At 73.1% G+C, this 57,671-nt stretch carries 44 protein-coding genes (2 of these 44 running past the window's edge); 18 read left to right on the top strand and 26 right to left on the bottom strand.

Features of this window, described 5'->3' with window-relative positions; genetic code table 11:
• The 3 genes in view from KY5_RS32475 to KY5_RS32465 are tightly spaced (at most 4 nt apart) and all read right to left on the bottom strand, a layout consistent with a single transcriptional unit that may run on beyond the window.
• A protein-coding gene (locus KY5_RS32475; RefSeq protein WP_098245551.1) for a xanthine dehydrogenase family protein molybdopterin-binding subunit crosses the window boundary here: on the bottom strand, positions 1-613 show its beginning. Its footprint begins 1,769 nt before the window's first position; 613 of the gene's 2,382 nt are visible here — the first part of the coding sequence; it begins with the start codon at positions 611-613; its stop codon lies off the left edge, out of view.
• A 4-nt stretch (positions 614-617) separates the two neighbouring features.
• Positions 618-1,202, bottom strand: coding sequence for a (2Fe-2S)-binding protein (locus KY5_RS32470; protein WP_098245550.1), 585 nt, complete (start codon positions 1,200-1,202; stop codon positions 618-620).
• The gene (locus KY5_RS32465; RefSeq protein ID WP_098245549.1) at positions 1,202-2,092 is read right to left on the bottom strand and encodes an FAD binding domain-containing protein; all 891 of its coding nucleotides are present in this window, start codon (positions 2,090-2,092) and stop codon (positions 1,202-1,204) included. The genes KY5_RS32470 and KY5_RS32465 overlap by 1 nt, the downstream gene beginning before the upstream one ends.
• Positions 2,093-2,440: 348 nt before the next feature.
• Between KY5_RS32465 and KY5_RS32455 the strand changes: the two genes are divergently transcribed.
• Both KY5_RS32455 and KY5_RS32450 read left to right on the top strand, forming a co-directional pair.
• Positions 2,441-4,156: a PucR family transcriptional regulator gene (locus KY5_RS32455; RefSeq protein ID WP_098245547.1), complete on the top strand. Its 1,716-nt coding sequence runs from the start codon at positions 2,441-2,443 to the stop codon at positions 4,154-4,156.
• 208 nt (positions 4,157-4,364) lie between these two features.
• On the top strand, positions 4,365-5,150 hold the full coding sequence (locus KY5_RS32450) for a hypothetical protein (protein WP_098247608.1): 786 nt from the start codon (positions 4,365-4,367) through the stop codon (positions 5,148-5,150).
• Positions 5,151-5,468: 318 nt separating this feature from the next.
• On the opposite strand, the gene KY5_RS32445 is transcribed toward KY5_RS32450, so the two are convergent.
• Positions 5,469-6,188 (bottom strand): GntR family transcriptional regulator, encoded by a 720-nt coding sequence (locus KY5_RS32445; protein WP_098247607.1) that lies wholly within the window; start codon positions 6,186-6,188, stop codon positions 5,469-5,471.
• 200 nt (positions 6,189-6,388) lie between these two features.
• Between KY5_RS32445 and KY5_RS32440 the strand changes: the two genes are divergently transcribed.
• Positions 6,389-7,252, top strand: a complete 864-nt coding sequence (locus KY5_RS32440) for a (2Fe-2S)-binding protein (RefSeq protein ID WP_098245546.1) — start codon at positions 6,389-6,391, stop codon at positions 7,250-7,252.
• A 188-nt stretch (positions 7,253-7,440) separates the two neighbouring features.
• A complete protein-coding gene (locus KY5_RS32435) occupies positions 7,441-8,502 on the top strand; it encodes a DUF2637 domain-containing protein (RefSeq protein ID WP_098245545.1) in 1,062 nt (353 codons plus the stop codon).
• A gap of 24 nt (positions 8,503-8,526) precedes the next feature.
• On the opposite strand, the gene KY5_RS32430 is transcribed toward KY5_RS32435, so the two are convergent.
• The gene (locus KY5_RS32430; RefSeq protein WP_098247606.1) at positions 8,527-9,012 is read right to left on the bottom strand and encodes an ATP-binding protein; all 486 of its coding nucleotides are present in this window, start codon (positions 9,010-9,012) and stop codon (positions 8,527-8,529) included.
• 176 nt (positions 9,013-9,188) lie between these two features.
• Here KY5_RS32430 and KY5_RS32425 point away from each other — a divergent pair, with 176 nt between their 5' ends.
• A complete protein-coding gene (locus KY5_RS32425) occupies positions 9,189-12,245 on the top strand; it encodes an alpha-mannosidase (RefSeq protein ID WP_098245544.1) in 3,057 nt (1,018 codons plus the stop codon).
• A 35-nt stretch (positions 12,246-12,280) separates the two neighbouring features.
• Here the strand turns inward: KY5_RS32425 and KY5_RS32420 are convergent, their stop codons facing one another.
• The 3 genes from KY5_RS32420 to KY5_RS32410 all read right to left on the bottom strand — a co-directional run bounded on the left by KY5_RS32420 (position 12,281) and on the right by KY5_RS32410 (position 20,112).
• Positions 12,281-14,023: a pyruvate dehydrogenase gene (locus KY5_RS32420; RefSeq protein WP_098247605.1), complete on the bottom strand. Its 1,743-nt coding sequence runs from the start codon at positions 14,021-14,023 to the stop codon at positions 12,281-12,283.
• A 78-nt stretch (positions 14,024-14,101) separates the two neighbouring features.
• Positions 14,102-16,222 carry a protein phosphatase 2C domain-containing protein gene (locus KY5_RS42760; protein ID WP_098245543.1) on the bottom strand — a complete coding sequence of 707 codons (2,121 nt, stop codon included), beginning with the start codon at positions 16,220-16,222 and terminating at the stop codon, positions 14,102-14,104.
• Positions 16,223-16,353: 131 nt separating this feature from the next.
• Positions 16,354-20,112: a S8 family peptidase gene (locus KY5_RS32410; protein ID WP_098245542.1), complete on the bottom strand. Its 3,759-nt coding sequence runs from the start codon at positions 20,110-20,112 to the stop codon at positions 16,354-16,356.
• A 204-nt stretch (positions 20,113-20,316) separates the two neighbouring features.
• On the opposite strand from KY5_RS32410, the gene KY5_RS32405 reads away from it, so the two are divergent.
• The 4 genes from KY5_RS32405 to KY5_RS32390 all read left to right on the top strand — a co-directional run bounded on the left by KY5_RS32405 (position 20,317) and on the right by KY5_RS32390 (position 24,705).
• Positions 20,317-21,318, top strand: a complete 1,002-nt coding sequence (locus KY5_RS32405) for a helix-turn-helix transcriptional regulator (protein ID WP_098245541.1) — start codon at positions 20,317-20,319, stop codon at positions 21,316-21,318.
• Positions 21,319-21,403: 85 nt separating this feature from the next.
• Entirely contained in the window at positions 21,404-21,886 is a 483-nt protein-coding gene (locus KY5_RS32400; protein ID WP_098245540.1) for a DUF456 domain-containing protein, read from the top strand.
• Between the two features lie 93 nt (positions 21,887-21,979).
• Positions 21,980-24,307: a glycosyl hydrolase family 95 catalytic domain-containing protein gene (locus KY5_RS32395; RefSeq protein ID WP_098245539.1), complete on the top strand. Its 2,328-nt coding sequence runs from the start codon at positions 21,980-21,982 to the stop codon at positions 24,305-24,307.
• A gap of 29 nt (positions 24,308-24,336) precedes the next feature.
• On the top strand, positions 24,337-24,705 hold the full coding sequence (locus KY5_RS32390; protein ID WP_098245538.1) for a PPOX class F420-dependent oxidoreductase: 369 nt from the start codon (positions 24,337-24,339) through the stop codon (positions 24,703-24,705).
• On the opposite strand, the gene KY5_RS32385 is transcribed toward KY5_RS32390, so the two are convergent.
• The 11 genes from KY5_RS32385 to KY5_RS32335 form a co-directional block, all read right to left on the bottom strand.
• On the bottom strand, positions 24,681-26,102 hold the full coding sequence (locus tag KY5_RS32385; RefSeq protein ID WP_098245537.1) for a bifunctional transcriptional activator/DNA repair enzyme AdaA: 1,422 nt from the start codon (positions 26,100-26,102) through the stop codon (positions 24,681-24,683). The two genes, KY5_RS32390 and KY5_RS32385, sit on opposite strands and share 25 nt — an antisense overlap.
• Before the next feature lie 145 nt (positions 26,103-26,247).
• Complete coding sequence (rsgA, locus tag KY5_RS32380; RefSeq protein WP_098245536.1) at positions 26,248-27,384, bottom strand: ribosome small subunit-dependent GTPase A; 1,137 nt, start codon at positions 27,382-27,384, stop codon at positions 26,248-26,250.
• A 252-nt stretch (positions 27,385-27,636) separates the two neighbouring features.
• Positions 27,637-28,194, bottom strand: coding sequence for a GerMN domain-containing protein (locus tag KY5_RS32375; protein WP_098245535.1), 558 nt, complete (start codon positions 28,192-28,194; stop codon positions 27,637-27,639).
• Entirely contained in the window at positions 28,191-29,693 is a 1,503-nt protein-coding gene (locus tag KY5_RS32370) for a sensor histidine kinase (RefSeq protein WP_098247604.1), read from the bottom strand. The genes KY5_RS32375 and KY5_RS32370 overlap by 4 nt, the downstream gene beginning before the upstream one ends.
• A gap of 8 nt (positions 29,694-29,701) precedes the next feature.
• A complete protein-coding gene (locus KY5_RS32365; RefSeq protein WP_098247603.1) occupies positions 29,702-30,463 on the bottom strand; it encodes a response regulator in 762 nt (253 codons plus the stop codon).
• Positions 30,464-30,567: 104 nt separating this feature from the next.
• Positions 30,568-31,830 (bottom strand): acyltransferase family protein, encoded by a 1,263-nt coding sequence (locus KY5_RS32360; protein ID WP_098245534.1) that lies wholly within the window; start codon positions 31,828-31,830, stop codon positions 30,568-30,570.
• A gap of 9 nt (positions 31,831-31,839) precedes the next feature.
• Positions 31,840-32,637, bottom strand: coding sequence for an SGNH/GDSL hydrolase family protein (locus tag KY5_RS32355; RefSeq protein WP_098245533.1), 798 nt, complete (start codon positions 32,635-32,637; stop codon positions 31,840-31,842).
• Positions 32,638-32,757: 120 nt separating this feature from the next.
• Entirely contained in the window at positions 32,758-34,356 is a 1,599-nt protein-coding gene (locus tag KY5_RS32350) for an ABC transporter substrate-binding protein (protein WP_098245532.1), read from the bottom strand.
• A gap of 6 nt (positions 34,357-34,362) precedes the next feature.
• Positions 34,363-36,444, bottom strand: coding sequence for a hypothetical protein (locus KY5_RS32345; protein WP_098245531.1), 2,082 nt, complete (start codon positions 36,442-36,444; stop codon positions 34,363-34,365).
• A gap of 147 nt (positions 36,445-36,591) precedes the next feature.
• The gene (locus tag KY5_RS32340; RefSeq protein WP_098245530.1) at positions 36,592-39,819 is read right to left on the bottom strand and encodes an NACHT domain-containing protein; all 3,228 of its coding nucleotides are present in this window, start codon (positions 39,817-39,819) and stop codon (positions 36,592-36,594) included.
• Positions 39,820-39,857: 38 nt separating this feature from the next.
• Positions 39,858-40,565 carry a TetR/AcrR family transcriptional regulator gene (locus tag KY5_RS32335; RefSeq protein WP_159072641.1) on the bottom strand — a complete coding sequence of 236 codons (708 nt, stop codon included), beginning with the start codon at positions 40,563-40,565 and terminating at the stop codon, positions 39,858-39,860.
• Between the two features lie 143 nt (positions 40,566-40,708).
• Here KY5_RS32335 and KY5_RS32330 point away from each other — a divergent pair, with 143 nt between their 5' ends.
• Together KY5_RS32330 and KY5_RS32325 are read left to right on the top strand one after the other, a co-directional pair.
• Positions 40,709-41,908 carry a cytochrome P450 gene (locus tag KY5_RS32330; RefSeq protein ID WP_098245528.1) on the top strand — a complete coding sequence of 400 codons (1,200 nt, stop codon included), beginning with the start codon at positions 40,709-40,711 and terminating at the stop codon, positions 41,906-41,908.
• Between the two features lie 9 nt (positions 41,909-41,917).
• On the top strand, positions 41,918-42,112 hold the full coding sequence (locus KY5_RS32325; protein WP_098245527.1) for a ferredoxin: 195 nt from the start codon (positions 41,918-41,920) through the stop codon (positions 42,110-42,112).
• A gap of 34 nt (positions 42,113-42,146) precedes the next feature.
• Here KY5_RS32325 and KY5_RS32320 read toward each other — a convergent pair whose 3' ends face one another.
• The 3 genes from KY5_RS32320 to KY5_RS43125 are packed head-to-tail and all read right to left on the bottom strand — an operon-like array spanning position 42,147 to position 44,200.
• Positions 42,147-43,097, bottom strand: coding sequence for a TetR family transcriptional regulator C-terminal domain-containing protein (locus tag KY5_RS32320; protein WP_098245526.1), 951 nt, complete (start codon positions 43,095-43,097; stop codon positions 42,147-42,149).
• On the bottom strand, positions 43,057-43,725 hold the full coding sequence (locus KY5_RS43130; protein ID WP_324965463.1) for a serine hydrolase domain-containing protein: 669 nt from the start codon (positions 43,723-43,725) through the stop codon (positions 43,057-43,059). Before KY5_RS43130 ends, KY5_RS32320 begins: the two co-directional genes overlap by 41 nt.
• Positions 43,715-44,200 carry a serine hydrolase gene (locus KY5_RS43125; protein ID WP_324965461.1) on the bottom strand — a complete coding sequence of 162 codons (486 nt, stop codon included), beginning with the start codon at positions 44,198-44,200 and terminating at the stop codon, positions 43,715-43,717. The genes KY5_RS43130 and KY5_RS43125 overlap by 11 nt, the downstream gene beginning before the upstream one ends.
• Positions 44,201-44,415: 215 nt before the next feature.
• Here KY5_RS43125 and KY5_RS32310 point away from each other — a divergent pair, with 215 nt between their 5' ends.
• Complete coding sequence (locus KY5_RS32310) at positions 44,416-44,607, top strand: hypothetical protein (protein WP_098245525.1); 192 nt, start codon at positions 44,416-44,418, stop codon at positions 44,605-44,607.
• Between the two features lie 7 nt (positions 44,608-44,614).
• On the opposite strand, the gene KY5_RS32305 is transcribed toward KY5_RS32310, so the two are convergent.
• Positions 44,615-47,161, bottom strand: a complete 2,547-nt coding sequence (locus KY5_RS32305; protein WP_098245524.1) for a polysaccharide lyase family 8 super-sandwich domain-containing protein — start codon at positions 47,159-47,161, stop codon at positions 44,615-44,617.
• A 126-nt stretch (positions 47,162-47,287) separates the two neighbouring features.
• Between KY5_RS32305 and KY5_RS32300 the strand changes: the two genes are divergently transcribed.
• Together KY5_RS32300 and KY5_RS32295 are read left to right on the top strand one after the other, a co-directional pair.
• Positions 47,288-48,556, top strand: a complete 1,269-nt coding sequence (locus KY5_RS32300; RefSeq protein WP_098245523.1) for a hypothetical protein — start codon at positions 47,288-47,290, stop codon at positions 48,554-48,556.
• On the top strand, positions 48,544-49,824 hold the full coding sequence (locus KY5_RS32295; protein WP_234362962.1) for a hypothetical protein: 1,281 nt from the start codon (positions 48,544-48,546) through the stop codon (positions 49,822-49,824). The genes KY5_RS32300 and KY5_RS32295 overlap by 13 nt, the downstream gene beginning before the upstream one ends.
• 26 nt (positions 49,825-49,850) lie before the next feature.
• On the opposite strand, the gene KY5_RS32290 is transcribed toward KY5_RS32295, so the two are convergent.
• Positions 49,851-50,540, bottom strand: coding sequence for a pyridoxamine 5'-phosphate oxidase family protein (locus KY5_RS32290; protein WP_234362961.1), 690 nt, complete (start codon positions 50,538-50,540; stop codon positions 49,851-49,853).
• A 184-nt stretch (positions 50,541-50,724) separates the two neighbouring features.
• Between KY5_RS32290 and KY5_RS32285 the strand changes: the two genes are divergently transcribed.
• Positions 50,725-53,574, top strand: coding sequence for a glycoside hydrolase family 2 TIM barrel-domain containing protein (locus KY5_RS32285; RefSeq protein ID WP_098245521.1), 2,850 nt, complete (start codon positions 50,725-50,727; stop codon positions 53,572-53,574).
• A gap of 45 nt (positions 53,575-53,619) precedes the next feature.
• On the opposite strand, the gene KY5_RS32280 is transcribed toward KY5_RS32285, so the two are convergent.
• Complete coding sequence (locus KY5_RS32280) at positions 53,620-54,438, bottom strand: dienelactone hydrolase family protein (RefSeq protein ID WP_098245520.1); 819 nt, start codon at positions 54,436-54,438, stop codon at positions 53,620-53,622.
• Positions 54,439-54,501: 63 nt separating this feature from the next.
• On the opposite strand from KY5_RS32280, the gene KY5_RS32275 reads away from it, so the two are divergent.
• The gene (locus KY5_RS32275; protein WP_234362960.1) at positions 54,502-55,980 is read left to right on the top strand and encodes a hypothetical protein; all 1,479 of its coding nucleotides are present in this window, start codon (positions 54,502-54,504) and stop codon (positions 55,978-55,980) included.
• Positions 55,981-56,025: 45 nt separating this feature from the next.
• Positions 56,026-56,787, top strand: coding sequence for a hypothetical protein (locus KY5_RS32270; protein WP_098245519.1), 762 nt, complete (start codon positions 56,026-56,028; stop codon positions 56,785-56,787).
• Here the strand turns inward: KY5_RS32270 and KY5_RS32265 are convergent.
• Complete coding sequence (locus KY5_RS32265; RefSeq protein WP_098245518.1) at positions 56,780-57,190, bottom strand: NUDIX hydrolase; 411 nt, start codon at positions 57,188-57,190, stop codon at positions 56,780-56,782. The two genes, KY5_RS32270 and KY5_RS32265, sit on opposite strands and share 8 nt — an antisense overlap.
• A 224-nt stretch (positions 57,191-57,414) precedes the next feature.
• Here KY5_RS32265 and KY5_RS32260 point away from each other — a divergent pair, with 224 nt between their 5' ends.
• On the top strand, positions 57,415-57,671 hold the 5' portion of the coding sequence (locus KY5_RS32260) for a VOC family protein (RefSeq protein ID WP_098245517.1). The gene runs 196 nt beyond the window's last position; only the first 257 of its 453 coding nucleotides appear in the window; its start codon is at positions 57,415-57,417; its stop codon lies beyond the right edge, outside the window.

Below are 57,671 nucleotides of genomic sequence, written 5' to 3'. Positions count from 1 at the left end.
GCATGCCGAAGGTGTACTCGCCCTTGACGACGAAGTCGGCCTTCTTGGCGGCCTCTTCGGCGTTGCCGCGGACGATGGGCTGGCGGTGCACGATGTTCGGGTGCGGGACGTGGCCGATGTGGTGGTCGTCGCGGCCCTCGTGCACGAGTACGGCGTCGGGAGCGGTCGCCGATGCCTCATCGGTGATGAGGGGCAGCTCCTTGTACTCGATGTGGATCTTGGCGGCGGCGCGGCGCGCGGTCTCCGGGTGGTCGGCGGCCACGATGGCCACCGGCTCGCCGTGGTGGCGGACCTTCTTGTGCGCGAGGACCGGGGTGTCCTGGATCTCCAGGCCGTAGTTCTTCATCGCGGCGGGGAGGTCGTCGTAGGTCAGGATCGCGTAGACGCCGTCCATGGCCAGGGCCTCGGAGGTGTCGATGGAGACGATCTCGGCGTGCGCGACGGTGGAGCGCAGCGTCTGGCCCCACAGCATGTCCTCGTGCCACATGTCCGAGGAGTACGCGAACTCGCCGGTGACCTTCAGGGTGCCGTCGGGGCGCAGCGTCGACTCGCCGATGCCGCCCTTGGTCGTGGAACCCTGCGTGATCTTGGTGGGTGTACCCGTGGTTCCCATGGCGTCAGACCCCCTCGGACTGGCGCGCGGCCGCGAGGCGGACCGCGTCCAGGATCTTCTCGTAACCGGTGCAGCGGCAGAGGTTGCCGGAGAGCGCCTCGCGGATGTCCGCGTCGGACGGCTGCGGGGTGCGCTCCAGCATCTCGTCGGCCGCGACGAGCAGGCCGGGGGTGCAGAAGCCGCACTGGACGGCGCCCGCGTCGATGAACGCCTGCTGGATCGGGGAGAGCTCGCCGCCCTCGCCCGTCTGCGAGTCCGTTCCCTTGGCCGCCCACTGCTGAGCGTCCTGGAGCGAGGTGCCGCAGGCGCCGGACGCGCAACCACCGTGCTCCGCACGCTGCTTGGCGTAGTCGGCCAGGCCCTCGACGGTCACGACGTCGCGACCCTCGACCTGTCCGGCGGCCACCAGACACGAACACACCGGCACCCCGTCGAGCCGGACGGTGCAGGAGCCGCACTCGCCCTGCTCGCAGGCGTTCTTGGAGCCCGGCAGGCCCATGCGCTCACGCAGCACGTACAGAAGGGACTCGCCCTCCCACACGTCGTCCGCTTCCTGCTGACGGCCGTTGACCGTGAAGTTCACGCGCATTATGCGACTCCCTCAGTGCTGCGGCCCTTGCCGCGGTACGACTCCCAGGTCCAGCCGAGCGTGCGGCGGGCCATGATCCCGACGGCGTGGCGGCGGTAGCTCGCCGTGCCGCGCACGTCGTCGATCGGGTTGGCGGCACCGGAGGCGAGTGCCGCGAACTGCTTGGCGATCGAGGGGGTAATGATCTTCTTGCTCTCCCAGAAGCCGCCCTCTTCGAGCGCCGCGTTCAGGAATTCCTCGGCCGCCTTCGCCCGGATGGGGGTAGGGGCCGCGGAGCCGATGCCGGTCCGCACGGTCCGGGTCTCGGGGTGCAGCGCGATGCCGAAGGCGCAGACCGCGATCACCATCGCGTTGCGGGTGCCGACCTTCGAGTACTGCTGCGGTCCGTCCGCCTTCTTGATGTGCACGGACTTGATCAGCTCGTCCGCGGCGAGGGCGTTGCGCTTCACGCCGGTGTAGAAGTCGTCGATCGGGATGAGGCGGGATCCCCGCACGGACTCCACCTCGACCTCGCAGTCGGCGGCGAGCAGCGCCGGGTGGGCGTCACCGGCCGGGGACGCCGTGCCGAGGTTGCCGCCGACGCCGCCTCGGTTGCGGATCTGCGGCGACGCGACCGTGTGCGAGGCGAGCGCGAGACCGGGGAGCTCCGTACGCAGCTCCTCCATGATCTGGGTGTACGGGACGGAGGCGCCCAGCTGGACCGTTTCCTCGCCCACCTGCCACTCGCGCAGCTCGACGACGCGGTTGAGGTCGAGCAGGTACTCGGGACGACGGTGGTCGAAGTTGATCTCGACCATGACGTCGGTGCCACCCGCAATCGGCACAGCCGTGGGGTGCTCGGCCTTGGCGGCGAGCGCCTCCTCCCAGCTGGCGGGGCGAAGGAAGTCCATGAGGCTCTCTTCTTCGTATCGAGGGTCGTTCGCTTCGGGGGATCCAACGGGATCAGGGGATTCCGTTCCGGCCACTCGGGCCGTTGGTCCCTCGACTGCTGGTTCATGTGCTGTTAACGCGGAGTGGGGCAAGTACACCGCTCGCTCGTCCGATGGGGTCAGTCACCGAAACCATGAAGGAGTTGGCTGGCCAAGCCGCGCGTCTTGTAGATTCGTATGAAGAACGGGTCCCAGTAACCTCGCGGATTCCCCCCGGAAACCGGAGCCGCGCCGCGGCACAGGGCCCCCGCGCTACAGAGCGCACATGTTTGTACACACCATTCGAGACAGATCGGCGGCGACGACCCCATGCGGCTGCGCGCACTCCTTGACACCGACGCGCTGGGCCTGCGGCTGCTCGGCGGCGAGGACGAGCTGGACCGCACCGTGCGCGGTGTGATGACCACGGACCTGCGGGACCCCAGCCGCTATCTGGCGGGCGGCGAGCTGGTGCTCACCGGCCTGGCCTGGCGCCGCGACGCCTCGGACACCGAACCCTTCGTCCGTCTCCTCGCGAGCGCCGGGGTGGCGGCCCTGGCCGCGGGCGAGGCCGAGCTCGGGGCCATTCCCGACGACATCGTCGAGTCCTGCGCCAGGCACCGCCTGCCGCTCTTCGCGGTCAACGAACGGGTCGCCTTCGCGACCATCACCGAGCACGTCGTACGTCAGGTCTCCGGCGAGCGCGCGGGCGACCTGGCCGCCGTGGTCGACCGGCACCGCCGCCTGATGACCTCGGGCCCGGCGGGCGGCGGCCCCGACGTCGTCCTCGACCTGCTCGGCACCGACCTGGACCTGCGGGCCTGGGTGCTCTCGCCCGCGGGGCGGGCCATCGCGGGGTCCACCGCGGGCGGCGCGGCGCTGCCCGCGGACGTCTGCGCGCGCCTGGCCGGGGAGCACCTGGCCGCCACCCGCACCGGGCGGCGCGGGCCGCACCGGGTGGCGGTGGCCGGGGTGACGTACTCGCTGTTCCCCATTCGGACCAGTGGCCGGGGAGCGGCCGGTGCCTCACGCGACGTGCGCGAGACGCTCCTCTCGGACTGGCTGCTCGCCGTCGAGGCGGACGCGGGCGACTGGCCCGAGGAGCGCCTCGACCTGTTGCAGGGCGTGACCCAGCTGATCGCGGTCGAGCGGGACCGCCGCGACGCGGCCCGCACGGTGCGGCGCAGGCTCGCCCAGGAGGTCCTGGAACTGGTGCAGACGGGCGCCGCGCCCGCCGAGATCGCCGCCCGGCTGCGCGTCGCCGCCCCGGTGCTCCTGCCGGGTCTCGGCGCGGCCCCGCACTGGCAGGTCGTCGTGGCCCGCGTGGAGTGGGAGGGCGGGGAGATCGACGGCGGTCCCGTCGCCCAGTCGCTCCTGGAGGAGATCCTCGTCGACCCTTCCCCGCGTTCACGAACCGACTCGAACAGGGGCGGCCCCATCGCCGCGGGCCCCGAGCCGTCCGACCGGATCGCGGTCGCGCACACCGGCGACGAGGCGATCGCCCTCGTACCGCTGCCCGCGGTCTCCAGCGAGCACGACGGCTCGGAGACGGGCCTGCTCGCGGACTCCCTCCTCGCGGCGGTGCGCGATCCGCTCACTCCTGGTCTCGCCGACGACGGCCGCCTCACGCTGGGCGTCAGCGCGTCCGTGCACTCGGCGGAGGGCCTGCGCGGCGCCCTGGAGGAGGCGCGGCACGCCCGCCGGGTCGCCGCGGCACGCCCGGGGCGGGTCTGCGCGGCCGGGCACCAGGAGCTGGCCTCGCACGTCCTGCTGCTGCCCTTCGTGCCCGACGACGTCCGCCGGGCCTTCACCGCGCGGCTCCTCGACCCGCTGCGCGAGTACGACCAGCGCCACCGCGCGGAGCTGATCCCCACCCTGGAGGCGTTCCTGGACTGCGACGGCTCCTGGACGCGCTGCGCGGCCCGGCTGCACCTGCACGTCAACACGCTGCGCTACCGGGTGGGCCGTATCGAGCAGTTGACGAGTCGTGACCTCTCGCGGCTCGAGGACAAGCTGGACTTCTTCCTCGCGCTGCGCATGAGTTGAGCAGGTGGGGCGGCCGATGGGCCGTACGGAGGCCGGGAGCGGGCCCGCGCGCGGGGCGCCGCCCCCGGCCTTCATGATCGGCGCCCAAACCCGTTTCCTTGCCCGCCCTTTGTGAATTCTTTCACCCAGCCCCTTGGCCCGAGCCCGCCTTCCATGCTGAGATTCGCCCACGACTCAACAGCTCAATGGTGTGCTCGGGGAGGGCAACGTGGCGCATACCGCCATGTCTGGTACCGGAACGACTGCAGGGGACGATCCACTCCAGACCGCGGTATGGCGGCTGCGCTCGCGCGGCTGCTGGACCGACGCTGCGGCGCTGCTCGCCTCGCGGGCGGGGGCCGCGCCGGCACTCCAGCGCACGGCGCTGCTCGTCGAGCGCTGCCTGTTCACCGGCGAAGGCTGGGGCGAGGCCGAGGACGGCCTGCGGACCGCGGAGGCGCTCGCCGACGATGACGACGACCGGGGTGCCGCGGCCTGCGAGCGAGGGCAACTGGCGTACGCGGCAACGGTGTTGGGCGTACGCGACCGGGCCGACGAGGCCCGTACGGCGCTCGGCAGGGCGGCCGCGCTGCTCGCCCCCAACGCCCCCGGGCGGCCGTTGCTCGACTTCCGGCGCGGTCTGATCGCGGAGCACATCGCGGACTCGCCGCAGGCCGCGAAGGCGGCCTACCGCAGGGCACACGCGGGCGCCACGGCGCACTCCGACCCGCTCCTGCTCTCCTTCACCTGGCGCCATCTCGCCGGACTCGCCCTGCGCGACGGGGAGTTGGCCGAGGCGCGACACGGCTTCACGGAGTCCCTCCGCATCCGCGAGGAACTGGGCTACCTGGTCGGCACCGCCCCCGCGCTGGCCGCACTGGCCGACGCCGAGCCGGAACCGGAAGCAACCCGCCTCCGAGCCGAGGCCACCCGCCTCTTCCGCCTCCTGGGCGGCGTCCCCGCGTGGCTGGCCCAACATCTGACGCCGCCGGCGCCACCGGCGCCCGCGGTGTAGGGCGGGACGGGGCGGGCCTGCCGGGCCGCGCGGAGGGTCACACCACAGCCCACCAAGCCCCCCCGGTGCCGACCAACCCCGCTCGCCCGCCCTGCGTCGCCGAGTGAACGGGTGGGCGGGTGGGAGTGATCCGCCGCGAAGCGGTGGGACAGGGCCAGCCACCACCGGACCGCAGACACACGGCGACGCACCCCACCCCGCCCCCGATCAACCCCGCTCACCCGCCCTACGTCGCCGAGTAAACGGGTGGGCGGGTGGGAGTGATCCGCCGCGAAGCGGCGGGACAGGTGAGCCACAACCGGCCCGCGGACCAGGGACCTACCCCCCTGCCCCAGCGAAGTGCTCCCCCACCAACGAGGAGACCACCCCCAGGTCCTGGGCGATCAACGCTTCCAGCAGAGCCATGTGCTCCGCCGCGTCAGCGACGAGGTCCGCCCTGCGCCCCGACACGGGGCCACTGACCAGCGGCCACTGCGAGCGCCGATGCAGATCGTCGGCGACCTGCACCAACTGCCGGTTGCCCGACAGGGAGAGCACCGCGCCGTGGAAGGCACGATCCGCCTCGGCGTAGCGCGCGAGATCGCCGCCCGCCGCCGCGAGCGCGGTCGCCTCCGCGAACGGCCTGAGCTCGGCCCAGCGCGCGGCGGGCACCGTACGCGCCAGGCGCAGCATGACCGGCACCTCGATCAGCGCCCGGACCTCCGCCAGCTCACGGAGTTCGTGCGCGCTGCGCTCGGTGACCCGGAAGCCCCTGTTGGGCACGACCTCCACGGCCCCCTCGGTGGCGAGCTGCTGCATCGCCTCGCGGACGGGCGTCGCGGAGACGCCGAAGCGCTCGCCGAGCACCGGCGCCGAGTAGACCTCGCCGGGAGTGAGCTCGCCGCCGACGAGGGCGGCCCGCAGGGCGTCGAGGATCTGCCCCCGTACCGAGGTGCGCCGCAGCGGCGTACGCGGCACGGCCGGTTCCCCGTGCGTGTGCTCGCCCCTGGCCCCCGCCCTGACCCCGTCCGCCTGCTCCGGCACCCGGACACGGGGCATCTCGGCGGGAACGCCCGTCCCGCGCGCCCTGGCCTGCTCCACTCGGTCCTCCTCAGGGCCGCCTCACCGCCGCTCCCCCGCCCCGAAAGGTACGAGAGGCACGAGAGGCACCATAGGCGGACAGCACCGCAGTTGAAACCTCGATCACTTCGGGTAAGGTAAGGCTTACCTGCAATCGATCGCGATTCGGTGGTCCCCGCATGTCCGTCCCCACCTTGGCCGCGCCCGCCCGCGGCGGCGCCCACAGCCCCGTCGCGGACTCCTACGCCCGCCTCGCAGAGGTGTTCTCCGGACTGCGCGTCACCGAACTCGGCCACGAGGAAGAGGCCCCCCAGGGCGGCGGCTGGGTCACCGCCGCCCGGCTCGCGGAGGGCGGGGCCGACCTCGACGCGTTCCTCGCCTGGGACAACGCCCAGGTCCTGAAGGACTACGGCACCCAGGCCCGCCCCGACGTGATCGCCAGCTTCGGCCTGCACCGGTACGCCTGGCCGGCCACCCTCCTGATCACCGTCCCGTGGTTCCTGCACCGCCGCGTCCCCCGCTACCCCGTGGCGAACGTCTCCTTCCAGCGCACCCTGGGCCGGATGGCCGTACGCCCCGAAAGTTTCGCCTGCCTCCCGGACGACCCGGCATCCGCGCTGCCCGGCGCCCGTGTCGTACCGGACGAGGAGGCGCTGCGCGCGGAGGTGCGGGCGGCGGTCGCCGAGCACCTCGGCCCGCTCCTCGACGGCTTCGGGCCCCGGATGCGACGCCGCTCGCGCGCCCTGTGGAGCGTGGCGACCGACGAGATCGTCGAGGGCCTCTGGTACATCGCGCACCTGCTCGGCGAGGAGCGGCGCGCCATGACCGAGCTCGAGCGGCTGCTGCCCGGCGCGACCAAGCCGTACGTGGGCACGGCCGGTTTCCGCGAGCTCTCCGGGCCGAACGGCGAGGCGCTGCCGACCAGGGACCGGGCGAGCTGCTGCATGTTCTACACGCTGCGCCCCGAGGACACCTGCGTCACCTGCCCGCGCACCTGCGACGCCGAGCGCATCACGCGGCTCAGCGCGACAGCCGCCGCCTGAACCACCCTTTCGTGCTCGTTTAATCGAACTCAACGGCCCTTCTCCCGCCGTGAGTTCGAGTAAAATCGCGCTCTGCGTGATCCCTTGCACCCCCTTGGCGTCCTCTTGCCCCGAAACCCTCATGAGGGCCGGCGGAATTGGGTCAATATGGCGCCCGAAACGCCTTACCGCGATGCAAGGGACCCCAGATGAGACTGACCGACATATCGCTGGACTGGCTGCTTCCCGGCGGCGTCCTGCTCCTCGGCATGCTGGTGGCGGTGGCGGTGCTCGCGCGCGGCAAGCGTGGCCACGGCAAGGCGGCGAAGTCCGACAGCGACGAGACGTGGGAACGCAGCGAGGAACGCCGCAGGCGCAAGGAGGCCGTCTACGGAACCGCCTCCTACGTCCTCCTCTTCTGCTGCGCGGCGGTCGCCGCCGCGCTCTCCTTCCACGGCCTCGTCGGCTTCGGCCGACAGAACCTCAGCCTCTCCGGAGGCTGGGAGTACCTGGTCCCGTTCGGCCTCGACGGCGCGGCGATGTTCTGCTCCGTGCTCGCCGTGCGCGAAGCCAGTCACGGTGACGCGGCCCTCGGCTCGCGCCTGCTCGTGTGGACCTTCGCGGGCGCGGCTGCCTGGTTCAACTGGGTGCACGCGCCCCGTGGGATGGGCCACGCGGGCGCTCCGCAGTTCTTCTCCGGGATGTCGCTCTCGGCCGCGGTGCTCTTCGACCGCGCGCTGAAGCAGACCCGCAGGGCGGCGCTGCGCGAGCAGGGCCTGGTGCCGAGGCCGCTGCCGCAGATCCGCATCGTGCGGTGGCTGCGCGCGCCCCGGGAGACCTACGGCGCCTGGTCGCTGATGCTCCTGGAGGGCGTACGCAGCCTGGACGAGGCCGTCGAGGAAGTGCGGGAGGACCGCCGTGAGAAGGAGCGCACCCGGCTGCGCAGGCGCGACCAGGAGAAGCTGGAGCGCGCGCAGCTCAAGGCGATCAGCAGGGGCCATCGCGGGTACGCCCGCGGGGGCCGACAGGTCGACGTGCAGCCCGCCGTCGCACCGGCCGCCGGGTCCGCGCAGGTCGGCGCGGACCCTGCCATAGCGGCGCAGGAGCAACTGCCGGTACGCGCCCGACCCTCCCTCCAGGCCGTGAAGAGCGGCCCTGACGACGCCACCCCGGTCGCCGTCGACCTGACGGCGGAGGACGACACCCAGGCCCTGCCCCGGCTCGACTCGCTGGAGCAGAAGCTCAAGGACCTCGAGCAGCAGTTCGGTTGAGACCTACGGCGGCGGTGGCGGGGATCAGGCCGTGCCGCCGCCGTTCAGCTCGAACCACACCGCCTTGCCCACTCCGTGCGCCCGTACGCCCCACGCGTCGGCGAGGGACTGCACGAGGACCAGGCCCCTGCCGTGCGTACCGTCGTCGGCGTTCGGTACGCGCGGCTTGGGTCGCCGTCCCACGAAGTCCCGCACCTCCACGCGGAGTCCGCGCGGACTCACGGTCGCGGTGACGATCGCGTCGTGATCGGTGTGCACCAGTGCGTTGGTGACCAGCTCACTGGTGAGCAGCTCCGCCGTCTCCGATCTGCCGGGCACGTCCCAGTGGCTCAGCAGCTCCCGTAGAGCACGCCTGACCTCGGACACGGCCCGCAGGTCCGACCTGCCGAGCCTGCGCCTGAGCTGGACCCGGTCGGGTCCAGCCGACGCCTCTTCGATCGTGTCTTCCCGAACGTTGGATGAAGTGGCCCCGATGCCCCCGGAGCCGCCCCCACGCGCCTGCCTCGTCATGACCCCCGCCCACCAGCCGATGACCTTGCCTCCCTGCTCGAACACGCTCACGGAATGCATGCCCCGGGCCCATGGCGGCACTCCTGTCGAATCGTCAACCACCGTCGGGGGTGCGCCCCGGGCTCACGGGGAAGTGAAGCGGTGGACCCCGCCGCCGAGCGTTCCGAGGAGCCCGAGTGCACGACGACAGACTGCTGGTGGAAGGCCGCCTGGAGCGGGCGCTGCGCCAGTTCATCCGCCCCGCCCAGTACGCGCGGCGGGTGCCGTTGACCCTCTCGGTGTGGCACGCGCCGGGCGAGCCGGTGCCCGTGGCAGAGGCCCTGGAAGCCGCGTACGAGCCCTTCGAGACCGGCACCGCGTGGGGAAATCCCTGGTCGACAAGTTGGTTCCGGATTCAAGGAGAAGTGCCCGACGAGTGGCGCGGGCACCGGGTCGAGGTGGTCGTCGATCCGGGCTTCTCCGGCGAGGGCCCCGGCTTCCAGGCGGAGGGTCTGGTGTACGACGCGGCGGGCGTTCCCCTGAAGGGGATTCACCCGCGCAATCGGCATATTCCGGTGGCCGCCCCCGCGCGGGGCGGCGAGGCGGTGCACCTACTTCTGGAGGCGGCGGCCAATCCCGCCGTCCTGCACGACTTCGTGCCGACCCCCCTCGGCGACGTACTGACCGCAGGCAATACCCCGATCTACCGATTCGCGTCTGCCGATCTCGCCGTACTGGACGAGGACGTCTGGCAGTTGATCCTGGACATCGAGGTCCTCTCCGAGCTCATGGCGGAACTGGACGCCGACCGTCCGCGACGGCACGAGATCCTTCGGGCCCTGGAGGACATGCTCGACGCGCTCGATCTGCACGACGTGTCCGGCACCACCGCCGGGGCCCGCGCCGCGCTCGCCGAGGTCCTTTCGCGGCCCGCCCACGCCAGCGCCCACCGCGTGTCGGCGGCCGGGCACGCGCACATCGACTCGGCCTGGCTGTGGCCGCTGCGCGAGACGGTGCGCAAGGCGTCCCGCACGTTCGCCAATGTGACGGCTCTTGCCGAGGAGTATCCCGAGCTGGTCTTCGCCTGCTCGCAGGCCCAGCAGTACGCCTGGGTGAAGGAGCACCAGCCGCACATCTGGGACCGGATCAAGAAGGCCGTCGCGGACGGGAACTGGGCGCCCGTCGGCTCGATGTGGGTCGAGTCGGACGCCAACATGCCGGGCGGTGAGGCGCTCGCCCGGCAGATCACGCACGGCAGGCGGTTCTTCCGCGAGGAGTTCGGCGTCGAGACGGAGGAGATCTGGCTGCCGGACTCCTTCGGATACACCGCCGCCTTCCCGCAGTTGGCCAAGCTCGCGGGCATCCGCTGGTTCCTCACGCAGAAGCTGAGCTGGAACCAGACCAACAAGATGCCGCACCACACCTTCTGGTGGGAGGGCATCGACGGCACCCGCGTCTTCACCCACTTCCCGCCCGTCGACACCTACAACTCGCAGTTCCACGGCGCCGAACTCGCGCACGCCGAGCGGAACTTCGCCGACAAGGGCCGGGCGACCCGCTCCCTGGTGCCGTTCGGCTGGGGCGACGGCGGGGGCGGCCCCACCCGCGAGATGATGGAGCGGGCCCGGCGCCTGCGCTCCCTGGAGGGCTCGCCGCGCGTCGAGATCGAGAAGCCGTCGGCGTTCTTCGCGGCGGCCGAGGAGGAGTACGGGGCGCGGGCCCCCGTCTGGTCCGGGGAGCTCTACCTGGAGCTGCACCGCGCGACGTACACCACCCAGGCCGCGACCAAGCGTGGCAATCGCCGCAGTGAACACGCCTTGCGCGAGGCGGAGTTGTGGTGCACGGCCGCCGCGGTGCGCGATCCGGCGTACGTCTATCCGTACGACACCCTGGACCGGCTGTGGAAGACGGTCCTGCTGCACCAGTTCCACGACATCCTGCCCGGCTCCTCCATCGCCTGGGTGCACCGCGAGGCACGCGACACCTACGAGCGGGTCATCGCCGAGCTCGGCGAGCTCACCCTGGCGGCCGCGCGGTCGCTCGGCGCGGGCGGCCCCGCCGCGCTGAACGCCTCGCCCTACGCGCGCAGCGAGGTCGTCGAGCGCGATGACGGCACGCTGGTGCACGTCGAGGTGCCCGCGCTCGGCACCCAGAGCCTGGCGGCGGCCGCGGACTCCACCAGGGGGCCCGGCGGGGGCGCGGCCGCCGCGACCGACGGCACGTCGATCGTGCTGTCGAACGAGCACCTGCGCGTCACCGTCGACGCCGAGGGACTGATCACCTCCGTCCACGACACGGCCGAGGGCCGCGAGGTCCTCGCCGCGCCGGGCAACCTCCTCCAGCTGCACCCCGACCACCCCACGCACTACGACGCCTGGGACCTCGACCGGCACTACCGGCACCGGCACACCGACCTCACAGACGCCGAGTCCGTCGAGCTGGTCGAGGACGGGCCGCTGCGCGTGGCGGTCCGCGTGGTGCGCGCCTTCGGGTCCTCACGGATCACGCAGGAGATCCGCCTGGCGGCCGGGAGCAGGCGCGTCGACGTCGTCACCGACGTCGACTGGCGCGAGTCGGAGAAGGTCCTCAAGTCCGCGTTCCCGCTCGACGTGCACGCCGAACGGTCCGCCGCCGAGATCCAGTTCGGCCATGTGCACCGGCCCACCCACGCCAACACCGGGTGGGACGCGGCCCGTTACGAGATCTGTGCGCACCGCTGGCTGCGGGTCGCCGAGGAGGGGTACGGCGTCGCGCTGCTCAACGACTCGACGTACGGCCACGACGTGACGCGCACCGAGCACGACGGCACGCTCGGCACCACCGTCCGGCTCACCCTGCTTCGGGCCCCGCGCAGCCCGGACCCGGAGACCGACCAGGGCACGCACCGCTTCACGTACGCGCTGCTGCCCGGGGCGACGACGGGTGACGCGGTGGCGGAGGGGCTCGCGCTCAACCTGCCGCTGCGGGTGACGGCCGCGCCGGTGCTCGCGTCGCTGGTGGCGGTCGACCATCCGGCCGTCACCGTCGAGTCGGTGAAGCTCGCCGACGACCGCGGCGGCGACGTCGTGGTGCGGCTCTACGAGTCGCAGGGCCGCCGCGCCGCCGCCACCCTCCGTACGTCGTTCCCGGTGGCACGGGCCGAGGTGACCGACCTCCTGGAGCGCCCGCTCGGACCGGCCGAGACCGGTGAGGCGGGGCTCTCGCTCGCGCTGCGGCCGTTCCAGATCGTCACGCTGCGGCTGCGCCCGGCGTGACCGCCGCTCGGCGGGGGCGCGGGCCCCCGCCGAGGTCAGGGCCTCGGGACGTTGCGCAGGTTCGACCGGGCCATCTGCACCATCCGGCCCACCCCGCCGTCCAGCACGATCTTGCTCGCGGAGAGCGCGAAGCCGGTCACCATCTCCGAGCTGATCTTGGGCGGGATCGACAGGGCGTTCGGATCGGTGACGACGTCGACCAGGGCCGGGCCCTTGTGCGCGAAGGCGTCCTTCAGGGCGCCCGCGAGCTGCTTGGGCTTCTCCACGCGTACGCCGTAGGCCCCGCAGGCGCGGGCGACGGCGGCGAAATCGGGGTTGTGGTTGCCCGTTCCGTACGAGGGAAGGCCCGCGACCAGCATCTCCAGCTCGACCATGCCCAGCGAGGAGTTGTTGAAGAGCACGACCTTCACCGGCAGATCGTGCTGGACCAGGGTGAGGAAGTCGCCCATCAGCATCGAGAAGCCGCCGTCGCCCGACATGGAGACGACCTGGCGCTTGCGGTCGGTGAACTGGGCGCCGATCGCCTGCGGCAGCGCGTTCGCCATCGAGCCGTGGCTGAAGGAGCCGATGATGCGGCGCTTGCCGTTCGGGGTGAGGTAGCGGGCCGCCCAGACGTTGCACATGCCGGTGTCGATGGTGAAGACCGCGTCGTCGGCCGCGAGGTCGTCGAGGACCGAGGCGACGTACTCCGGGTGGATCGGTACGTGCTTCTCGACCTTGCGCGTGTACGCCTTGATGACGCCTTCCAGGGCGTCGGCGTGCTTCTTCAGCATCTTGTCGAGGAACTTGCGGTTCGTCTTCGGCGAGACGCGGGGGGTCAGACAGCGCAGCGTCTCGCGGACGTCGCCCCAGACGGCGAGGTCCAGCTTGGAGCGGCGGCCCAGGTTCTCGGGCCTGATGTCCACCTGGACGATCTTGACGTCGTCGGGCAGGAAGGCGTTGTACGGGAAGTCCGTGCCGAGCAGGATGAGCAGATCGCACTCGTGGGTGGCCTCGTACGCGGCGCCGTAGCCGAGCAGGCCGCTCATGCCGACGTCGTACGGGTTGTCGTACTGGATCCACTCCTTGCCGCGCAGGGCGTGGCCGACCGGGGACTTGATCTTCTCGGCGAACTCCATCACCTCGGCGTGCGCGCCCGCCGTGCCGCTGCCGCAGAAGAGCGTGACCTTGTCGGCCTCGTCGATCATCGCGGCGAGCTTCTCGATCTCCGCGTCGCCGGGGCGCACGGTGGGGCGGGAGGTGACGAGCGCGGTCTCGGCCGCCTTGTCCGGGGCGGTCTCGGAGGCGATGTCGCCGGGCAGCGTGACGACGCTGACGCCGTTCTGCCCGACGGCGTGCTGGATGGCGGTCTGCAACAGCCTCGGCATCTGCTTCGGGTTGGAGATCATCTCGCTGTAGTGACTGCACTCGCGGAACAGCTGGTCCGGGTGGGTCTCCTGGAAGTAGCCGAGCCCGATCTCGCTGGAGGGGATGTGCGAGGCGAGGGCCAGGACGGGGGCCATGGAGCGGTGCGCGTCGTACAGGCCGTTGATCAGGTGCAGGTTGCCCGGGCCGCAGGAGCCCGCGCAGGCGGCGAGCTTGCCGGTGACCTGGGCCTCCGCGCCTGCCGCGAAGGCGGCGGTCTCCTCGTGCCTGACCTGGATCCAGTCGATCTGCGGGGTGCGGCGGATCGCGTCCACGACGGGGTTGAGACTGTCCCCGACGACTCCGTACAGACGCTTCACGCCCGCGCGGACGAGGATGTCGACGAACTGCTCGGCGACGTTCTGCTTGGCCATGCTGCGCACCCCTTGTAACCCGTGGACCCGTTGCTCTCCGTTGTTCCCTCTGGGTCCATGAATTCACAGGTGCGGCCTTCATGCCTCCCAAACGGCGGCGGCGGTCCTGTCGTCCGCGTACCCCTTCACCCTGACCTGGATGTCCGCGAGGAACGCGGCGAGCCCCGGCGGACCGCTCTTCTGCCACCTGCGGGTGAGGTGTTCGGACAGCTCGGGCTCGCCGCGCAGCGGTTCGGCGAGGCCGCCGCTGCACAGGACGAGCGCGTCACCCGGCCGGGCGACGGAGGCGCGGAAGCGGAAGGGGTCGCGGGGCGGCTCGGGGGCCGGTTCGTAGGGGCTCGGGGGCGTGGTGATGCCCAGGTCCATGGTGAGCCGGTCGCCCTCCGGGGTCGCCTGGGGCGGCGAGCCGAAACCGACCACGGCGTCGCCCGCGGTGTCGGCGACGCTCGGCTCGATGTCCTGCCACTCGCCGTCCCGCAGCCGGAAGAGGCCGCCCCCGCCGACCCCGAAGAAGACCCGGGTGCGGCACTCGGGGTCGGCGGGCAGCAGCAGACAGCGCAGCGAGGCCGCGTACTCGTCGGGTTCCAGGCCCAGGTCCACGGCGTGGGCGCGGAGCCTGCCGAGGCTGCGGTCGGTGAGGCGGTGCAGTCCCGACTTCAGGTCGCCGCGCCGGGCGGCCCTGATGTCCTCGGCGAGCCGCCGGTGGCTGCGGCCCACGGCCCTGCCGATCCACTGGCAGGCCTCCGCCGCGGCGCGGTGGGCGCCCGGCGTCGCGCGGGCCCCGGTGGCCACGGCGACGAGCACGAGGGCGTTCTCGCCGGTCCCGAAGCGGGCGGTGAGCAGGGCGTCGCGGCGGGGCTCGCCCCGGTACCTGGCGGAGTCCCCGCGCACGGAGGCCGCGCGCAGCGTGCTGGCCCCGTAGCGCGCCCCGTCCAGCACGGTGTCGGCGACGAGGTCCCCGAGGTCGTCCGGATCGGCGGCGGGCAGCACGGTGGGCTCGGCCTCGTAGGTGGGAGGCCCGTCGCCCACGTACTCGGGGACGGCGGGCGCCGCGGGCGCCGTCACGCGGGGCCCCGAGCGGGTGGCGGTCGGCGCCCGCCCGTCCTCGGGCCCGCGCGAGGCGGGGACGGCGGGTCGGGGTTCTTCGGTCGAGGCCGGGGAGTACGCGCCGGAGGAGAAGGTCACGGGCCCGCCGGGCGCGATGGGCGGCTCCCAGGGCGCGGCGGCGACGGGCTCGCGGGGCGCGAATCCCGGCGGGGCGTCGGGTCCGGTACGGAGGGGCTGGGCGGCGTCCACCGGCCGGGGCGGATCGGCACCGGCCGCCGGGCCCGTGAACTCCCCCGAGCCGGAAGACCGCTGCCCCAGCACGGGCGGCCGCCGGGCCGGATCCGCTCCTGACGCGTCGTCGGCTCCCTCACCGACCACCTGCGGAGCCAAGCCGGGCTCTTGGGGCCCGAACTCTCCGCCGAACTCGCCGTACTCGCCGTACGGCGGATCTCGATCCGGCACGGGCGGCGGGGCGGGGGCCTGAGGCTCGAACTCCGCACCGTACTGAGGGCCCTGTCCTGGTACGTGCGGCCGGGACGGAGGCGAGCCTGACGCGTCGGCCGCCTCCCCGCTCCCCGCCCGCGCAGCGAGGCCGGGCCCTTGCGGCTCGAACCCCTCGCCGAATTGCGGATCTTGATCCGGCACGGGCGGCCGGGCGGGGGCCGTACCCGGCCCGCCGACTGCCTCCCCGCCCGCCGCCGGCGAGTCGGAGTCGGGAGCCTGCGGCTCGAACTCCCCCGCGCGCGGCGGGTGCTGAGGCGGCGCGGGCGGTCCAGCGTGGCCGGTGCCCCTCGGCGCGGTGTCGTCCGCCTGTGGCGACTGCTGGGCGCGTGGCTCAGGGGCAGTCGGGAGTGGCGGCGGCGTGAGGCTGCCTCGGGGGCCCGGTGGGGGCTGCCGGGGCTGTGGGGGTTGGGAGGGGTGTGAGGGCGGTGGGGGTTGGGAGGGTAGGGGGGTCGCGTGGGGCGAAGGTGGTGGTGGAGGGGGCGGGTCCGGGGTGCGGAACCCTTCCTTCAGCGTGCCCGCCGCCGAGGCGAACCTGTCGTCGAGAGTGTCCGGCGCGGGTGTCGGACCCGTGTCCTGTGCGGAGTCGTCGTACAGCTGCCCCCACCAGTCGTCGTCGCGACCGGTGCGCCTCTCCCCCTGCTGGCTCATGCCCTTATTGTCCACCGCGAGAGCCGTACGAAAACGGTGCATCCGGAAATTCCGGCCGCCATACGAGTGACACGAAGCCCGCCGGACGGCCCCACCCCCCACGGGAGGACCGCCCGGCGGAACCGGTGTGGCTAGCGCACGTCGTAGGCGCGGGCCACGGTCTGTGTGACGGAGTTTCCCCGGGAATCCGTCAGTTGGGACTTGAGCCAGACCTGCTCGCCCGACGCGCCCGCGTGGTTCACGGTCGCGCGCCATGTGCCGCCCTGTCGGGCGGTGGTGGCCGCCGTCCAGGTCTTGCCCTCGTCGTAGGAGTACGACAGCTTCGCCTCGGTGAGCGAGCCGGGTCTGTACCCCGCGTGCCCCGTAGCGCCGAGTTCAATCCGCTGTCCGTCCTCGGCGGCGAGCGTCTTGTCGCCGTCCTCCGGCACGGCGTACGTCGGGAAGAGCATCGGGATGCCCTGCGAGTACGCGTCCTCGTCCAGGTGCGAGCGGAAGGACCAGGTCGTCTCGGTCCGCGTGGACCGCTTCCAGACCCGCGAGCCGATCTTCGTGGTGGAGAGCGTCAGTTCGTACGCGGAGTCCTCGGCCGGGACCGTGAACACCCCGTAGGGCCAGCCCGACTGCCCCAGGCTCTCGCCGTTCCGCTTGAGCTCCACGGAGCCGATGTCGCCGAAGCTGCCCTGGATCCCGCCGTGTTCGGCGTCGGACCAGAAACCGGGCGCCACGCCGATCAGGTTGCCCTGCCGCTCACCGGCGAGCGCCTGCTTCCCCTCGGCGTCGCGCGGCGTGCCGGGCGTGAGGACCCCGTCGTACCAGGTCTCGCTGCGGCGCTCGCCCTTCTTGTAGGTGCGCACCGGGTCGATCATGAACTCCCCGTACGGGAAGCTGCTGGAGACCTGGTGGCCCCAGCCCGTCGTGCCCGCCGAGTAGTACTCGGTGCGCTTTCCGGGGGCGGGGACGGACGCGAGGTCGCCGAAGTAGACCTCGAGGCCGGTCGGGCGGACCGCCGACGGCAGGTCCACGTAGTCCGTGCGCTCGCCCATCGCCCGGTACGTCGCCGCGTTGGCGGCCAGGTCCTTGTCCCGTACCCGGTAGGTGCGGTCGTCGCGGACCTGGCCGGTCTCGGGGAAGGCGAGGTTGTAGACGTAGGGGCTCTTCGCCGTGGCCCGCCACGTCAGTTCGGCGTCGCCCGCGCCGATCCGGGACAGCAGGTACGCCGCCTCGTCGGTCGGGATGCCGAGCACCGGCAGCGGGGATCCCACGAAGCCCGCGGACGGGTACCAGCGCCCGGGGGCCTCGCGATGGGCGATGACGGCGAGTGCGCCCGCCTTCTTCGCGGCGCTCGCCACGGCGGCAGCGTCACCGGTGTCGGCGACCTTGACCAGGGCGATCTTCCCCTTGACCCCGGCGGCTTCGAGCTCTTCGGGCGTGCCGGTCCGCGCGTCGACGACCGGGGCCCTGCCCGTGCCGTCGAGGTTGGCGGAGCCGGTGGACGCGGTCAGGGGGTGCAGCTTCTTGCCGCCCGCGACGGCGAGTTCGGAGATCTGGGGCGCCGCCGCGCGCCAGTAGCTGCCGGACTCGAAGGTGCCGTCGGACGCCGCGCCCTGGACCGACCGGTAGTAGGAGCGGATCGTGCGCGGGCCCGCCGCGGTGCCCGCGTGCAGCCAGTTGTCCTTGCCCCAGGTACGGGCGAAGGCGAGGGTGGCGCCGCGCACTTCGGACGCCTTGTCGGTCTTGACGTCGACGCGGTGCGCCGTGCGCGCGTCGAGCGTGATCGTGGTGTCCTTCGTCACCTGGACCTGGGGGCGGGCGAGGTGCGTGAGGGAGTCGGTCAGCTTTCCGTCGCCGCCCGCGTCCGGGGTGGCGATGAAGCCGGTCAAGAAGTAGGCGCCGGGGCGTACTTGGTAGGTCTGGTCGTTGGCGCCCTCGTTGAAGCGCCGCTCACCGGTGGCGGTGTCCGTGCCGATGAGGTCCACGGAGGAGGCGCCGTCGGCGGGCTTGCCCGCGCGGTCGACGAGCTTCACGCGGAGGCTGACGGTCTCCGGCTGGACGTAGAGCGAGAACGGGGTGGAGACCTTGGTGCCGCCGTCCGCCGTGGCCAGGACGCGGCCCGTGATGTCGCCGTACTGGGCGCGCTTGAGGCCGGCGTCGGGGGTGAGCTTCAGGGGGACCTTGACGGTGGCCCGTGCCGGGACGGTCACGGTGCGCTCGCCGAGCTTGGCGACCGTGGCGCGCACGGCGGAGCCGTCGTTGCCGGTGACGCCCTGGAGCGACAGCTTCAACTGGACCGACTTGTCGGTGGTGTTGGTGTACGGCACGTCGACGCTCGTGCGGTCGGAGGAGTCCTGCGGCCAGCCGAAGCTGCCGCCCTGGACGGCCGGTGAGCCGAGCACCTTCTGGTCGATCGCGGCCTTGGCGTCGAGCCTGCCGCCGCCGGTCTCGCGGGCGTCACCGGGGATGCCGGTGTCCGCGGACGACACGAGGGCCGCCTTGATCTGGGCCGAACTCCAGTCGGGGTGGCGCTGCTTGACGAGGGCGGCGGCGCCCGCGACGTGCGGGGTCGCCATCGACGTACCGCTCATCGACTGGTACGCGTAGACGCCCCTGCCGCCCGCGGCCGCGGCGGAGATGCCGACGCCGGGCGCGGCGATCTCCGGCTTGAGGGTGTGCGAGCCGTACGCGGGTCCGCGGCTGGAGAAGTTCGCGGTGGTGTCGTCGCGGTCGACGGCGCCGACGGTCAGGACGCTCGGCGCACAGCCGGGCGAGGAGACGGAGTTGAGGCTCGGGCCCGTGTTGCCCGCCGCGATGACGAAGAGGGTGCCCTCGCTCGACCGCGCGAGTTCCTCGGTCGCCGTGCTCATGGGGTCGGTGCAGTCGGTCTGCGCCGGGTTGCCGAGGCTCATGGAGACGACGTCGGCCTTCTGGTCGACCGCCCACTGCATGCCTTCGATGATCCACGAAGTGGCGCCGGAGCCACTGTCGCCCAGGACCTTGCCGTGCAGCAGCTCGGTGCCGGGCGCGACGCCCTTCTTCTTGCCGCCGCTCGCGGCGCCCGAGCCACCGACGGTGGAGGTGGTGTGGGTGCCGTGGCCCTGCCGGTCCTCGTTGTCCGGGGAGTCGGTGAAGTTCTTCGTCGCGCCGATCCGGCCCTTGAGGTCGGGGTGTTCGGCGTCGGCGCCGGTGTCCAGGACGGCGACCTTGGTGCCCTTGCCGTCGTAACCGGCGGCCCACGCCTCGGGGGCGTGCACCTGCTTCGTCGACCGGTCGAGGGTGGCCTCGACCTTGGCGTCGAGCCAGAGCTTCTTCAGGTCGCCCGCGGCACGGGACCTGGGGTTCGCGATGTCCGCCCAGAAGTCGGCGGTCTTCTCCTTGTCGGCCTTCAGCGCGACGCCGTCGACCGGTTCGAGGACGGGACCGCGCTCGGCGCCGCGCGGGGTCGCGGGCAGCGCGCGGGCGACGTCGACGGACTTGTCGTACACGGCGATGAGCGGCAGCTTCTTGGCGTGCGCGTCGTCATAGCCCTGGCGGACGAGGCCGGTGACGTTGAAGAGCTCGGCGTCGACGCGGCCTGCGGCCAGCGCGTGGACGGCTCCCTCGGGGTAGACGTAGAGGTCCTTTCCTGACTGCCGCGTCTGGATCAGGGGCACGGCGCCGTCGGCGCCGGGCAGCGCGGTCGCGCCCGCCCTCCCCTTGCCGTCGGACGTCACGAGGATCCGGTCGCCGGTGACGAGGGTGACGACGGAGCTCCCCTCGCTCCGTGCGGCACTCCCCGTCAGGGGTCTCTCCTGTGCCGTGGCGGCGCGCGGCTCAGCCGCGGACGGCACGGCCGCGGTGACGGCGAGGACGACGGCTGACGCCGCCCCCAAGGCCGTACGCGATATCGGGCGCATCGCTCTCCCAAGATAGATGGGCATGCCAAGACCGCAGGTCGATTCGGACCAAAGGCCGCATACCCGGCTGCTGTTGGTGCTGCGGTGGCGTCACCTTGGCAGAGGGGAGGGTGGTGCGGGGATGATGTCCGGGGGCGGGTTTATGCCGTGGCCGCTTTCCGCCACGGCGCCGCAGGAACGAGCCGTGGGGAGGGACGTCGCCGCATGCTGGCTGCGATCGGTCTGGACGAGACGCACGAATCGGCGTACCGGGCGCTGGTGTCGGTGGGCGCGGCCGACGTGTCCGATCTCGCGCGCAGGCTCACCCTGGGCGAGCCGGAGACCGAGCGTGCCCTTCGCCGCCTGGAGCGGCACGGCCTGGCCGCGCAGGCGTCCGGCAGGGCGGGCCGCTGGGTGGCCGCGCCGCCCGGTGTCGCGCTCGGCGCGCTGCTCACCCAGCAGCGGCACGAGCTGGAGAAGGCGGAGCTGGCGGCCACCCTGCTCGCCGAGGAGTACCGTGCCCAGGCCGCCGAGCCCACCGTCCACGACCTGGTCGAGGTGGTCACCGGGGCGGCCGCCGTCTCGCAGCGCTTCCTCCAGCTCCAGCTGGGCGCGAGCGACGAGGTGTGTGCCCTGGTGACCGGCAGGCCCATCGCGGTCAGCGGCATGGAGAACAGCGCCGAGGAGCAGGCGGCGGGCCGGGGCGTCAGCTACCGGGTGGTGGTCGAGCGGTCCGTCCTCGACCTGCCGACGGGCCTGACCGAGCTGTCGGCGGCGATCGGCCGCGACGAGCGGGTGCGGGTGGTGGACCGCGTCCCGACCAAGCTGGTGATCGCCGACGGCTCGCTCGCGATGGTGCCGCTGACCTCGCGCACCGCCGAGCCCGCCGCCCTGGTGGTGCACGCCAGCGGGCTGCTCGAATCGCTCGCCGGGCTCTTCGAGGCGGTCTGGCGGGACGCGCTGCCGCTGCGCATCGGCGAGGACGGCATGCTCGCCGAGGACGCGCCCGAGGCGCCCGACGGCACCGACCTGGAGATCCTCTCGCTGCTCCTGGCGGGCCTGACCGACGCGAGCGTGGCCAAACAGCTCGATCTGGGGCTGCGTACGGTGCAGCGCAGGGTGAAGCGCCTGATGGAGCTGACCGGCGTCTCCACCCGGCTCCAGCTGGGCTGGCACGCGTACGAGAGGGACTGGGTGGCACGGCGCCCGCGCCCGCCCCAGGACTGAGCCACGCCCGCCCCAGGACTGATCCGCGCCCGCCCCAGGACTAACGTGACCTGCGGTTTCGGTCGATCTCCTGCACGCTTGGCAGATGGGAGCGTGGGAACTCCTGCTGGTCGGCGTGGTCATGCTGCTCGGCCTGTGCGGAGTGCTTGTGCCCGGCGTGCCGGGGCCGTGGCTGGTGTGGGCCGCGGTCCTGTGGTGGGCGCTGCAGGACCCCAACGGGCTGGCCTGGAGCATCCTGGTCGGCGCGAGCGTCGTGCTGCTCGCGGCGCAGGCCGTCCGCTGGCAGCTGCCGCCGCGACGGCTGCGGGAGAGCGGGGCGACGCGCCGGATGGCGTTCTTCGCCGGGACGGGCGCGCTGCTCGGCTTCTGCGTGCTGCCCTTGATCGGGGCGATCCCCGGCTTCATCGGCGGGATCTACACCGGGGAGCGGCTGCGCCTCGGCGGACACGGCGAGGCGGTGACGGCGACGCGGACGGCCATGCGGATGGGCGGGACCAGCGTGCTGACCGAGCTGTTCGCGTGCCTGTTGATCGTGGGGGCGTGGATCGGCGCGGTCTTCTGGGGCTGAGCCGCGCGCCTCACATCGGATCTATGACGGATTTCGTCCGCCTCATTGACGTACTCACGGGCCATCTCTAGCTTTCGGCGAAGAATAGCTCCGATGACTGGAGGCGCGATGCCGAGCCCGTCCAGAAGAACCGTGCTCGCCACCGGGACCGCGCTGGGCGGCGCGCTGGCCGCGGGCGGGTCGCTGCCCGCACAGGCACGGGCACAGGCACGGCCCGCGGGCGGCGGCGACCCCTGGCGCACCGTCCTCGACGACGCCGACCTCGTCTGGCGGGAGATGCCGAAGACCTGGTATGAGGGTCCCTTCCTCGGCAACGGCTTCCTCGGGTCGGGGATCTACGCGGAACCCGGCGCGCAGAGCAAGGCGATCCGCTTCAACGTCCAGCACTCCGAGGTGCAGGACCACCGCCCCGAGTTCGGCTCCCTCTTCGGTCTCGCCAGGCTCCCGATCGGCCACTTCACCCTGGAGCCCGTCGGCACCGTCACCGCCCTCGACTGGCGCCTGCGGCTGCGGGACGCCGAGCTGACCGGCACCCTCACCACCGACAGGGGCACGCTGACGCTGCGCGCCCTGGTGCACGACGCGCGCTCCGTGCTCGCCGTCGAGGTCACCCCGAGCGCGGGCGAGCGCGGCTTCCGGTGGGTCTTCCACCCCGCGGATTCGATCAGCCCACGGGCCGCCTTCAAGCCCGTGCCCGCCGGATACGAGGGCAATCCGCCCGCGGAGGTCGCGGAGCACGGCGGGGTCTCGGCGGCCGTGCAGGCGCTGCGCGCGGGCGGGCAGTACGTCACGGCGTGGCGCGAGCGGCGCGGGGGCGGGCGGCGGACGCTGTACGTGAACGTGGCGCACTCGCACCCACGGACGACAGCCCTCGACCGGGCACTGCGCGCGGTGCGGAGCGCCTCGACGCTCTCGTACGACGAACTCGCCCACCCGCACCGCGCCCGCTGGGACGCCTTCTACCGCAAGAGCTTCCTGTCCCTGCCCGACGCCCGGATGCAGCGCTTCTACTGGATCCAGCTCTACAAGGCGGCTGCCGCGGCCCGCAGGGACGCCCCCGTGATGGCGACGTGCGGCCCCTGGCTGGAGCCCACACCGTGGCCCAACACCTGGTGGAACCTCAACGCGCAGCTGGAGTACTGGCTGATCCACGGCTCCAACCACCTCGAACTCGACGCCCTCACCAGGGCGTTGAGCGAATTCCGCGACAACCTGACCAAGGAGGTGGCGCCCGCCTACCGCACCGACTCGCTCGGCATCCCGCGCACCACCGACCCGTCCCTCGTGAACGGCGCGGCGGTCGCGGACGGCGGCTACGGCGTCGGCGTCCCCGGCCAGGACCCCCCGACGCCCGAGGTCGGCAATCTGACCTGGGCCCTGCACAACGTCTGGCTCAGCTACCGCCACACCATGGACGAGTCGATCCTGCGCGACGTCCTCTTCCCGCTCCTGCGCAAGGCGGTCGCCTACTACCTGCACTTCCTGGCGCCGGGCCCCGACGGGAAACTGCATCTGCCCGCCACGTTCTCGCCCGAGTACGGCGGCAACACGCGCGACTGCAACTACGACCTGATGCTCCTGAAGTGGGGCTGCCGCACCCTGCTCGAATCCGCCGAACTCCTCGGCGTGGACGACGAGTCGGCGCCGCGCTGGCGCGACGTCCTGAACAGGCTCACGCCGTACCCGACGGACGCGAACGGCTACATGATCGGCGCGGACCTCCCCTTCGCGAAGTCCCACCGCCACTACTCCCACCTGCTCGCGGTCTATCCGCTGTACGAGGTCACGGGGCGCACCGCCGACGAACGCGCCCTGATCGAGCGGTCGTTGGCCCACTGGGTCGGCTTCGAAGGCGCCCTGCAGGGCTACACGTTCACCGGCGCGGCCTCCATGTCGGCGCTGCTCGGCAAGGGCGAGGACGCGCTCACGTACCTGCAACAGCTCATGTCCCGCTTCATCCAGGCCAACACCATGTACAAGGAGTCGGGCCCGGTCATCGAGACCCCGCTGTCCGCGGCCCAGTCGCTGCACGACATGGTGTGCCAGTCCTGGGGCGGCGTCATCCGCGTCTTCCCCGCGCTCCCCGCCGCGTGGGCGGACCTCACAGTGCACGGCTTCCGCGCCCAAGGCGCGTTCCTGCTCAGCGCGGTGCGCAAGGGCGGGACGACCCGGTGGGTGCGGCTGGTCAGCGAGGCCGGGGCGCCCTGCGTCGTACGGCACGGCATCCAGGGCCCGATCGACGTGCGGGACGCGCGGGGCAGGCCGCTGCGGTACGAGGACGCGGGCGACGGCACGATCGAGGTCACGCTCCGACGGGGCGGATCCGCGCTCATCACCACCGAGGGCGAACACCCCGACCTGCGGATCACCCCGGTCGAGCCGAACGGCCCCGCGCCCCGCTGGGGGATGCCGGGCCGCTGACGTCCCGGCGCGCGTGCGAGGCTCGCGCCATGACCCGATTCAGCGAAGCCGAGCGCGCGTACCTCACCTCCCAACGCCTTGCCCGCATGGCGACCGTCGATCCCAAGGGTCAGCCGCAGGCCAACCCGGTCGGCTTCTTCCCGCAGGCGGACGGCACGATCCTGGTGGGCGGCCATGCCCTGGCCACCACGAAGAAGTGGCGCAACCTCCAGGCGCACCCGAAGGTGTCCCTGGTCGTGGACGACATCGTCAGCGTCACCCCGTGGCGGGTCCGCGGCGTGGAGATCCGCGGCAGGGCCGAACTCCTCACCGGCCCCCATGACTTGGGCCCGCACTTCAGCGAGGAGTTGATCCGGGTGCATCCGGAGTGGATTCACAGCTGGGGGCTCGATCGCTGAAGGGCCACGTGGCAGCGGCCGTACGAGCGCCACGGGCGCCAGGTGTCGGGGGTCGGCTCGGGGGTGCCGGGGAGTGCCACGTCCGGGTCGCCGAGGGCGCGCATCCGGATCAGGGCTGCGGTGGGCGCGTCCATGCCGGGCAGGGCGAGCAGGGCCGCCTCCGCGTCGTCGCGGTCGGCGCCCGCGTCCAGGCGCAGGGTGCCGGCGGCGAGGGCCGTGGCCAGGGCGCCGAGCGGTCCCGGCTCGCCGGTCAGGTCCTCGGGGGCGGGGAAGACGTGGGTGAGGACGCCGCACGCCGCGTCGAGCGCCTTGCCGTGCCGCGCCACGAGGCGTTCGGCGGCCGCGCGGCCGACCAGGGCGCGCACCGCGAACTCCTCGGGGTCCGCGGCGCCCGGCGAGCGCAGGCCGGGGCGCGCCGCGACGAGCGGGGCCAGCCGAGGGTCGGCGCCGAGTCGCTCGTCGACGGCGTACGGATCGGCGTCCAGGTCGAAGAGGCGGCGCAGGCGCTGCACGGCGGTGGTGAGGTCGCGCAGGTCGGCGAGGTGGAGCCGGGCGTCGAGCCAGCCGCCGCGGTGCAAGGCGTCGGCGCTCGACCCGGCGCCCGCGGCGGGCTCGGGGACCGCCTCCCTGACGGCCACGATGCCGGTGCCGTAGGGCAGCCGCAGCGTCCGCCGGTAGGTGCGGTCGCCCGGCTCGCCCGTCACCTCCTCGATGCCGTCCAGGGCCTCGCGGGCGAGCAGGTCGAAGACGGCCCCTGCCTGGTACAGACCCCGGTGGGCGAGGCGCAGCGGGATGCCCGCGGCGGGGGTCGCCCTGGCCGTACCGCGCTTGGGCGCGGCGGCGCGCAGGGCGGTCGGCGTCAGCGCGTACACCGCCCTGATCGTGTCGTTGAACTGCCGGACGCTCGCGAACCCCGCGGCGAACGCGATCTCCGTGATCGGCAGGTCCGTGGTCTGGAGAAGCACCCGCGCGGTGTGCGCGCGCTGCGCCCTGGCGAGCGCGACCGGGCCCGCGCCGAGCTCCGCGGTGAGCTGGCGCTGCACCTGGCGGGCGCTGTAGCCCAGGCGCACGGCGAGCCCCGGCACGCCCTCGCGGTCGACCACACCGTCCCCGATCATGCGCATGGCGCGCCCCACGACGTCCGCGCGCACGTTCCACTCGGCCGAGCCGGGCACGGCGTCCGGCCTGCACCGGCGGCAGGCGCGGAAGCCGGAGGTCTGGGCGGCGGCCGCGGTCGTGTAGTAGCGGACGTTCTGACGCTTGGGGGTGACGGCGGGGCAGCTGGGACGGCAGTAGATCCCGGTGGTCTCGACGGCGAAGAAGAACTCCCCGTCGAACCGGGCGTCCCGGCTGCGCACGGCCTCGTACCTGGTCTCTGCATCGATCACGCCATCCATTGTGTGCCGGGACGAGCACGTCGGCTGGCGGAATTCGGACACGACGCTGAGGAGGGGCGAGGCGCGCCCCGCAAGGGGCGCGGGGAACTGCGCGCTCAGCCCGAACGAACCCGCAGCGCCCCACCGCCCCACCGCCCCTCACCACTCAGCGCACACGCCCCCGCTTCGCCTCCATCGCCGCCTTCCCCTCCGCCCCGCGGAGCCGCCACTCCCGCCGAAGCTCCGCACGGACCCTCGCATCGGTCTTGGCGACGATCCGCTGGTTCTCCCGCATCAGCTTGCGGTAGCTGTCGAGGCGCCGTTCGGGCAGCACGCCGTCGTCCACGGCGGCGAGCACCGCGCACCCCGGCTCGGCGCCGTGCGCGCAGTCGTGGAACCTGCACCGCTCGGCCAGCTCCTGGATCTCGGAGAAGACCTGTCCGACGCCGGTCCCTGCGTCCCACAGGCCGACGCCGCGCAGTCCGGGCGTATCGATGAGGACCCCGCCGCCGGGCAGCACGAGGAGGTTGCGGGTGGTCGTGGTGTGGCGGCCCTTGCCGTCCACGTCACGGATCGCCTGCACCTCCATGACGTCGGCGCCCGCCAGCGCGTTGGCGAGGGTCGACTTACCCGCGCCCGACTGCCCGAGCAGCACCGACGTACCGCCGGAGACGACCGCGGCGAGGACGTCGACGCCGTCCCCCTCGGCGGCGCTGACCGGCAGCACCGGCACGCCGGGCGCGGAGGTCTCCACGTCCTGGACGAGGTGCGCGAGCGTCACGGCGTCCGGCACGAGGTCGGCCTTGCTGAGGACGACCACCGGCTGCGCGCCCGACTCCCAGCCGAGCGCGAGGAACCGCTCGATGCGCCCGAGGTCGAGGTCGCCGGTGAGCGGCACCGCGATGATCGCGTGGTCCACGTTGGCCGCGAGGATCTGCCCCTCGGACCGCTTGGACGAGGTGGAGCGTACGAAGGAGGAGCGGCGCGGCAGATACGCGCGTACGTAACGGGGGTCGCCGCCGTCCGGGTCCACGGCGGCCCAGTCGCCGGTGCACACGACCTTCAGCGGGTCGCGCGGCGTGACGAACTCGGTGTCGGCCCGCACGGGCCCTTCGGTGGTGATGACGTCGCACTGCACTCGGTCGACGCGGACCACCCGTCCGGGCAGCAGACCCTGCGCCGCATACGGGGCGAACTCGGCCTCCCAGTCCGCGTCCCAGCCGTACGGGGCGAGCGGGTGCGGGGAAGCCGGACTCGGGAGGGAAGACGTGCGAGAAGAAGAGGAAGAGGAAGAGGAAGACAAGGGGTGACCCTTCACAAGGGTGGCCCCCGGCGCACGCGTCGACCGGACGCGTGGAAGAAGAGGTAGGTCAGCCGGAGACCACGGAGGTGAGATGAACGGAGTTCTGGATGCGGGCAGCGCCCATCGCAACGACAGCCATCGTTCACACCTCCTGGATCACACGCGGATCGCACTCGACTGACGGCGACCGCCACCGGTCGCCGAAGAACACGACAGAGACTAGCCAGCACTCCGACCGGAGCGCCACCGGTTTTATTCGGGGACCGGCAGCGCGTTGCCGCTGGCGTCGCACCGGACCGTCCAGGGCGAGTCGGAGCCGCCGAGGTTCTCGTGGAAGCGGACCTTGACCTCGGTGGGGGGCCCGGAGCCGGGGACGTCCGCGTGGGCGGCGGTGCAGGCGAGCTGGCTGACGGCGGCGACCTGGAGGTCCCTGATGGTCAGCGGCAGATAGACGTCGACCGCGTCGGTGGCCGCGGTGGCGCTCAACCGGCCGTGCATGGGCGGGACTTCACTGATCAGACCGCGTTCACGTTCGGCGCCGGTGGGGCCTTCGAGGAGGAGGTCGAGGGCCTGCTGCGGGCCAAGCGGCCGGTCGGTGGGGCGGGACGCGGAGCGCAGACCGTAGGGGCCCACGAAGTAGAGGCGGGCGTACTCGGCGCTGGTGCCGGGACGCTGGATGCCGGAGGCGGGCGCACCCGCCTGCTGGGGCCCCGTGGCGCTGATGCCGCAGCCGGTCACCGCTGCGGACAGCAGGAGAGCGAGGGCCAGGATCCTCCGGGACCTGCGCCCGGTGCGTGCCCTTGCCGTCACGACCGTCCCCCTTCTTCGGGATCGTGGGGCGGGAGCGGGAGCGGGATCACGAGCGTGAACTCGGCTCCGCCGCCAGGGGAGTTGGCGACCGTGAGCGACCCGCCGTGCAGGCGCGTGTTCTCCACGGCGATGGCCAGGCCGAGGCCGCTCCCCTCGGAACGGGCGCGGGCCGCGTCCGCCTTGTAGAAGCGGTCGAAGACGTGCGGGAGTACGTCGTCGGGGATGCCGGGGCCGTGGTCGGTGACGGTGACGGTGACGATGGCGACGGCGGCGGTACGTCCCGGAGCCTGGTCGAGCCGCGCGCGTACGACCACGGGCGCGGCCCCGTGCCGCAGCCCGTTGCCGATCAGATTGGCCAGCACGACGTCGATCCGCCGGGGGTCGACCCGGACGCGGATGTCGTCGGGCACCTCCACGACGACCTGCCCGTGCGGCTCCGACCAGCCGCGCAGCCGCACGGTCTTGGTCACGAGCGTGCGCAGGCCGACCTCGTCGAGGTGGAGCGCCGCGGCGCCCGCGTCGAAGCGGGAGACCTCCATGAGGTCCTCGACCATGCGCACGAGCTTGCGGGTCTCGTCGCTGATCAGGAGCACCGCGTCGGCGGTGTCCACGGGCAGGGCCCCGCTGTGCGCGTCCTCGTCGAGCACCTCGGTCACCGCGGCCATGGCAGCCAGCGGCGTACGCAGCTCGTGCGCGACGTCGGCGGCGAAGCGGCGGGCGGTGGCCTCCATGCGGCGCAGCTCGGCGTCGTCCTTCTCCAGGGTGGTCGCCATCGTGTTGAACGTCCGGGTGAGGTCGGAGAGTTCGTCGTGTCCCGTGACCGGGAGGCGCGTGCCGAGTTCGCCGGAGGCGATCCGCTCGGCGCCGTTGCGCAGCCCGCGGACGGGGCGCAGCACCCTGCGGGCCGCGAACAGGGCCGGGACCAGGGCGAGTACGAGCGCGGGCACGGCGCCCGCCTGCGCGGCGGTGACCAGTGCGTCGATGTCGGCCTTGTCGTCGTCCAGGGAGAACTCGGCGTACACGACGAGCCCCGACGCCTTCCCCGGGTCGGCGTCCCCGCCGGTGGCGGCCGCGTACGCGACGGGCATGCCGATGGCGAGCCGGGGGGCGCCGTCGTGCGTGGTGCGCTGGGTGACGGTGCCGCCCCGCTCCCCCACGGCCTCCCGCAGCGCGGCAGGGACCGCGGGCGGCCGCTCGGTGCCCGGGGCGGTGACCAGGGGCCCGTCGCGGTAGGCGGCCGCGGTGCGCCAGGCGCGGGAACCCCCCGCCCGGTCCAGTTGGAGGGTGAAGTTGCGCAGGTCCTGCGTGCTGGGCGGGAAGGGCAGGTCCGGCGCGAGGGATTCGAGTTGGGCGCGCAGGTCGTGCACGGCGCTGTCCTGCGTGCGGTCGATGATCGCGGACCGGGCCTCGCGGAACGTCAGGGCGGCGGTGATCAGCGCGCTGAGCGCCGAGACGGCGAGGAACGCGACGACCAGCCGGACCCGCAGCCCGCGCGGCATCCTCACCTTCACGCCCCGCCCCCGGCAGGCCCGGGCCCATCGGAATCCGGCCCGGCAGGCACCGGCCCGAAGCGGTACCCGAACCCCCGCACCGTCTGGACGTACACCGGCTTGCGCGGATCGTCCTCGATCTTGCCGCGCAGCCGCATGACGCAGGCGTCGACGAGCCGGGCGTCGCCGTAGAAGCTGTGCTCCCAGACCTGTTCGAGGAGGTGCTGGCGGCTGAAGACCTGGCCCGGTGCGGCGGAGAGGAAGAGCAGCAGCTTCAACTCCGATGGGGCGAGCACCAGTTCACCGCCGTCCTTGGCGACGAGCAGCGCGTTGCGGTCCACGGTGAGGCCGCCGTGGGTCTCCACGTGGGGCAGCCCGTCCCGCCCGTGCGGCCCGCTTCCCGCCGCCGGGTCCTGCGGGACCACGCGGCGCAGGACCGCCTTCATCCGCGCCTCGATCACCTCGCCGCTCGCCGGTTTGACGATGTAGTCGTCCGCCCCCGCCTCCAGGCCGACGACCAGGTCGACGTCGTCCCCGCGCGCGGAGAGGATGATGATCGGGAGCTGCCGGGTCTCGCGGATCCTGCGGCACGCCTCGAGCCCCGACATGCCGGGCAGCATCAGGTCGAGCAGGACGAGGTCGGGCCGGAAGCGGTCGAGGGCGAGCAGGCCCGTCTCACCGCTCCCCGCCACCTCGATCTCGTGCCCCCGGCGCCGCAGCGCCAGCGTCACCCCCTTCCGCACGGCGGGATCGTCCTCGATCAGCAGAACTCGTGACATGGCGACGCGCACCGCTTTCCCTCTGGACATGTCCTTGCCCTTTGTACGTTCTCCCGGCCGCCGCGCGTGGGACGCGGGGCGGCCGGGGCCGCTGTGTGACGGACTCAACGGCCCGTGGTGAGCCGTGTGACGTCCACCGATCCCGCCCCGGCCGTGGGTGCGGGGATGGCGGCCCACAGGGCGACGAGCGCGGCGAGGGCGGCGACGAGCGCGAGCGCCCCGGTGCGGCCGTGCGCCCAGCGGGCCCGGAAGCGGACGGGGTTCTCCACCAGGTACGTGGAGGCCGCCGCGGCCGCAATGGAGACGGTGACGACGAGGGCGGTGCGGCCCCAGCCGGACAGTCCCGTGCGCTCCTCGCCGAGCAGCACGTAGAGGGGCCAGTGCCACAGGTAGAGGCTGTAGGAGATCCGCCCGAACCAGCGCGGCACCGCACTGCCGAGCAGCCGTCCCGCGCTTCCTTCCGGCGCCTGGGCGAGGCAGCCGATGAGCAGGGCGGCGGCCAGTGCGTGCAGGAAGAGTCCGCCTCGGAACAGGGAGGGCGAGCTCTGCCCGTCGGCCAGCGCCCAGGACGTGCCGATGCCGAGGAGCAGGACCCACGCGCCCCAGTGCGCGGCGCGGCGCCCCGCGCGGGCCAGGAGGCGAGCCGCGGGCCCGGTCGCCATCAGCGCGCCGAGCAGCAGCGAGAAGGCGCGGGTGTCCGTGCCCTCGTACACGCGCGTGGTGTCGACCGGATCGACGAGGACGATCATCAGCGCCAGCGAGACGGCGGCGCCCGCGGCGGCCACCACCGCGACCCGGCCGCTCCCCCGTGACCGGCCGTGCGCTCCCCCTGCCCCGCCGCGCGTCGCGAGCAGGCCGAGCACCAGCGGCCAGACGAGGTAGAACTGCTCCTCGACGGCGACGCTCCACAGGTGGCTGAACACGCGGGTGTCGGCGGAGTCCCAGTAGCCGACCTGGTCGGCGATGAAGTGCCAGTTCGCGACGTTGCCGATCACCCAGGGCGCGTCGTCGAGCCCGAGGCGCAGCAGGGACGCGGAGCCGAAGGCCCACACCAGGAGGAGCGTCCCCGCGACGGTCACGGCGAGGGCGGGCAGCAGGCGCCTCGCGCGCCGCCCCCAGAAGGCCACGAGGTCGACGCGGCCGGTCCGCGCCGTCTCCGCCAGGAGCAGCCCGGTGATCAGGAACCCGGACAGCACGAAGAACAGGTCGACGCCGAGGAATCCGCCGCCGAGGTGTCCCGCGTGGAAGAACAGCACCCCGAGGACGGCGAGACCGCGCAGGCCGTCCAGGGGCGCGATGTGGCGCCGGGCGGGGCGCGCGGGCGCGGTCCCGGGCTCACGCGCGGGCAGGTGTACGGGCGTAGGCATCGGCACGGACTACTTGCAGCCGAGCGGGGCGTACACCTTGTCGCCCGTCCACGATCCGGTGGCCCACCGGTCGAGCGGCGCGGGCTCGAAGGAGTACCGCTTGCCGAGCTCGCCGGTCAGCCACTGGGCGAACGCGGCCGAGCCCTGCTGGCAGGAGTGGATGCCGTCCTTGCTGCGCTGCGCCTTGGGCGCGGCGTGGTCGGTGCCCCACAGCGCGGCCGCGTCGAGGAAGCGGACCTTGCCCTCCTTCTTGTCGGCGACCTCCTCGGCCGACTTGGGGGCGGTCTTGATCTCGGCGGCGTGCGGCTTGTAGAAGTCGTCGATCTTGAAGGGCGGCGCGGACACGATGACGAGGTCGGCACCGGCCTCGTTCACCTGCTTCGCGAGGCGTTCGTACCCGGCACGCTGCTCGTCCGGTGTGCCCCAGTCGTAGGTGGTGATCTGGTAGGCGACGACGTCCGGCTTCGCGGACTTCAGCTCCTTGGCGAGCTGGCCCCAGGTGGGCTTGGCGATCTCACCGACGACGCCGCCGCCACCGGCGGCCGCCATGGAGGTGAAGTCCGCGTCGCCCGCCTTCAGGGCGGCGCCGAGCGCCGGGGCCTCGGCCTCGGCGATGGAGTCGCCCATCCACAGGACCGTCGGCGCCTTCGCGTTCTTCCGCGCGTCGGACGACTGCTCACCGGAGGGCTGACCGCCGCCGCAGGCGGCCAGCGCGACCACACCGGCCGCGGCGATGAGGGCGAGGGCGGCGGGGCGGCGGACGGAACGGCTCGGAAAGGAATCGGCGGTGGTGTTCTTGTTGTTCATGCCGCCCAGCGAAACTCCCGGAACCGCTGGTCGGGGGCGCCGTCATCGTTTCATCACGTACCGGGGGCACTGCCGTCATACGCGGCGATCACCCCCGTCACACGGAGCCTCCACCGCCCCCTACGGGCACCCGTTCTTGAACGTCTTCTGGAACGTCCGGTACGAACCGAGCGACCCCCCGCCCTTGGGCGTCGGGTACTCGATCACCGGCACCGGCTTGCACACCGGCCACTGCTCCGTGTCCGAGGACTTCTCGAAGCCGTACGTGCCCGCGGCGCCGCGCAGGCAGCCGATGCACCGCGTGGTCTCGCCGGTGTCCACGATGCTCGCGTCGATGAGGGTGTTGTAGACGTCGTCCTTGGTCGGCGTGCCGGACGGGGAGGGGGACTTCTCCGTGCCGCCGCGGCCCTCGTTGGCGTCGGTGAACGAACGGTCGAAGGCGTTGGCCAGCAGCATGAACGCGTCGTGGTACATGATCGCGTACCCGTCGTCGAGCGGCTTCGCGCCGAAGTCGAAGCGCTTGTGGAGCTTGTCGAAGACCGGCAGGAAGTCGCGGAGGCCGACGGGGGCGCCGCTCTTCTGCTGCTCCCAGCGGGGGGCGACGGAGGCCGCGGCCACGATCGAGGTCTTGGTCTCGCGCAGCATCTTCGTCAGCTCGTCGGTGGTGAGCGTCGGCTCGAGGCCGATGCCCACCTTCAGGATGCGCAGGGGGGTGCGGTGATCGCACGAGGGCTCCTGCGACAGGCGTTTGACGAGGGCGGGCAGGTCCTGGTCGCGGCCCGCGAAGAAGACCGTGTCGGAGTCGGTCACGCAGATCTTCTGGGCGGCCGACTGGAAGCGCTGGGGAATGCCCGCCGCGGGCCCCGTGGAGCCGAGGAAGGACGCGGACCGCTTGCGCAGGCCGTACGCCGCGTCGAACTTCTGCTCCATGAGGCGCTGGAGGTTGCGCGAGTACACGTCGTCGGGGCGGCTGTCGAAGACGAGGAAGCCCTTCTTCTTGCCCGGGTTCTTCTTGAGGTGCTGGTCGAGCGCGTCCACCATCATCTGGTTGTTCGGCGAGGTCTTGAAGAAGTACGGGGCGTTCATGTCGGCGGAGGTGATGACCGGGCCGACCGTCGCGATGCGGTGCCTGCTCAGGGAGTTCATCGCGTCGCGCGTCTCCGGCGTGCTGCTGGGCAGGCCCATCACGCCGACGAGCGGGGACTCGTGGTCGTCGGCGATCTCGGAGAGGTCGTCGACGACGGGCCGCCACTGGTCGAGGTCCTTGCCGTCGTGCGCCATCAGGAGCTGGTAGTGCGGCCCGCCCGCGCTGTTGGCCCGCACCTGGGCGACGTGCGCGCCCGCGAGGGCGCGCCGGATCATCGCCGCGGTCATGGCGCTCGAATCGTCCGACGTGAACGGCATCATCAGCGCGATCCGCCCGTACGGTATGGGGTTCTCGCCCTTCTCCGGCGACTCCCAGGCGCGCTTGACCCGCTCGTTCTCGTCCGCCACCGCCCGGATCAGGCCCTCTACGTCGTCATCGGCGTCGAACGCGTCCTCGGTGACGCCCACGCACTCGCCGCCGTGCTTGGCCAGGCCGCCCGCGCAGTCATCGGGGCGCAGCGCGAGGTAGACGACAACGCCCACCGCGATCAGGACCAGCGGCACCACGACGGCGATCGCCTTGTCGAGCGGTCCGAATCCGTTGCGGCGTCGCCTCAGTCGGCTCAGGAGCATGCTTCCTCACAGTTCGGGCAGCGGCAGGGGGCGCTTCTCGCGGGCCGCGGCGGGCCAGGTGCGGGCGGCCTGGCTCAGGACCGCGCGCCACGTCTGGTGCCGCAGCGAGAGGAAGGCGAGCTCGGCGCCGATGTCGTCGCAGAGGTCGGCCTCCGGCTCCGCGTGCGCGTCGGAGAGGTACCACAGGCCGTGCAGCAGCCTGTTGATGCAGCGGTCTATCTCGTCGATGTCCTGGTAGCGGTCGTCGTGGGCGCCCGCGGCCGTCGCGGCGCGCACGTCGGCCCAGTCGGCGGACGGCGGCGCGGGCGCGGTCGCCGCGTACCGGAGGCAGTCGAGCCAGCGCAGCGCGCTCGGCCTGTCCTGCTCGGAGTGGTACTCCTCGGAGAGCGCGGCCACCACCGTGCGCGCGTCACCCGCCGCCAGCGTGTGGCGCAGCGCGTCCGCCTCGCTGTCCTCGCCGCGCGTGGTGTGGTGGCGCCTGAGGAAGCCGTGGATCTCCTGCCAGCCGCGGCGCGACTCGCTGCCCTGCGAGGTGCGCCGCGCCTCGTGGACGAGGAGCGTGTGCAGGAGCGGGTCGGCGGCCAGCGGGCGGTCCTGCGGCGTTTCGTGCTGCCACTGCTCGGACTCCAGGTAGTCGGCGGCGGCGTTCGCGGGCAGTTGTTCGGGGCCGTCCAGGCGCAGATGGGCGGCGAGCGCCTGCGCGGCGGTGCTGTCCCTGGCCAGTGAGAGCGGCACGAGGCGCTGGCGCTGGTGCTGGGCGGGCAGCAGCCGTTCCAGGATGACCCGGCTGACGGGGTCGCCGTCCTCGGTGGTGAGGTCGAGGAGGTCGCGCGGCCCGAGCGGTCCCGCGTCGCGGGCCCCTGCCGCCACGGCGTCGGCCCGCGTCAGGACGGCTTCGCAGAGCAGCGCGCAGGCCAGCGGGTGGCCGCCGGTGACGGTGTGCAGCGCGGAGGCGAGATACGGGTGCAGGGGCACGGAAGCGCTGTCCAGCATCAGCAGGATGTCGTCGCGGCTGAGCGGGGTCAGCGGCACCACGAGCAGCCCCGCCGAAGGGGCGTGTCCGGTGCGGCGCCAGCTGAACGGGCCGACCAGGTCGGGCAGTTCGCAGCGCACGGCGTCGGTGGCGGCGGGCGGGGCGTCGCCGAGGCGGGTCGCGACGACCACGAGCGGGTCGTGGTGGGAGGCTTCGGGCCTGGCGCGGTATTCGAGGATCAGGTCGATCAGGCGCTCCCCCGCGGCGGAGTGCGTGTTGTCGAGCAGGACGAGGGGGCGCGGGTCGCGGTTGAGCCGCTGCCATTTGCTGCGGGCCGCCTCGATGTCCTCCAGGAAGGCGTGCACGAGGGTCTGTTCGGCGGCGCGCCGGTAGTCGCCGCCGCGGTGGAACCACTCGGCGAGCCGTACGAGACCGTCCTGCCCCTCCGGCGCCTGGGCGTTGCGCGCGCTCTCCGCGTAGCGCTCCTCGTACCACTGGCGCAGCGGCGCGGCGCTGCGGGCGCGCGTGTACCGCTCGAAGTACTCGGCGAGCACGGCGTAGTGGACGGCGTGCGGGTCGTGGTGCGGGCGCGCCGCGCCCGGCGGTCCTTCGGTCTCCGTCCTGCCCGACGCCTCCTCCAGGCGGGCCCGCACCCGCGAGGACCAGGTCTGGGCGACCTCGGCGCGGCTGCCCGGTTCCAGGGCGCAGGCGACGAGGAGCCTGGCCACGCGCGCGGCGGCCCGGGACCGCTCGGGTTCGTTGTCGCGGTGGCCGCCCGCGACCGCGACGAGCCCGGGGAGCAGCAGCGGGAACCGCCTGCCGAGGTCGGGGGCGAGGGCGCACACCAGCTCTTCGAGGAGCTCCACGACGAGGCCGGAGGCGGCGGTGTCGAGGTGGGCGAGGGGCAGGCGGCCCGTGTAGTGCCGCTCAAGGGCGGCGAGCACGGCGGTGCGGCCCATGCCGTGCCGCCCGGTGAGCAGGACCACGGGCAGGTCCTTGTCGTACTCCCATGGCACGCGGACGCGCTTGGCGTAGGCGAGTCCTGTGAGGCCGGGGACGAGGGAGTGCAGGAGCGGATCGCGTGCGTACAGCCGAGGCGCTTCGGATGTGTGCATCTCGCTGGAAACCGCTCCCGTCCTTCGCCGCCTGCCCCGATCAACCGACCCGAGGGCCAGTGAAGTTACTCCCTTCACTATCCACTGGCCAGAGCGCTCGGGGCAGGCAGTTGGGCATATCCCCGCGGTACGGGACCGGTTTCGGCGTCAGGTGCGCGGGCGTACGACGAGTTCCGCGCCGGGGGGCAGCGTGTCGGCGTCGACCACCTCGCCCGGATAGTCGAGCTGCACGCGGCGCAGGCCCACGATGCCCCGGAGGTGGCCGAGCTCGACGGTGTCGAACTGCGACAGGTGGATCTCCTGGAGTCCCGTCAGGCGCCGGGCGATCCGCCGCAGCGAGATGGCGGCGCCGGGGCGGGCCCGCACCTCCAGGCGAGTCAGCTGCGGGAGGGGGGTGCCCGGTGGGAACAGCATCAGGCTGAGCTGCTCGTTCGAGAGCCGCAGCACCCGCAGCTCGCCCAGCTCGGCGAGCTTCGCGTCCCAGTCGTCGGGGCGCAGGCGGTCGCTGGCGTTGTGCAGCCGCAGCTCGCGCAGCCTCACCAGGCGGGTCACGTCGGCGAGTTCGACGGCGTCCGGCGGCAGGGCGAGCAGCCGGAGCTCCTCGGGGCGCGGCAGGTCGCGCAGACCGCGCCAGGGCACCTCGGCGCCCAGGATCAGCGCGTCGAGCCGGGGGCACGCCGACAGCCGTGCCAGGGGCTCCAGTTGGGGCAGTTCGGCGAGGGTGAGGCGGCGCAGGTTCGGCAGTCCGGTCAGCGGCGCGGTGTCGCTGATGGTCCGGCAGCCCTGCAGCGTGAGCGCTTCGAGGGAGCCGAAGGCGGTGAGGAAGCCGAGTCCGGTCAGGCGCATGTTGCCGCGCAGCCGCAGCTCGCGCAGGCGTCCCGCGTCGAGCGCGCCGAGGATCTCCTCCTCGGTGAAGTCGCCCTGCAACGTCACGCGTCCGAGCCCCGGCAGCGTGCTCAGCGCCTTGAGCTCGGCCGCCGAGCGCACGGTGACGGCCTCGTCGGCGCCCGCGGCGAGGAGCGGCTGGATGATCTCCTCGGCGTACGCGTCGGTGTCGAACCGGTCCCAGTGCGCGAGGAGTTGGGCGCGCACCCCGGGCTGCCGGGTGGTCAGGAACTCGCGCAGGCGGGCCAGTGCCGCGTCGCCGCCGATGCGGCAGATCGCGTGGGCGGTGGTCACCTCGGCGTCGCCTTCGAGGGTGTCGGCGGCGGGCAGCAGGCCGAGCAGCAGCGTGCCGGTCTCGGCGAGGGCGCGCGCCTCGCGCAGGCTGCGCGGCGGCAGGAGCTGGGCGGCGCGCTCCTCGACGGTCTCGCGGACGGCCGGGTCGAGCCGGGTGGCCTGGTCGAGGGAGGCGAGCGCGAGCAGCCGCAGGCGGGCCCGGACCGCGGTGTCCCGCTCGCGGTCGGCGCGGCCGGTGAGGCGGGTGAGGAGTTCGGCGCGCTCGTCGGGCCTGGCCTGGGCGACGGCCATCTGGAGGACGTCCTCCCACTGGTCCAGGTGCGCGTGCGCGACGAGCGCCCCGATGTCGTGCTCCTCCAGGGCGGCCTTGGCGCCGAGGAAGTCCTGGAAGGTGCGGTGGATGAAGACCACGGCGTCGTCGGCGGGTTCGCGCAGGAGTCCGGAGCGGTCCAGGAGCAGCCGCAGCACGTCCTCGGCCGTACCGGCGCCCGCGAGTTGCGGCACGGAGGGCCGCAGCCGCTCGATGAGGTCGACGGCGTCCTGCCTCTTCAGCCGGGTGCGTTCGTTGCGGATCAGCCAGTACGCGAGGCGCTTGAGGGGTTCGGTCGCGGACTTCTGGTCCAGTTTCGGTGCCCGGCGTCCGTACAGGTCGCGTTCGCGGTCGCGGCGCTCGAGGAGCATCGAGAGGGCCGCCTCGTACAGCGCGACGCGGCCCTGCGGCAGGAAGCCGCGGCGCTCGCGGTGCAGGGCGCAGATCAGCGCGCACAGCAGCGGGTTGGTGGCCAGGCGGCTCAGTTCGGGGCTGGCGCGCAGCGACCTCAGCAGGGACTGCGCGAGCTCGTCGCCCCCGCCCGCCGCCTCGTGCCAGCGCCGGATGAAGCTCCGCACGTGCCCCGGCCGCATGGGTGTGAGGGTGTACTCCTGGAAGCCCTCGCGGCCCAGCCAGTCCCTGGGCAGCGCGGAGGGGCGCGTGGTGACCAGCCACAGGTTGCCGGGGAACGTGGTGCGCAGTTTGGTGAGCCAGGCGCGGGTGCGGGCCCGCTCGGCCTCCGGGATCTCGTCGACGCCGTCGATCAGGAGCACGCCGCGCCCGGCCGACAGGACGCGCACGGCCCATCCTTCGGGCTCGGTGCCGACCAGCGGGCAGCCGATCCACCTCAAGAACCCTTCCGGCATGGGCAGTTCGGCGTCGTCGCGGGCCAGGGTGCGCAGCGGCAGGACGAACGGGATCCGGCCCAGGAGCTGGGGCAGGTGGCCGGGGACCTGGTCCTGCCGTGCGGTGGTGAGGGCGAGCCACTGCACGAGCGTGGTCTTGCCGGTGCCCGCGACGCCGCGCAGCAGGACGCGGTCGTGTCCTGCGAGCACGGTCTCGACGGGACCCGCGGCGCGCTCGGAGTCGAGGTCGGGGTCGGCTCCGCGCCCGTCCGCGTCTCCGTTGCCGGGGCCGGGGACGGGTTCGACGGGGTCGCGGGCGGGCACGGCCTCCAGGCTCAGGTAGGCGGTCTCCAGGGGCCAGGCGTGGCTCTGCGGGTCGTGCAGGTCGACGCCGTAGATGGTCAGGCTGCTGTGCTGGCCGACGATGTAGTCGGCGTAACCGCGCTCGAAGTCCGTGTCCTGCGCGGGGGTGGACGGCAGCCGTTCCAGGAGGAGTTCGAGGTGTTCCTGCTGACGGCCGAGTCGCTGGAGCACCTCGACCTGGGTGCGGCCCGCGAAGCCGGGGCGGAGGCTGAACTGGTGCACCAGGTGCAGGCAGGCGGTGACGAGCAGCCGGTCGTGCAGCCGCGCCGCGTCGTCGCTGAGCAGGGCGCGGGTCTCGGGGGCGCTGGCCCGCACCAGGGCGGCGGCGAGCTTCTCGGGGCCGAGGTCGTAGGCCTGCACGTCGTCCATGTCGAGGTCGCCGAGCGCGCGCAGGGTGTGGCCGAGCGCGTAGCCGACGGCGTTCTGTTCGTCGGGCGCGATGGGCGGGTCGTGCGGGCCCGCGGCGCGCACGGCCCTGCGCACCAACTCTCTTGCCAGTTGGTAGAGATCGGCCTCGCCGAGGGTGCGCCGGTCGCCGGTGAAGGACAGCAGCCGCCCGATCCGAACGGGCCGCTCCCCGAACTCCGCGCCGGGACCCTTCGGCGGCAGCAGCAGCCGTTTGACCAGGGGCACCATGACCGACGACGCGATGCGCAGCCCTACCGTTCCCGCGTCCACCCAAGCCCCCATCCGCGCACGGACCGCCTGGGGGAACCCTAGAGGCTGCGCGGGTCCCGGGCTACGGCGCAGAGGGTCACGCGGAGCGGTGCGCGAAGCGGTCGGCCGCCCGGCGGCCGCGCCGTTCGAGGGGCAGCGCGCCGTGGGCCGCCGCGCGTTCCGGCCGCCCAGAGGCCTGATGGCGTGCCGAGTTGGCGGGCCAGGCCGAAGGTGTCCAGTACCTGTTCGGCCAGCCGCTCGGCGCTCTCCGGTGGCAGATAGCCGTCGACAATCATCCGGGACAGGCCATGGACAAGGGCCTGCCCGGCCAGACCCACCACCGCCGGATCCCCCGCGCGCAGGTCGCCCGCGCGCTGGTCCGCGAGGATGAGCCCGGTGAACGCCGTCTCGATGGCGGTGAGCCGCGCGTCCGGTTCGGCCGGTCCGCGGGGCCCGAACACCAAGGGCTTCACCAGTGGGAACCGGCGCGGATGGCGGATCGCGCAGCGCACGAAGCCGAGGCCGAAAGCGCGCGTCGCGGAACCCTCGGAGCGCTCGACGGCGGCGATCCGCCACGCTTCGCAGTCGGCCGGAATCCGTTCGGCCAGCGCCGTCAACAGCGCCTGGCGGTCCGCGAAACGGCGGAACGGCGCGCCGGGCGAGACCCCGGCGCGACGCGCCACCTCGCGCACGCTCACCCCGTCGGGGCCGCTCTCGTCGAGCAGTCCGAGCGCGGCGGGCACGGCAGGGCCGCCGACCTGCCGCACGGACGCCCCCCGGTTGAGCGGAGGGGGCGATTCCGGCCAGATGTCCCGTGCGGGTGATCTGGCCGGTCTTGCCGTGTACCGGATAGATGCCCCGGGCATCCAATGAGGGCAGATAAGGGACTCTTCGCTTGCGAGGTACATCCATGACGGAATCAGTCGCTTTCCCGCAGGACCGCACCTGCCCCTATCACCCGCCCACCGCGTACGAGCCGCTCCTCGACGACCGCCCGCTCTCCAAGGTCAGCCTCTTCGACGGCCGGTCCGTCTGGTTCGTCACGGGCCACTCGACCGCCCGTTCGCTGCTCGCCGACCCGCGGCTCTCCTCCGACCGCGAGAGCCAGGGCTTCCCCGCGCCCACCGAGCGCTTCGCCCGCGTCCGCACCAAGCGCGTCGCCCTGATCGGCGTCGACGACCCGCTGCACAACGCACAGCGGCGCATGCTGATCCCCAGCTTCTCCGTCAAGCGCGTCAACGGACTGCGGCCGCGCATCCAGGAGACCGTCGACCGGCTCCTCGACGACATGATCGAGAAGGGCTCGCCCGCCGAGCTGGTGAACGCGTTCGCGCTGCCCGTGCCCTCCATGGTCATCTGCGCCATGCTCGGGGTGCCCTACGAGGACCACCTCTTCTTCGAGGAGCAGTCGAGCCGCCTGCTGCGCGGGCCGGGCGCCGACGACACCCAGCACGCCCGCGACCAACTGGAGGCGTACTTCCACGCGTTGATCGAGACCAAGCGGCGCGAACCCGGCGACGGGCTGCTCGACGAACTGATCGTGCGGCAGCGGGAGTCGGGCGAGCCGGACACCGAGGAACTGGTCGACCTCGCCCTGATCCTGCTGATCGCGGGCCACGAGACGACCGCGAACATGATCTCGCTCGGTACGTTCACGCTGCTCAGTCACCCCGAGCGGCTCGCGGAGCTGCGCGCGGGACTGCACGCGGAGCCGCCCCTGATGCCCGCCGCCGTCGAGGAACTGCTGCGCTTCCTGTCCATCGCGGACGGCGTGCTGCGGGTGGCGAAGGAGGACATCGAGATCGCGGGCAGCACCATCCCCGCGAACGACGGCGTGGTCTTCTCCACCGCGCTCATCAACCGCGACACCGAGGTCTTCGAGACGCCGCAGGAGCTGGACTGGCACCGCACCAACCGCCACCATCTCGCCTTCGGCTTCGGCGTCCACCAGTGCCTGGGCCAGAACCTGGCGCGGGCCGAGCTGGAGATCGCGATGCGGAGCCTCTTCGACCGGTTGCCGGGCCTCCGTCTGGCCGTGCCCGCCGACGAGATTCCCTTCAAGCCGGGTGACACGCTCCAGGGAATGATCGAACTCCCGGTGGCGTGGTAGGAGATGAGCATGACCATCCACGTAGAGAAGGACCGCTGTGTGGGCGCGGGCATGTGCGCGCTCACCGCTCCCGGCGTCTTCACCCAGGACGACGACGGCCTCAGCGAGGTGCTGCCCGGCCGCGAGGACGGCGCGGACGACCCGATGGTGCACGAGGCCGTGCGGGCGTGCCCGGTGTCGGCGATCGCCATCGAGGAGCCCTGACACCCGACGCCCGGCCTCGTCGGGGGGGGCGGGTTCAGCCCGCCCCGTCGGGCCGGACCCCCCGCCGGATCCCTGTCCGCGCCTCGACGGCCTGCTCCAGGGTGAGCCCTTCCCCGGCGTCGTCCGCGGGTTCGAGGAACCCGTGGATCAGCGCGAGCGAGACCGTGCCCATCAGGGAGCGGCACCGGTCGTGGTCGAGGACGCCGGAGCCCGGGTCGCCGATCGAGCGCAGGATGATGCCGTCCGTGGCGGCGGACAGCGCGTTCGCGAGGTCGTCGAGGGTGAGCCCGGGCCGCAGCCGCAGGTTCCTCGCCTCGATGACGTCGGCGTAGAGCTCCTTCCAGGAGGAGAGGTAGCCCCGGTAGGTGTCCGCGAGGGCCCGCTGGACCGTGTCGTCGCCGTCGGCGACCGCCATCAGGGCCAGGCTGAGCCGCACGGACGGCGTCCTCGCGCCCTCCGCGGTGTGCCGGTACGCCGTCTCGTGGACGGTCCGCACGAAGTCGTCGCCGGTCACGAGCCGTTCGGTGTCGACCGCGCGCCGCTCGACGTACCCGGGACGGTAGTTCACCGGCCACATCGCGAAGTTGATGAGATCGGCGACGTAGTCCGACTGGGTGCGCCACTGCGTGCGGAGCGTCGAGACGACGCCGCGCCGGGGGAAGACGGAGGGATTGTTGGCGACCTCGCCGGCGACCGCGCGCTGCGAAAGGAAGGCGAGCACGGCGCGCTCCACCCGGTAACGGCCCCGCACGCTGGTGGCGCGGGCCGCGCCGGGACCCAGGTGCTGCTCGACCAGACGCATCCCCGCTGCGAGGTAGGCGGCGGTGTGCGGGTCGTTGGCGAGCCTTCGACGGCCCGCCGCCGTCCGCCGGTTGAGGTGGCGAAGGACCGGGGACAGGTCCTGGTCGTAGGGGAAGGGCAGGTGGCGCTTGCGGGGGTGCGGCTCAAGGGCCTTGGCCGGGCCCGGAGTTGCGGTTGCGTCCATCCCGACATGCTGGGGCTCCGGTCACCGGCGCGCCAGGTGCGCGGGCGCGCGCGATGTCAATTGCCGCGGCACAGGGCGTGGTCGACGAGGTCGCGCAGCGCCTCCTCCTGCCGGGCCGCGGCCTTCGGGTCCGCGGCGCGGCTGTGCGCCGAGACGGTGACGGTGCGCCGACCGTCCGTGGTGGTCGCCGCCCGGACGACGTAGCCGAAGCCGCTGCCGCCGTGCCCGAGGTAGCCGCCGCCGCAGGACAGGGGGGTGAGGAAGAGGCCGAGGCCGTCGCGGGTGCCTTCCCGCTCGCCAGCGCGGCGAAGAAGCGGTTGAGGTCGCGGGCCGTGCCGGTCATCGAGCCGTCGGCCCCGCTGTCGAAGGGGCGGTAGGGGATCGTGGTGTCGACCATCGGTCCTGCCGGGGTGAACTGCTGGTGGTCGGCCGCGTGCGGACGCGGCAGGAAGGGCCGGATGCCGGGGGTGTCGGTGTCCCGCAGGCCGAGCGGGCGCAGGACCCGGTCGTGGACCTGCTGTTCCCAGGTGCGTCCTGTGACCTTCTCGATGATCATTCCGGCGAGCACGTAGTTCGTGTTGGAGTACGCCCAGCCGGTACCCGCAGGGAAGGCGGGTTCATGGCGCATGGCCAGGCCCACCAGCTCCTCGGGCTCGTAGGCACGCCACCGGTCGGCGAAGTACGTGCCGCAGCAGATCCCGCAGGGTGATGGTCCTGCCGTCGTTGCCCACCCCCCTCACGACTCCCGGCAGCAGCTCCTCCACCGTCTGGTCGAGGGAGAGCCGCTTCTCGCCCACCAGTTGCAGGACGACGGTGGCGACGAACGTCTTGGTGGTGCTGCCAAGACGCAGGTACCCGTCCTTCGGGACCGGGCGGCGGGTGACCAGGTCCCCCACCCCGGAGCGGGCCGTGACGGCCCCGTGCGGGGTCTCCAGGCGGACCGCCACCCCGGTGACCCCGGCGTCCCGCAGCGCGTCGGCGTCGCGCTGCACGGAGCGGGACGCGCCGGACGGGTGCGGCACGGCCGAGGCCGCGACGGGCGAAAGGGACGACGAGGCGAGCGCGAGCACCACGGCTGACAGCCACGGACGACGGAAGATCATGCCCCGAGGCTAGGAACGGCGCGGACCACCGGCCATCCGGCGGACGCCCGCCCGGAACGGGTGCCAGCCGGATGGACACCAGGCCATACCCGCCCGGTCAACTCCCCTACTCCTCCCCCGAATTGCGCGCACCCGCGCGCCTGGGAGACGCCCCGGCACCGCTGTATACCGGGATGCCACCACCGGACCCGTCCCTCAACGAGGTGTGACCGCCGATGCCCGTCACCGTGCTCCTGCCGATCCTCGCCTGCGCCGCCGTCGGCCACGCCGCGGTCCGGCTCGTCCTGTGCGCGCTCGCCGCCCACGCCACCCGCAGGGCACTCTCCCCGACGGCGGTCGGCACCGGCGTACGCGCCCACCGGCTTGCCGTGCTGAGGGCCCTGCTCGACGTACTGGGGCGGCGGTGACGGGACCCTAGCCGCGCAGCGTCACCGTGAAGCTCCTGCCGTACGCGTGGTGGGTGTCGACCTCGATGCGGGTGCCGCCGCGCGCCGGTGTCACCCGGACTCCGGGGGCCGGGGCGGCCGCGCGCAGGGGGCGGCCGCGCAGCAGCAGCGCGACCGTGTCGCGGGCCATGGTCGGGTCGGAGACGGCGACGGTCGTCGTGCCGTGCGGGGCGTCGCGGCGCACGAGGACCGAGGCGGGGCCTTCGACGCGCAGGTCCCCGGCCTCGTGGCGGCCCCGCGTGAAGCTGTTGGCGGCCGTCAGGCCGAGGCCCCGGTGGGTGACGGCCTGGAGGCGTGCCGTGTTGGAGAGGACGGTGAGCGGCCGCCCGCGCCGGTGGGCGCGCAGCTGGTCCTCGGTCGCGTTCGGCACCAACGCGTAGGCCAGGCAGGTCGGTTCGGCTCCGGCGGCGCTGTCCACGGTGACGCCGAACACGGTGCGGGTGACGGCCGTGTCCGGGTTCGCGGTGCGGACGGCGCGGCGGCTGCGGGTGACCCGGTCGAGAGTGACCCGCACCGGCGGGGCGTCGAGGAAGACGTAGCCGACGGCGGTGTCGCGCGTGGCGTCGGCGTAGCGCAGCCAGCGCAGGGCGGCGGTGCCGGGGCCCGTCCAGGGGCGTCCGCCGCGACGCGCCCCGGTGAGCGTGATCCGGTCGTCGGGGGCCGCGATCCGGGCGTCGACGGTCGTGGTGACGGCGCGTCCCGCCGCGTCGCCGACGTCCGCCGCGAGCACCACGATCTCGTCGTCCAGCAGGAACCACGACTTCGTGGCCCGCGCGCCCCGGTAGACCACGAAGTCGTCGGGCAGGATCTTCCGGTCCCGGTAGGCCACGTCGCTGGACTGCACCAGGCCCGCCGCGCCGTATGCCCCAAGGACGGCGCCGCCCGACCAGCCGTTGGTGCCGCGCGGGAAGTAGACGTAGGTGTTCTGCGACTCGGACGACGCGGTGAAGTGCAGCGGGTGCCCGGGGTTGTCGTAGTACGGCTTGCCGTACAACTCCGGTACGGTGCGCCGCTGTTCGACCGGCGCGGTGACGCCCGCGAGGCCGTACGGCGAGACGGTGGTGAAGTAGTCGACGCCGAACGCCTGGGTCTGGTCCTGGCCCGCGAGATAGAGGTAGTGCGCGCCTTCGCCCTGGAACCACGGCATGAGGTTCTCGCCGTTCATGTACTCGTACTTGCTGATCCGGTCGGAGCTGCGCGCGAGCGCGAACGCGTAGCCGGGCCTGCGGTGCACGGTCTTGTCCATGGCGTTGAACGCGACGCTGCGGTCCCGGGGGTTGAGGTCGGCGGGCGGCACGGAGGCGTCGGCGACGATGTCGGCGTGGCGCGCGACGCTGACCGGCGAGACGAAGCGGGCCGGGTCGATGCGGGCGCGCGAGGTGGCGCCGACGTGCTTGACGTAGCTCTTCAGGGCGGTGGCCTCGGCGCCCGTGGCGAGCGAGGAGAGGTCGACGACGGCCTCGACGACCACCGCGACGTCGGTGTAGCCGGAGTCCGTGCGCGCCACCGCGCGGCCCTTCACGATCTCCATCATCCAGCCCTCGAAGATCACCGGCGCGAACCCGTCGCGCACCCAGCCGTACACGGTCGGCACGAGTTCCTCACCGTGCGCGTAGCCGGTGCCCGCCAGGAACAGGAGCGTCTGCACGACGCGGGTGAGCAGGCCCTTTCCGTACGAGCCCGTGTAGGCGACGGAGCCGTGCTGGAGGAAGGAGCCGTCGGCGTAGTGGCCGTCCGTGACCCCGTGCCTGCGGTGATAGGGGTCGATGGTGACGAAGACCGTCAGCTGGTCGGTGAGGGCCTTGGCGATGCGCGCGTCGCCGCCCTGGGCCATGACGGCACCCTGAAGGATGCGGTTGGTGGTGATGTCCGCGAGGTTGGCCCCGGTGTGGAAGCGGGAGTCGAGGTCGACGTCGCCGTTCTTGCCGTTGCGCAGGTAGGCGTCCATGGAGGCGACATAGGTGGCGATCAGCTCGGGGCGCTGCGCCCTGACGGGGTCGGCGAGCAGCACGAGGGTCCGGCTGATGTGCTGGGAGATCCCGATCTCCCAGTGGAACCAGTTGCCGTAGTACCCCTTGGACTGGTCCCCGTAGTACCGCTCGTGCAGCCAGACCAGGCCGTCGATCACCCGGCGCTGCACGGCCGCGTCGCCGTACAGGTCGGCGGGGGCGCCGGGGGTGCGGGTGACCAGGGCCGTCTCGTACAGACGACGGTAGGCGGTGTTCAGGTTGGCCTCGTCGGTGCCGAGCACCAGACCGGCGAAGAGCTCGCCGTCGCCCGCGTCGTCCATCGCCTTCAGGTTGGCGCGGGCCGTCTTCTCGATCGCCGCGATCTTGGTGGCGGTCTCGGGGCGGGCGTTGGACGCCTCGGTCCCGGCGAAGACCGCCACGGTGTTGGCGAGCAGCCGCGCGGTGTCCCCGGCGGCGGCCGCGGCACCCGCGGGCGGCACGGGGACCACCGCGAGGAGTCCGGCGGCCGAGAGAGCGGACAACAGGCGTCTGCGCGTGATCTCCATGGCGTCCTCCACCGACGAAGTGCCGTCCCGGCGGCCGGAGTCAAGCAGACGCCCCCACCGGCGACAAGAGTTCCCCCTTGATACGGTCGGCGACGATCTTGAGCGGCTACGGGGGAAGGAAACGCCATGCCGGGGACGGGCACGTCGCGTGCGGCGCGGAAACGGACCTGGCTGGTGGTGGCCGCCCTGGTGGCGCTGGTGGCCGCGTCCTCGGTGACGTGGTTCGCCGTCGCCGCCGACCGGGAGCGGGACGAGATCAGGGCCGCCAACCAGGACCAGTTCACCCGGGCCTGCGCGGGCCTGCTCCCCGACGAGCTGCGCTCCTTCATGCCGGACGACGAGCGCGGCGACCTCGACGAGTACGGCACCATGCCGCGCGCCGAGGGCGCGGGCGGGCCCCGGCAGGAGAGCCGCGCCCTGCTCGACTGCACGCTGACGTGGGGCAGCCGCGGCGAGGGCTGGGAGCCGGACGCGCGGACACGGGTGCGAGCCGAGGCCGTCCTGGGCCGCACCGCCCCGCTCCCCGCCGACGGCGGCTTCGAACTGCCGCTGCCCGAGAGCGCGTTGGGCTCTGTGTCCGTCGACGACCGGCTCGACGGCAGCACGGTGACGGCCGCCGTCCTCGCGGACTGCCCGAAGGGCCTGACCGGCCGGGTCCGCCCGTCGCGTGACCTGCTCGTCACGGTGGACCTGCCCTCGCGCGAGGACGAGTACGACGTCCCCGAGTCCGAGCGGCTGCTCGCCTCCCGCACGGCGGCGCGCGTCGCCAACTGGGTCGCGGAGAAGCAGCGTTGTGGGGGCAAGCCGCTGTCCACGGAGCCCGGCCGCGAGCGGACCGGGGCGTCGAAGGTCTGCGACTGGTTCTCCCCCAAGGCGCTGCGCCTCGCACCGGGCCGCTGGTCCTTCGGCGCCAACGCCGCGACGTACAGCAGGCGCACGGGCGCGTGCGGCGGCCAGTGGGACGACACCATGGGCTCGCCGGGGCACCTCGCCATCAAGGCGGCGGACGCGGAGAGCTGGTCGGGTGTGCTCGCGAACGGGGCGTACGACAGCCATCAGGACAGCGGCGACGTCCCCGGCCCCGGCAAGGGCACCGCACGCGACAAGCCCGTGACGATCGGGGAATCCGGCGACGATCCGGAGCTCGCCCTGTGGGCCCGCTCGCGGTGCGATGCGGGCGCGACCTACCACCGCGTGTCGGTGACCCCCGAGATCGACTTCGACCGGGGGATCGACGAGGGCAGGGCCGTCCTCGAACCGAAGGACCGACGACGGCTCTCGGATCGGGCGCGCGCCGTGCTCGACCGCTACCTGGCGGCGCCCGCCGGCTGGCCGCGCCGCTCGCACTGCCGGGACACGAAGGTCATGGGAGAGGTGGCGTCGTGGCGCGACTGACGTGGGAGACGAAGGCGGGGCGCATCGCGCTCTCGTCCTGCGGGGCGCTGGTCGCGCTCGCGCTGGTCGCGGGCGGCTATTACTGGTGGGGCGGCCCGCACGAGCGCCGCGTGGCGCAGCGGGTGCTCGACGAGGCGTGCCGGGGCGTGCTGCCCTCGGACGAGATGCGGGCCGTCCTCGGCGAGGGACCCTACGAGAGCGGTCCCGGCCGGTCGGGGGCGGTCGACACGGACCAGGCCGAGGAAGGCGACGAGAGCGGGATCCGGCGGGTGTCCTGCGCGGTCCGGCGCGACGAGGAGCACGGCGCGGGCCATCCGACGCACGAAGCCTCCGTCGCGGTCACCGTGCGGAGCGTGCCGGAGCGGAAGCCCGCCGACACGGCGGCGGACCGCGTCTCCGAACGCCCGCGCGCCTACGAGCCGTTGCCGCCGCTCCTGACGGACGACCTGCCGCCCGCCGCGCTCGGCCACGGCTGGCGGGGCGTCTTCTCCACCGGCGAGGGCTTCCAGCACCGGTCGGGCGGCATCGCGGCGACCACGTCGGTGCTCCTCGACTGCGCCCGCGACCGCGGCGGGCTGCTCGTCACGGTCGACGTGCGGGAGGAGGACGTCACTCTCGACGACCCGGGGCGGCGCACCACGTACGCACGCGTCGCCACCGCGACGGCCGCGAGGGCCTCGCAGAAGTGGGGTTGCGACGCCCCGCTCGGCAAGCCCCCGCGCACGGTGGCGCTCCCGGTCAACGCCGACGAGGACGTGCCGCTCGCCGACGCGTCGGGGACCTGCCGCGGCCTTCCCGCGCGGGGCTCGCAGGTGTCGCGGGCGTGGGAGGGCGCGCGGTCGGGCGGCCCGGTCGAGGTGTGCGTGCTCGGGGGTGGCGGGAGCGGCACGCCCGGCGCCGGGGGGTTCGCCGACTCCGCCGACGAGGCGCGGCGCTACCAACTCGTCGCGTACTACGGGCCGTACGCCCAGGACGCGCGGGTCGACCAGCAGGTGCGCCACGGCCGCTACTCCGAGGACCCCGTGCCCGGCGACGCTCCCTCGGGACGCCTCGCGGGCGGCGGCCGGTGGACGAGCGCCGCGTGCCGGGACGGCGGCGGGCCCGCGCTGTTCACGGTGCGGCCGAGCGATGCCGCGGACGGGGACGACAAGCGTCATGAGCCGAAGGTCTCGGCGGGCGATGTGGCGTACGAGCGCGCCGCGTTGAAGGAGTTCGCCCGGCGCTCGGCTGCGGCGCACGGCTGTGCGGCGCCGACGAGCGTCGGCTGAGCCGCACATGTCACAGCCCCGCGCCCCTAAAGGGGCGCGGCTTCCCTGCCCGCGATGTGCGGTGGAGGGTCAATCCCCGCCGGGAGCAGTGGGTCCGCCTCCGGCGCGCCCCACGTCGTCCTCAGCGGCAAGTTGCCCGCCCAGATGCCGAGTTCCGCGTCCGGACCCGCCCCGTCGTCCGGCGGTCCGATCGCCGTCTTGACCGACGCCTCCGCGAGGGAGAGCGCGAGCAGGGTCGTCGCGGCGAGTTCCTTGCGGCTGGGGCGGCGGGCGTAGTCCCACTGGCCCGGCGCCGCGTGCTCGGTGAGCAGTCGCAGGCCGCGCAGCTTCTCCTCGGGGTCCGTCACCTGACGCGGGACTCCGTGGATCATCGCGCTGCGATAGTTCACGCCGTGTTCGAACACGGAGCGGGCGAGGATGAGTCCGTCGACGTGGGTGACGGTGACGCAGACGGCCGCGTCGGGGTCCGCGGCGAGACTGCGGCTGGCGACGGAGCCGTGCAGGAAGAGGTCCGTGCCGTCGTGGCCGTAGACGGTGGGGACGACCATCGGGTGTCCCTCGACGACGACACCGAGATGGCAGACGAAGCCCGCGTCGAGTATCGCTTCGAGGTCCGTGCGCGCCAGGCTGCCCTGGTCGCGCAGGCGGCGGTGCCTGGTGCGGTCGGTGACGGGCAGCTCTGCGGGCAGCGGCGACTGCTGAGATCGTTGGTTCACACGGCGCAAGTTACCGATATCGCGTACTGGAAGCCACGGTTCGACGAATTCCGTCAGGAACCACACGTCCGGGCGCTGTTTCCGCAGCCGCTCCTCCACCTGTCCAAGCCGGGTCCGAAGAGTCCAACGACTCCCGGTCGGAAACAATTGTGACCCGGTGCCCGGGCGCGGTCTGATGGAAGGCATGGAGCTTCCCCACCACGAGGACGTGTCCCCCGGTTCCGGCAGCCTCCCGCCCCGCGCGTGGTACGCGGCGTCGGACGCCCCCACCCTCCCCCTCGACGGCACGTGGCGCTTCCGCCTCTCCCCCACCGCCGACGCCGCCGACGAGTCGTTCGCGGCCGACGGCTTCGACGCCCGCGCCTGGGAGGGGATCGCGGTCCCCGGCCACTGGGTGCTCCAGGGCCACGGCACGCCGCACTACACCAACCAGCTCTATCCGTTCCCCGTCGACCCGCCTCGCGTACCGACCGAGAACCCGACCGGCGACCATCTGCGCACCTTCGACCTGCCCGCCGACTGGCCGTCCGACGGCGGAGCGACGCTCCGCTTCGACGGCGTCGAGTCCTGCGCCCGCGTCTGGCTGAACGGCACGCCCCTCGGTGACTTCAAGGGCTCCCGGCTCCCGCACGAATTCGCGGTCGGCCCCTTGCTGCGCCCCGAGGGCAACGTCCTCGCGGTCCGCGTCCACCAGTGGTCGTCCGGCTCGTACCTGGAGGACCAGGACCAGTGGTGGCTGCCCGGCATCTTCCGCGGGGTGACGCTGCTGCACCGGCCGGAGGGCTGCGCGGGCGACTACTTCGTGCACGCGTCGTACGACCATCGCGCGGGGACCGGCACGCTGCGGGTCGACTCGGACGTCCCAGGGCGCGTCACCGTACCGGAGTTGGGCGTCGACGCCGCGACGGGCGAGACGGTCGCCGTGCCGGTGCGGCCGTGGACCGCCGAGACGCCCCGGCTGTACGACGCGGTGCTCGCCACGTCCGGCGAGCGGGTCCCGCTGCGCGTCGGCTTCCGCACGGTCGCCGTCGAGGACGGCGTCATCAAGGTCAACGGCCGCCGGATCCTCTTCCGGGGCGTGAACCGCCACGAGTTCCACCCGGACACGGGCCGCGCCGTCGACCTCCACACGATGCGCACGGACCTGCTCCTGATGAAGCGTCACAACATCAACGCCGTCCGCACCAGCCACTACCCGCCCCACCCCGCCTTCCTCGACCTCTGCAACGAGCTCGGCCTGTGGGTCATCGACGAGTGCGACCTGGAGACGCACGGCTTCACCGTGCAGCAGTGGCGCGGCAATCCGGCCGACGACGACCGCTGGACGCCCGCGCTCCTGGACCGCGCGGCCCGCACGGTCGAGCGCGACAAGAACCACGCCTCCGTGATCGTCTGGTCGCTCGGCAACGAATGCGGCACGGGGCGCGGCCTGACCGCCATGGCCGAGTGGATCCGCGCCCGCGACCCCGACCGCCTCGTCCACTACGAGGGCGACAGGTCCTGCGCGGACACCGACCTCTACTCGCGGATGTACGCCGACCACGCCGAGGTCGAGCGGATCGGCCGGGGCACCGACGCAGGAGGACCCGACTCCCGGCGTCAACTCCCCTTCATCCTCTGCGAGTACGCGCACGCGATGGGCAACGGCCCCGGCGGACTCGGCGAGTACCAGCGCCTCTTCGAGACGTACGCGCACCTCCAGGGCGGCTTCGTCTGGGAGTGGATCGACCACGGGCTGACCCATCCGGCGTACGACTACGCGTACGGCGGCGACTTCGGCGAGCAGCCCCACGACGGGAACTTCGTCTGCGACGGACTGCTCTTCCCCGACCGGACGCCGTCCCCCGGCCTGATCGAGTACAAGAAGGTCATCGAGCCGGTCCGCATCGAGGGCGAAGGCCGCGAAGGCACGCTGCGGATCACCAACCTGCACGACTTCGCCGACCTCTCCCACCTGGCCTTCACCTGGTCGTACGAGGTGGCGGGCGAGGGCGTCGCCGACGGCGTGCTGCCCGTGCCCGCCACCGGGCCCGGCGAGCACGCCGAGGTGAAGCTGCCGCCCGCGCCGACGCGCGGCAGCGGCGCGGAGACCCAGTGGACGGTGCGCGCGGTACTCGCCGACGACACGCCCTGGGCGCAGCGCGGCCATGTGGTGGCGTGGGCCCAACTGCCCGTGGAGACCGGCACGGTCCTGCCCGTGCCGGGCGGCACGCCCCCGGTACGGGACGGCGGCCGGATCACGCTCGGCCCCGCGTCCTTCGACGCCCACGGAACCCTGCTCTCCCTTGGCGACCTGCCGATCCGCGACCTGCGCCTGGACGTGTGGCGCGCCCCCACCGACAACGACAACGGCATGCCCTGGCGCCCCGAGCCCTCACTGGCGACGCGGTGGCGCAAGGTCGGCCTCGATCGCATGCGACACCGCCTGGACGCGGTCGAGTTGGGGGACGGGTCCCTGACCGTACGCACCCGGGTCGCGCCCGCGGCGAGCGATCTGGGCCTCAGCACGGAGTACCGCTGGCAGTCCGACGGAAGCCGACTCCTGCTGACGGTGCGCGTGACGCCCGAGGGCGAGTGGCCGGTGCCGCTCCCCCGGCTCGGCATCCGCTTCGGACTGCCGGGCGCGCACGGCCGGGTCAGGTGGTTCGGCGGCGGCCCCGGCGAGGCGTATCCCGACACCCGGGCCGCCTCCCTGCTGGGCGTCTGGGAGTCGGACGTCGCCGCCCTGCAAACCCCTTACGTACGCCCGCAGGAGAACGGCGCACGGCCCGACATCCGCTGGGCGGAACTCGGCGGCCTGCGCATCGACACCGACCACGCGCCCTGGCTCACCGCGCGCCCCTGGACCACGGAACAGCTGGACGCCGCCGCCCACCGCCCCGACCTCACCCCCGGCGACACGCTCTGGGTCAACCTCGACGTCGGCCAGCACGGCATCGGCACCCAGTCGTGCGGCCCCGGCGTCCTGCCACCGTACGAACTCCACGCGGCGCCCTCGTCGTTGAGCTGCGTCTTCTCGCTCACGACGCCGTGACATCCACCGTCACGGAACGTCTCCCAGGAGCCCGGGCGGTCTCCGTCACGCGGCGGAACCGGGCCCGAGCCGCTCCCGCAGGAACCCCACCACCCGCTCGCGCGCCGCGAGGGCGGGATGGCCCGGGGTCTCGCGGAGTTCGGCGGTGAGGACGGAGTGCGCGTTCTTGCCGAAGCCCGCCTCGTTGCCCGGTGCCGAGTCCAGTTCGATCACCTCGAACGCGTCGCCCAGGTGACGTCGGAGCGTGGCGAAGCGCTCGACCGGGACCGCTCGGTCGCGGGTGAAGCGGAGGCCGAGGGCGCACAGGCCCTCGTTCCTCGCGCGGGCCACGACCGTGTCGAACTCGGCGCGGGACAGGCCCGGGTCGACGCGGCGGGCCGGGGTGACGGGGAAGGGGAGCGAGGGCTGGCTCAGCACCGGGGCGACGACGGCGTCGTCCACGGCGGCGGCGAGCGCGAAGCCGCCCGTGAAGCACATGCCGATGACGCCGACGCCGGGTCCCGGCGTGCGGGACGCGAGGTCGCGGGCGAGGGCGCGGAGGTAGTCGGCGAAGGGGCGGCGCGCGTTCGTGGCGAAGGCGCGGAACTCGGCGGCGACGCAGAGCCTGGCCATCACCCCGAGCACGTATCCGACGGAAACCGGACGGCCGGGCTCGCCGAACGGGGACGGGATCGAGACGGTGAATCCCCGTTCCACCAGATGGTCGCCGAGGGCAAGGACTTCGGGGGTGGCTCCCGGAATTTCGGGAACCAGGACGACGCCCGGACCTGTCCCTTTCTCATAGACATCATGGGTGAACCCGGCTCCGGTGAACGGAGCCCTGCTCCAGCCGGCGAGGTCCGACGTCGGATGTGAACCGGGCACCGGGCTCACTCCCTTTCGTCACACATGTCTGATGGGTAAGTGGAGTTCATGCATACAGCACACGTGCGCGGAAGCACAGACCCCACAGGGCCGCCCGTGCCGCCCGACCCGCCGCCCGAGCCACCGCCCGGGCGGATCGTGGCGTGGCTCGGCAGATTCGGGCCCCTGGCCGTGGCGTACGCCGTCTTCCAGGCCCTGGTGGGCCTGCTGCCCGAGAGCCTGTTCGGGGACGCGGCACGCTACTCGCTCGCCGTGGTCAGCGGCGTCGGCACGGGCGCCTGCGCCTGGCTGGCGGGCGCGCTGCTCCGGGCCAGGTCCGCGGCGCGGGGACAGGGACCGGAGGACGGCGAAGGGGGCGAGGACGGGGGCGGGTCGGGTGACGGGGACGGTGACGGTCTCGACGGGGTGCCCTCGCCGCGCGGGCCCCGGACGGCCGCCGCTCCTTCCGCCGCCGCTGCCGCGCCCGGACCAGGCCGGCCCGGCCCGCTGCCCGGCCTCTCCGCCGCTTCGTACGCCACGCTCGCCGACCGCCTCACCGTCTTCGACGACCCGCTGCGCGGCCGCCTGACCGGCTGGCCGCACGACCTCGACGAGCAGCCGACGCCGATCCGCCCGACCGCGACCGGCACCGCGTACGGACTGCACATCGCCCTCGAACTCGGGGCGCCCGACGGCCGGTTGCGCGCCTCGGAGCTGGTGGAGACGCTGTGGCGGCTGCGGCTTCCCGAGGGCGGCTGGGCCGCGCGCTCCCAGGGCGTGGTGGGCCGCCCCGAGGTGACCGCCCTCGTGCTCGGCGCGCTCGCGCGGGCCGGTGCCGACCCGCAGCGCCTGGCCGCGGAGGCGGAGCGGTGCACCGCGCGCTTCAGCCGCGAACTGGAGCCCGCGGGCGTGGAGATGACCCACGTCGTCACCACGGTGCTGCGCGGTCTGCTGCGGGCCGCGCCCGAATCACCCGCCCTGCCGATCCTGCGGGACGCCCTCGTCGACGGCGCCGTCACCGACCCGGCGCGCGGCCACCGGCGCTGCTGGGGCGCCCGCCTCACGCCGCTGCGCGGCCGTGCGGTCACGCCGTCGTCCGTGCACACCGCGCAGGCCGTCGTCGCCCTCGACCGGGCCGCGCGCCTCTTCGGCGAGGACGCGAACGCCCGCGCGAGCCGCGAGGAGGGCGTGCGCTGGCTGCTCTCCTGCCCCGGTCCCGCGCACGACGGCTGCGAGGACCTGGAGAGCAGCCACGACACGGTGCGTCGCCCGCACCCGGTCGACGCCTCGCGCCACGAGGTGCTCTCCGTACGGCACTTCGCCTCGGCCTGGGTGATGCGGGCGCTGCTCACCCCCGGCGCCGTGGCGACCGCGGCGGACGAAGGGCAGGAGGCGGCCTGGCAGGAGCTGCTCTCGGGCGCGGCCGCCTCGGTCTGGCGCCGGCAGGAGGGCGGGATCTGGTCGTGGGACGGGGGCGATCTCGCCTACCCGATGTGGATGACCTATCAGGGACTTTCGGCGCTGCGGGCACATGCCGTATGGATGTATCAGCCGGGTACCTGAACCCCGGGCTCGGCGCGGTCGCGCGGGGACGAGGGGGAGAGTGCATTGGGTGGTCGGCACGTCCACGGCGCGAGGCGGCTCCTCGAAGGGGCCCTGGACGGGCCGTCCGACGTCCAGGAGGGCCCCGACGAGGAGGAGCTCGTACGGGCCGCGCGCGGTGTCGTCGCCGAACTGGGCGCGCCCGAACGGCTGTTGCCGCTGGTGCGGGAGCTGGCGGAGGGCGTGGGCGACCCCTCGGGGTGCGCGCTGCTCTCGTACCGCCACGTCCTCGGCTTCGACAAGCTGCTCCTGATCGACGGCGGCCCCCGGCACATGCTGCGCGCCCACGTGTGGCATCCGGGCTCGGGGGCGCGCGAGGACATCCACAACCACCGTTCGCCGCTGGCCTCTTGTGTGGTGCGGGGCGCGCTCGGCATGGAGCTCTACGAACCCGCGTCGGCGGGCGGCGGCATCGCGGCGTCCTGGTACCGGGAGTCCCTGTCGGGCGAGGAGGGCGACTGGCACCTCGAACCCGCGGGCCGGGCGCGGCTGCGGCTCACGCAGACGGCCGAGTACGCGGCGGGCAGCGGCTACGCGCTGCCGTCGTACGCCCTGCACCGCGCGTGGTGCGCGTCGACGGAGCCGACGGTCACGCTGTTCCTGGAGACGGGTGCGGGCCGACGGCAGTACACGGACGTGTTCACCGGCTCGGACACGCACGCCGCGGAGGTCACGAAGAAGCCCCTCGGGGTGCGGGACTATCTGGCCGAACTGACCGCGCTCGCCGACCTGATCGGTCTCGGTCGAACGCCTGGCGGCCTCAGCTGAACGCCTGGCGGACGATCTCGCGGTTGTAGTCGTCGATCTCCACCGTGCCGAGCTCGGCGGGGGTCAGCCAGCGGTGGTCCTGATCGGCGAGGGGCAATACCACGTCGAAGGTGAGCGGCCTGATCAGGAAGTTGTCCTGCCAGTTCTTCACCTCGTGCCCGCGGTAGGTGCTGACGAAGGACGATTCGCCGACCTTGCGCAGCACCTGGCCGAGCAGTCCGGTCTCCTCCTTCAGCTCGCGCAGGACGCCGTCGCGCGGACTCTCGTCCGGCTCCAGCTTTCCGCACGGCACGCCCCACACCCGGGGCAGGAACCGCTCACTGGCGCTGCGCCGCACGAGCAGCACGCGGCCGCGGTGCGTCACGACAGCGGCCGCCAACCGGTTGTCACCGGGATAGTCCATGCCTTCCAACGTAGCGGGGATTCAGGGAGGGTGACAGTCAGGCGGGGGGCTCCGGCGCCTTCGGGTCGCGTTCTGCCTGGTGGGGCCGGAGCGGAGGGTAGACGTCCGTCAACGGACGGCGTAGACCGTCACTCGTACGCGCCGACGGACCCGCCCGTTCCGCCCCGTCCGCGGTGTCCGTTTCCTTCAAGACCGGGTGCCGCGCCGCTGCCTACGCTGCGACCATGAACAGCACACCGCCACCCACACCCACGCCTCGCTTCGACCTGATCGGCATCGTCACCTCCGATCTGGCCGCGTCGCTGGCCTTCTACCGCAGGCTCGGTCTGGAGTTCCCGCCGGGCGCCGAGGACCAGCCGCACGTGGAGACCGCTCTCCCCGGCGGCCTGCGCCTCGCCTTCGACACCGAGGCCACCGTCAGCTCCTTCATGGCGGACTGGACGCCGCCCACCGGCGCGGGCCGGATCGGGCTCGCCTTTCA

Origin of the sequence: Streptomyces formicae (assembly GCF_002556545.1) — a bacterium.
Lineage (GTDB): Bacteria > Actinomycetota > Actinomycetes > Streptomycetales > Streptomycetaceae > Streptomyces > Streptomyces formicae_A.
Note: the sequence above shows the minus strand (reverse complement) of the source record. Positions and strands in the feature narration are given on the sequence as shown.

Excerpts from the sequence above, each read along its gene's own strand:
- KY5_RS32445 (WP_098247607.1), bottom strand. The coding sequence starts at position 6,188 with ATGCCCCGTGTCCGGGTGCCGGAGCAGGCGGACGGGGTCAGGGCGGGG.
- KY5_RS32385 (WP_098245537.1), bottom strand. The coding sequence starts at position 26,102 with ATGGATGGCGTGATCGATGCAGAGACCAGGTACGAGGCCGTGCGCAGC.
- KY5_RS32305 (WP_098245524.1), bottom strand. The coding sequence starts at position 47,161 with ATGGAGATCACGCGCAGACGCCTGTTGTCCGCTCTCTCGGCCGCCGGA.
- KY5_RS32310 (WP_098245525.1), top strand. The coding sequence starts at position 44,416 with ATGCCCGTCACCGTGCTCCTGCCGATCCTCGCCTGCGCCGCCGTCGGC.
- KY5_RS32400 (WP_098245540.1), top strand. The coding sequence starts at position 21,404 with ATGGGAGCGTGGGAACTCCTGCTGGTCGGCGTGGTCATGCTGCTCGGC.
- KY5_RS32390 (WP_098245538.1), top strand. The coding sequence starts at position 24,337 with ATGACCCGATTCAGCGAAGCCGAGCGCGCGTACCTCACCTCCCAACGC.
- KY5_RS32330 (WP_098245528.1), top strand. The coding sequence starts at position 40,709 with ATGACGGAATCAGTCGCTTTCCCGCAGGACCGCACCTGCCCCTATCAC.
- KY5_RS32285 (WP_098245521.1), top strand. The coding sequence starts at position 50,725 with ATGGAGCTTCCCCACCACGAGGACGTGTCCCCCGGTTCCGGCAGCCTC.
- KY5_RS32365 (WP_098247603.1), bottom strand. The coding sequence starts at position 30,463 with ATGTCACGAGTTCTGCTGATCGAGGACGATCCCGCCGTGCGGAAGGGG.
- KY5_RS32455 (WP_098245547.1), top strand. The coding sequence starts at position 2,441 with ATGCGGCTGCGCGCACTCCTTGACACCGACGCGCTGGGCCTGCGGCTG.
- KY5_RS32265 (WP_098245518.1), bottom strand. The coding sequence starts at position 57,190 with ATGGACTATCCCGGTGACAACCGGTTGGCGGCCGCTGTCGTGACGCAC.
- KY5_RS32395 (WP_098245539.1), top strand. The coding sequence starts at position 21,980 with ATGACTGGAGGCGCGATGCCGAGCCCGTCCAGAAGAACCGTGCTCGCC.
- KY5_RS32350 (WP_098245532.1), bottom strand. The coding sequence starts at position 34,356 with ATGCTCCTGAGCCGACTGAGGCGACGCCGCAACGGATTCGGACCGCTC.
- KY5_RS32440 (WP_098245546.1), top strand. The coding sequence starts at position 6,389 with ATGTCCGTCCCCACCTTGGCCGCGCCCGCCCGCGGCGGCGCCCACAGC.
- KY5_RS32410 (WP_098245542.1), bottom strand. The coding sequence starts at position 20,112 with ATGCGCCCGATATCGCGTACGGCCTTGGGGGCGGCGTCAGCCGTCGTC.
- KY5_RS32435 (WP_098245545.1), top strand. The coding sequence starts at position 7,441 with ATGAGACTGACCGACATATCGCTGGACTGGCTGCTTCCCGGCGGCGTC.
- KY5_RS32345 (WP_098245531.1), bottom strand. The coding sequence starts at position 36,444 with ATGCACACATCCGAAGCGCCTCGGCTGTACGCACGCGATCCGCTCCTG.
- KY5_RS32320 (WP_098245526.1), bottom strand. The coding sequence starts at position 43,097 with ATGGACGCAACCGCAACTCCGGGCCCGGCCAAGGCCCTTGAGCCGCAC.
- KY5_RS32470 (WP_098245550.1), bottom strand. The coding sequence starts at position 1,202 with ATGCGCGTGAACTTCACGGTCAACGGCCGTCAGCAGGAAGCGGACGAC.
- KY5_RS42760 (WP_098245543.1), bottom strand. The coding sequence starts at position 16,222 with ATGAGCCAGCAGGGGGAGAGGCGCACCGGTCGCGACGACGACTGGTGG.
- KY5_RS32325 (WP_098245527.1), top strand. The coding sequence starts at position 41,918 with ATGACCATCCACGTAGAGAAGGACCGCTGTGTGGGCGCGGGCATGTGC.
- KY5_RS32370 (WP_098247604.1), bottom strand. The coding sequence starts at position 29,693 with ATGCCGCGCGGGCTGCGGGTCCGGCTGGTCGTCGCGTTCCTCGCCGTC.
- KY5_RS32420 (WP_098247605.1), bottom strand. The coding sequence starts at position 14,023 with ATGGCCAAGCAGAACGTCGCCGAGCAGTTCGTCGACATCCTCGTCCGC.
- KY5_RS32465 (WP_098245549.1), bottom strand. The coding sequence starts at position 2,092 with ATGGACTTCCTTCGCCCCGCCAGCTGGGAGGAGGCGCTCGCCGCCAAG.
- KY5_RS32355 (WP_098245533.1), bottom strand. The coding sequence starts at position 32,637 with ATGAACAACAAGAACACCACCGCCGATTCCTTTCCGAGCCGTTCCGTC.
- KY5_RS32360 (WP_098245534.1), bottom strand. The coding sequence starts at position 31,830 with ATGCCTACGCCCGTACACCTGCCCGCGCGTGAGCCCGGGACCGCGCCC.
- KY5_RS43125 (WP_324965461.1), bottom strand. The coding sequence starts at position 44,200 with ATGATCTTCCGTCGTCCGTGGCTGTCAGCCGTGGTGCTCGCGCTCGCC.
- KY5_RS32405 (WP_098245541.1), top strand. The coding sequence starts at position 20,317 with ATGCTGGCTGCGATCGGTCTGGACGAGACGCACGAATCGGCGTACCGG.
- KY5_RS32300 (WP_098245523.1), top strand. The coding sequence starts at position 47,288 with ATGCCGGGGACGGGCACGTCGCGTGCGGCGCGGAAACGGACCTGGCTG.
- KY5_RS32430 (WP_098247606.1), bottom strand. The coding sequence starts at position 9,012 with ATGACGAGGCAGGCGCGTGGGGGCGGCTCCGGGGGCATCGGGGCCACT.
- KY5_RS43130 (WP_324965463.1), bottom strand. The coding sequence starts at position 43,725 with ATGCGCCATGAACCCGCCTTCCCTGCGGGTACCGGCTGGGCGTACTCC.